The following is a 55655-nucleotide window of genomic DNA, read 5'->3' on the forward strand; positions in this document are numbered from 1 at the left end:
CAGTCAACGGGGACTGGAACCGCCGACCCAACCGGAGGTTTTCCAATGACGCAACGTATGCCCCTTCGCGGAGGTATTGACTTGAGGCAACAGGGGCCCCGCCGGGCCAACCGCGCGGTGGCTCCTCGGGCCACTGAACCCGGCGTCCGTGGCAGGCGGTGATTGCGGGTAACCTTAGAGAGTTCCGGCCCCGGTGCGCCGGGAGCAAGTTCTGTCAGGCAGTAAAAGGCGAGGTTGATGGTCCACATCTGGAATGATCCGACCGAGGTCCCCGAAGACTTTGGTCCTTCCGTTGTCACTATCGGCAATTTCGACGGCGTCCACCGCGGCCACCAGCAGGTGCTGTCCCAGCTCATCAGGACCGCGCGGCTGAACAACGCCAAGTCGGTTGCCGTGACGTTTGACCCCCATCCGGCCCTGGTCCATCGGCCGGAAAGCGCCCCCGAACTGATCATGGGCCTGGAGGACAAACTCCAGGCGCTCGGCGAGCTCGGACTGGACGCCATTCTGGTCATGAAGTACTCCCTGGAGCTCGCCAGCCTCACCCCGGACGAGTTCGTCGGCTCGGTCCTGGTGGACAGTCTCCACGCGAGTCACGTGGTGATCGGCCACGACACGCGGTTCGGCAAGGGGAATTCCGGCGACCTGAACACCATGCAGGAGTTGGGGGAGAAGTTCGGCTTTGAGGTTCTCGTCATCAGCGAGTTCGGCTCCGAAGGCTTCCCGCTGCATGACGACGGCGGAACGGACCGCCGCTGCTCCTCCACCTGGGTGCGTGAAGCGCTCCGGGAGGGAGACGTCGGCACCGCCGGCGCGGTCCTGGGCCGCGCCCACCGGATGCGGGGCGAGGTGGTCCACGGGGCCGCGCGCGGCCGCGACCTCGGTTTCCCGACCGCCAACCTTTCCAGTGATGCGAGCGGCCTGATTCCGGCGGACGGCATCTACGCGGGCTGGCTCGTGGATGAGGCCGGTACCCGCTGGCCGGCAGCCATCTCCGTTGGCTCCAACCCCACGTTCGACGGCGTGAGCCGCCAGGTGGAGGCGCACGTCATCGACAGGCCGGAAGAGCGCATCGAGGACTTCGATCTGTACGGCCAGACAGTAGTCGTGGAGTTCGTGGCCAGGCTCCGGGGCATGGTGGCATACCGTGGGCCTGAAGCCCTCGTGGAGCAGATGCGCCAGGACGTCCTGCAGACGCACGACATCCTGCTCAGGCGCTAGCCTCTGCACCCCGCGGTCCTTCACCACTCCCGCACCACACAGTATTGGCAAGGAAGGCGACGCTGTGACCGTAGAGAAGAACACCAGGAAACTGGACAAGGGGATTGTGCGGGATTTCAGTTCCCGCATGAGTTACGCCTCCTACCTGCAGCTGCCCACGCTGCTCAGCGCCCAGCAGCCTGTTAGCGTCCCGGAACACCACGACGAGCTGCTGTTCATCATCCAGCACCAGACCACGGAGCTGTGGCTGAAGCTGGTGCTCCACGAGCTCCGCAGCGCCGCACAGTGGCTGCGTTCCGATGACCTCGGTTCGGCACTGAAGGGCATCGCCCGGGTCAAGCACATCCAGAAGACGCTCACCGAACAGTGGTCCGTCCTGGCCACGCTGACACCCACCGAGTACGCCGAATTCCGCGGGTTCCTGGGCAATTCGTCCGGGTTCCAGTCCAGCCAGTACCGTGCCGTCGAGTTCGTGCTGGGCAACAAGAATCGGAAGATGCTCCCCGTGTTCGAGTCCGACCCCGACGCCCACGCCCTGCTCACCGAAGTCCTGCACGCGCCGAGCATCTACGACGAATTCCTCGCCTACCTGCACCGCCAGGGCTTCGATGTTCCCGACGAGGTGCTGACCAGGGACGTGACCCGCGCGCATGAGTTTGAGCCTGCCCTGGTGCCTCTGTTCAAGCACATCTACGAGCACGCCGCGCAGAACTGGGGAGCCTACGAGGCATGCGAGGAGCTGGTCGACCTGGAGGACAACTTCCAGCTGTGGCGGTTCCGGCACCTGCGCACCGTGCAGCGGACCATCGGCATGAAAGCGGGCACCGGCGGCTCCTCCGGGGCGGCGTTCCTGCAAAAGGCGCTTGAGCTGACGTTCTTCCCGGAGCTGTTCGCCGTGCGCACGGAGATCGGACAGTGATCACGCAGGCAGGCGACGCCCTGCTGCAAAAGGCCGCACGCCTCGACGCCGAAGATCCCCTCGCCCGGTACCGGAACCTGTTCGTCGGCGCGGACACCGAGCTGTCCTACCTCGACGGCAACTCCCTCGGCCGCCCTCTCAAGCGGACCGCCGGAGACATTGCCGCCTTCATCGAGGAGGGCTGGGGCGGCCGCCTGATCAGGGGTTGGGACGAGGAATGGCTGGACATGCCCCAGGCCATCGGCGACCAGTTGGGGCGGGCGGTACTGGGCGCCGCCGCGGGCCAGACCATTATCGCCGACTCCACCACGGTGGTGCTGTACAAGCTGATCCGGGCAGCGCTGGCCGCCGTCGGGGATCCGGTGCGGACAGAGATCGTGGTGGACACGGACAACTTTCCCACTGACCGGTACCTCGTCGAAGGCATCGCCAGGGAGGAGGGCCTGACCCTGCGCTGGATCGAGGCGGATCCCGCCTCCGGTGTCCACGTCGAGCAGGTGAGGGAGGCGGTGGGGCCGGCCACCGCCGTCGTCCTCCTCAGCCATGTGGCCTACCGCTCCGGGTACCTTGCGGACCTGCCTGCCATAACGGCAGCGGTGCACGACGCCGGCGGACTGCTGATCTGGGACCTGTGCCATTCCGCCGGATCGGTGGAGCTGGAGCTGGATGCCTGGAACGTGGACTTCGCGGCGGGCTGCACGTACAAGTACCTGAACGGCGGGCCGGGCTCGCCTGCCTTCGCCTATGTTAACGCCCGCCACCTGCCCGGACTGGCGCAGCCCATCTGGGGGTGGATGGGCAGGAAGGACGCGTTCGAGATGGGCCCGGGCTACGAACCGGCCCCCGGCATCCGCGGTTTCCTGAGCGGCACGCCGGCCATTTTCGGAATGATCGCCATGCGCGGCACGCTGGACCTGATTGAAGCGGCCGGCATGCCGGCCATCCGGGAAAAGTCGCGCCAGCTCACCGCCTACGCGCTGGAACTGCACGATGCCTGGCTCGCGCCGGCCGGGGTGAGGCTTGCTACACCCCGCGATCCTGACCGCCGGGGAGGCCACATCACCGTTGACCATCCCGCCTTCCGGAAGGTGACCGCGGCGCTCTGGGAGAGGGACGTCATCCCGGACTTCCGCGCGCCGCAGGGCATCAGGATCGGACTTTCGCCGCTGAGCACCGGCTTCGCCGAACTCCACCGCGGCATGGCGGCCATCCGGGACCTGCTTCCGGACGCGTGACCAGCCCTTTTGCCGTTTCGACAGAATTGCAACACGCCCGGTAAACTAAGCGGTGGATCCGGCTGCAGTCCGTGGTTGCTGGATCCTGTCTTGCGCGGAATGTTCCCCGGAACACCGCGCCGGCACCCCCGGCAGTGAATTACTGACTCGGGCCTCACGGCACATCTCTAGGAGTTATTGTGGCACTTGACGCCGCCGTAAAGCAGTCCATCATCAAGGAATACGCAACGTCCGAGGGCGACACCGGTTCGCCGGAGGTCCAGATTGCGGTTCTGACTCAGCGGATCAAGGATCTGACTGAGCACATGAAGGAGCACAAGCACGACTTCCACACCCAGCGCGGTCTGCTGGCCATGGTTGGTCGTCGCAAGCGCATGCTGACCTACCTGAAGAACACTGACATCGCCCGCTACCGTTCGCTCATCGAGCGTCTCGGCCTGCGCCGCTAGTCTGGTTTGGAGGCGGCCCTTTCCACCCGGAACGGGTCGCCTCATCAGCACATAAAAACTAAACAGGAGGATCAACCGCATCACGCATTCGCGGTCCTCGGTAGTGATCCCCGGGAAGCTTCGCTGACTGAAGCCGGCCCGTGGGTCTCGATCGATGACCGGGTGCAAGGGCCAGTAGACAGATGCTGGGCTGGGTTGATGCGGCTGGACTTCCGTTACATAGGAAACGGAGGTGACTCTCTTGGAGGGTCCCGAAATCCAGTTCTCAGAAGCAGTCATTGACAATGGCCGCTTTGGCAAGCGTGTAATCCGCTTCGAAACCGGCCGTCTTGCCAAGCAGGCAGCCGGCGCAGCCATGGTGTACATCGACGAAGACACCGCGCTGCTCTCCGCCACCACCGCCGGCAAGCACCCGCGTGAAGGCTTCGACTTCTTCCCCCTGACGGTGGACGTCGAAGAGCGCATGTACGCCGCCGGCCGCATCCCGGGCTCGTTCTTCCGCCGCGAAGGCCGCCCGTCCACCGAAGCGATCCTGGCCTGCCGCCTGATGGACCGCCCGCTGCGCCCCGCGTTCGTCAAGGGCCTGCGCAACGAGGTCCAGATCGTCGTCACCGTCCTGGCGATCAACCCGGACGAGCTCTACGACGTTGTGGCCATCAACGCCTCATCGATGTCCACCCAGCTTTCCGGCCTGCCGTTCTCCGGCCCGATCGGCGGCGTCCGCGTTGCCCTCGTCGCCGACGAGCAGGGTTCGCAGTGGGTTGCCTTCCCGAAGCACTCCCAGCTCGAGAACTCCGTGTTCAACATGGTGGTTGCCGGCCGCGTTGCCGGTGATGACGTCGCCATCATGATGGTCGAGGCCGAAGCCACGGACAACTCCTGGAGCCTCATCAAGGAACAGGGCGCCACCGCTCCCACCGAAGAGGTTGTTTCCGAGGGCCTGGAGGCTGCCAAGCCGTTCATCAAGGCACTCTGCGAAGCCCAGCAGGACCTGGCAGCCCGCGCCGCCAAGCCCACCGTCGAGTTCCCGGTCTTCCTGGACTACCAGGACGATGTGTACGCTGCCGTTGAGGCTGCTGCCTCCGAGAAGCTCACCGCTGTCTTCCAGATCGCGGACAAGCAGGACCGCGACAACGCAGCCGACGAGCTGAAGGACGAGGTTGTTGGCTCGCTGGCCGAGCAGTTCGAAGGCCGCGAGAAGGAGCTGTCCGCAGCCTTCCGCTCCGTGACCAAGCACGTGGTCCGCCAGCGCATCCTCAAGGACCAGGTCCGCATCGACGGCCGCGGCCTGACGGACATCCGTCAGCTCACCGCCGAGGTCGAGGTCCTGCCCCGCGTTCACGGTTCCGCCATCTTCGAACGTGGCGAAACCCAGATCATGGGTGTCACCACGCTGAACATGCTCAAGATGGAACAGCAGATCGACTCGCTGTCGCCGGTAACGCGCAAGCGCTACATGCACAACTACAACTTCCCGCCGTACTCCACCGGTGAGACCGGCCGCGTCGGTTCCCCGAAGCGCCGCGAAATCGGCCACGGTGCCCTGGCCGAGCGCGCGCTCGTCCCGGTGCTGCCGTCCCGCGAGGAGTTCCCGTACGCCATCCGCCAGGTGTCCGAAGCCCTCGGCTCGAACGGCTCCACCTCGATGGGCTCGGTCTGCGCCTCGACGCTGTCCATGCTCAACGCCGGCGTTCCGCTGAAGGCTGCCGTTGCCGGCATCGCCATGGGCCTGGTCTCCGACCAGGTGGACGGCCAGACCCGCTACGCCGCGCTGACCGACATCCTCGGTGCCGAAGATGCCTTCGGTGACATGGACTTCAAGGTTGCCGGTACCTCCGAGTTCGTCACGGCCATCCAGCTGGACACCAAGCTCGACGGCATCCCCGCATCCGTGCTGGCAGCAGCACTGAAGCAGGCACGCGAAGCCCGCCTGCACATCCTCGAGGTCATCAACGCCGCGATCGACACCCCGGACGAGCTCTCCGAGTTCGCTCCGCGCGTCATCGCCGTCAAGATCCCCGTGGACAAGATCGGCGAGGTCATCGGCCCCAAGGGCAAGATGATCAACCAGATCCAGGAGGACACCGGCGCGGACATCTCCATCGAGGACGACGGCACCGTCTACATCGGCGCCACCGACGGCCCGTCGGCAGATGCCGCCCGCTCCGCGATCAACGCCATCGCCAACCCGCAGGTTCCAGAGGTCGGCGAACGCTACCTGGGCACCGTGGTCAAGACCACCACCTTCGGTGCGTTCATCTCCCTGACTCCGGGCAAGGACGGCCTGCTGCACATCTCCGAGCTGCGCAAGCTCGCCAGCGGCAAGCGCGTGGACAACGTCGAAGACGTCGTCTCCGTGGGCCAGAAGATCCAGGTCGAGATCACCAAGATCGACGACCGCGGAAAGCTGTCCCTGTCTCCCGTAGTTGCTGAAGAGGAAGGCGCCGGCGACGCCGACCGCGTTTCCGCTTCGGCTTCGGCAGAAGGCTCGGACGCTTCCGAGTAGTTCCGGGCTCCGGCAGCTGAGTGCTGCCGGAACCCATCAGGGCGGGGCCGTTGGTTGTACCACCGGCCCCGCCCCGTTTAACCCGCACCCAAAACCTCCGCTTGCGGCGGCAAACAGCCCACGCCAGAGCCACGCCGACGGCGGGGCCCGCTGGTACGATTGCAGGCAGATTTGGCTCCGCTTCCCGAAAGGCCTTGATGACTGTCGTACCCCTGCCGCTGGAGCAGAACCACCCCGGCGACACCCTGATCCACGGAGCCGACGGCGGTTCGGAAGTCCGCCGCTCGGTCCTCCCCGGCGGGGTCCGCGTCCTGACTGAGGCCATGCCGGGGCAGCGTTCGGCCACCATCGGATTCTGGGTGGGCGTCGGGTCCCGCGACGAGGCCCCCGGGCAGCATGGCTCCACGCACTTCCTTGAGCATCTCCTGTTCAAGGGCACCAAGCGGCGCACGGCCCTCGAAATCGCCTCGGCCTTTGACGAGGTGGGCGGTGAATCCAACGCCGCCACCGCCAAAGAGAGCACCTGCTACTTCGCCCGTGTACTGGACACGGACCTGCCGATGGCCATCGACGTCATTGCCGACATGATCACCGGCGCCGTGCTGGATCCCGCGGAGATGGAGCAGGAGCGCGACGTCATCCTCGAGGAGATCGCCATGGACAGCGATGACCCCACGGATGTCGCCCATGAACACTTCGTGGCCGCCGTGCTCGGCACCCATCCCCTCGGTCGCCCCATTGGCGGCACGCCGGACGCCATCCGCGCCGTGGCGCGCGACTCCGTCTGGGACCACTACCGCCGCTACTACCGACCGGATGAGCTGGTGATCACCGCCGCCGGCGGTTTGGAGCACGACGTCGTCTGCCGGCTTGTGGTGGATGCCCTCCACTCGGCCGGGTGGTCCCTGGAGCCCGGGGCGGCTCCCGTGGAGCGCCGCTCCACCGAACGCGCACAGATCACCGGCACCGCGGGGCTGCACGTGGTCACCCGCCCGGTGGAACAGGCCAACATCATCATGGGCTGCCCCACAATCGTGGCCACCGATGAACGCCGCTACGTCATGAGCGTGCTCAACGCGGTACTCGGCGGCGGAATGTCGTCACGGCTGTTCCAGGAGATCCGTGAGAAGCGCGGGCTCGTGTACTCCACCTATTCGTTTGCCTCGTCCTACGCCGACGCCGGCTACTTCGGCATGTACGCAGGCTGCACGCCCACCAAGGTCCGACAGGTCCTGGAACTCCTCGGCGCCGAACTCGACAGCCTCGCGGCCGGCGGCATTTCCGAGGACGAGCTCCGCAAGGCAGTGGGGCAGCTCTGCGGCGGGATCGTCCTGGCCCTGGAGGACACCGGCTCCCGCATGTCCCGGCTGGGCCGCGCCGAGCTGGTCTCCGGCGAATACCAGGACATCGACGAGACCTTGCGCCTCATCAAGGCCGTGACCGTTGAACAGGTCCAGGAGCTGGCCAGCGAGCTTGCCGCGGCGCCCCGGACCGTGACGGTGGTCGGCCCCTTCGACGAATCGGAAACCTTCGGGCTCTGAATTTACTGGAGTTCCGGCCTAGGAGGAATCATGGAGCAGCCGCAACCGGGCTCAGCGCATGAAGCGCTGGAGATCTTCGTCGGGCGCTGGCTGGGAACTACCGAACTGGCCGCCTCGCCCTGGGGTCCGGCCCGCACGGCCACCGCGGAGGTGACGTTCACCCGCGCGGCGGGCGGGTTCGCCGTCGTGCAGTCGTACCGGCACACCGAAGCGGACGGGACGCATTTTGAGGGGCACGGGGTGTTCACGGTGGATCCCGACCACGACGAAACCCTCTGGTACTACGTCGACAGCATGGGCAGGCCACCGGCGGCCCCTGCCCGCGGTGTGTGGCACGACTCCACCCTTACCGTGGAACGGCGCAGCGACCGCGGCACCGCCAGGCACACCTTCCGGGTGGACCAGGGGGTGCTGACGCACACGGCCGAACTGCGCCTGGGGGAGGCCCAGGACTTTCAGCCGTTCATGACCTCGATCTGCCACCGCGCCTGAACAGGCGGCGCTCAGGCGGGCCCGGCCGCCGGGCCCGGTCGGGTCAGCCGCCGGCGAAGGGCGGCAGGACGTCCACCACGTCGCCGGCCGCCAGCACGGTGCTCCGGTCCCGGACGGCGACTTCGTTCAACAGGAAGCTGCTGCGGGCCAGGATCCTGTCCAGCGTTGGCGTCCCGGCCGGAGGCTCAGGCCGTTCGACGTCGAGGACGGCAGCAAGGAGCGACTCCACCGTGGAACCGGCGGGAAGTTCGAAGCGCTCTTCCTCCACGCCTGCCGCGGAGCGTGCGGCAGCGAAGTATCGTACGTTCAAGGATCAGCCTCCGATGGCGCTCATGCTGCGGTCCGGCTGGACGAAGTCCGGGGCGTCGAGTCCCACGTGGTCCATGCCGTGGGCTTTGGGCTTCAGCCACATGGCATCCTGCCAGCGGTCGGCGAGTTGCTCGTCGCTGGCGCCTTGCCTCAGCAGGCCGAGCAGGTCGAATTCCTCGCGGGAGAAGAGGCAGCTCATGATCTTGCCCTCGGCGGTGATCCGGGTCCGCCGGCAGTCCGAACAGAACGGTTCGGTGACCGACGCGATGATCCCCACGGTGCCCAGCACCGGGCCGAGTGAACCGGAAGTGGCTGAATCAGCGGAACCTGCCGTCCGGCGTCGTACTTCAAAGCGTTCCGCCGGTGCGCCGTCGCGGGCGCGCGGGTCCGGGCTCAGCACGAACTCCTTGGAGAGGAGTTCGCGGATCTCGGCCGCGGTGATCATGTCCCGGCGGGTCCAGCCGTGATCGGCGTCCAGCGGCATCTGCTCGATGAAACGCAGCTCGTAGCCGCGCTCCAGTGCCCAGGCAAGGAGGGCCGGCGACTCGGTGTCGTTGATGCCCCGCATCAGCACCGCGTTGAGCTTCACCGGACCGAGGCCGGCGGCCCAGGCGGCATCCACCCCGGCGAGCACCCGGTCCAGGAACGGGCGCCGGGTGAGTTTGGCGAAGGTTTCCTCATGCAGTGAATCCAGGGAGACATTGATCCGGGTCAGGCCGGCGGCCTTGAGTGCTGCGGCCTTCCGGTCCAGCCCGACGCCGTTCGTCGTCATGGAAATGGGGAGCTCGGGGTGTGCCTGGCGCAGGGCGGCAATGATGTCGACGAGGTCGGCACGGACCAGAGGCTCACCGCCGGTCAGGCGCAGTTCGCGCACGCCCAGCCGGTCGACGCCGATGCCGACGATCCGCACGATTTCCTCGCCGGTCATGACTGCCTGCTTGGACAGCCACTCCAGCCCCTCGGCGGGCATGCAGTATGTACACCGCAGGTTGCACTTGTCCGTCAGCGAAAGCCGCATGTCCGTGGCCCTGCGGCCGTAACGGTCGGCTAGGCCGGCGGGAGCCTCAGCCGGGCGGCGGGCGGGGATCCCGGCCGCGGGCGCAACCGGAAGGGGCTGTGAACCCGAAGCGGGTGCGCCTCCTTCACGGAGCTGCGGTATGCCAAGCTGAACACTCATTACTTCAGGCTACGCCACGATGGGGCGCGGATCACACCCGGCCCGAACCGTGACCGCCCTGCGGACTCGGGCCCGCAGCTGCGCCAGCGGGGTGGGGTAGTGGGCGGTGCCGGAAAGCGCTCCTGAACCTATGCTTGAAAGGTGAACGGGTCCCAGAAGCCAGGCCGGCACCGGCGCCGGTGGGCGGCGGCCGCAGGCGTGGTCGCAGCCGGCACCGGACTCGTCGCGAGTGAACTCATCGCCGGCTTTGTCAGTCCTTCGCTGTCAACAGTGAGCGCCCTTGGCGGCGCCGTCATCGACGCTGCCCCGCCCGGCGTCAAGGACTGGGCTGTTTCCCTTTTCGGCACCGCGGACAAGCTGGCGCTGCTGGCGGGCATGGCGCTGGCCATCGCCGTTTTCGCCGCCGCGGCGGGCGTCCTGGAGCTGCGCCGGCGCTTCGCGGGTGCCGCTGTCTTTGCCGTCTTCGGCGCCGTGGGCCTGGCGGCGGTCCTGACCCGAGCCCAGGTGACCGCCGCCGCCGTCGTTCTTCCGCTCCTAGCGGCCGGGATCGGCATCGCCGTGCTGCTGAAGCTGGTACGGCGCCTGGCCGCCCCGGACACGGGCGGCGGCGCCGGTCGGGGACCGGCCCGGCGGGGCTTCTTCCAGCTGCTGGGCGGCATCGCCGCCGGCGTCCTGGTGGGCGGCGCCGTCGTCACGGTGTGGCGGGGCGGGGCAGCCGGCGTCAACGAGGTCCGCCGGACCCTGCGGCTGCCCGTGCCGAAATCACCGGCGCCGCCGATTCCGGCCGGTGCAGACATCGGCCTGGCCGGGGTGGCGCCGCTGGTCACACCCAACAGCGACTTCTACCGCATCGACACCGCCCTGTCCGTCCCAGTGCTCGATTCCCGCGAGTGGAGGCTCAAGGTCACCGGGCTGGTGGAACGCGAAGTCGAGCTCACGTTCGAGGACCTGCTGTCGAAGACCCTGATCGAACGGCACGTGACCATCGCCTGCGTGTCCAACGAGGTGGGCGGCGACCTGATCGGCAACGCCCGCTGGCTGGGCTGGCCGGTGCGGGAGCTGCTGGCATTGGCCGGGCCCAAACCGGAGGCGGACATGGTGCTGTCGCGCAGTTCGGACGGCTTTACGGCCGGCACCCCGATCGAGGCGCTCACCGACCGCCGCGACGCGCTGCTCGCCGTCGGCATGAACGGTGATCCGCTTCCGCTCGAGCACGGCTTCCCGGTGCGGATGATCGTCCCCGGGCTGTACGGGTACGTCTCGGCGACCAAGTGGCTCACCGAACTGAAGGTCACCAGGTTCGCCGATGACGTGGCCTACTGGACACCGCGCGGCTGGTCCGAGCGGGGGCCCATCAAGATCTCGTCCCGGATCGACGTACCCCGGGACGGGGCCTCGGTGCCGGCCGGGAACGTGGTGTTTGGCGGCGTTGCCTGGGAGCAGCACACGGGAATCGGCAAGGTCGAGCTGCGCGTGGACCGGGGGAACTGGCAGCCGGCCAAGCTGGCCCCGGGCATTTCGGTGGACACGTGGTATCAGTGGCAGCTCGGCGTCGACCTGCAGCCGGGGCAGCATGAGATCCAGGTGCGCGCCACGGACCTCAAAGGCACTGCACAGACGGAGGAACAGCGTTCGGTGGCGCCGGACGGTGCCACGGGCTTCCACACCATTAGAGTGGACGTGAAAACGTAGCCCACCAAAGGCCGGTCCATGCACAGCCCCCACGAGCACAGCACCCATCAGCACAGCCAGCACGATGAGGGCAAGCACGACCACGGCGAACACCGTCCCGGCGTACACCGGAGCGTCACGGATCACCGGCAGGCGGTCAGGGAGCTCCTCGAACCGCTGGTGTCCCCGGAGCGGACCGAAAAACTGCCGCTGGTCCGGGCGCTGGGCCGCGGGCTCGCCGAGGACGTCACCGCTCCGTTGAGCCTGCCACCGTTTCCGAACTCCCAAATGGATGGCTTTGCCATCCGCTCCACCGACGTGCCCGACGGCGGCGCGCTCCTGCGCGTGGCGGCTCCCGTTCCGGCGGGCGCACAGCCTGCGCCCCTGCAGCCCGGCACCGCTGTCCCCATCATGACCGGTGCCATGGTGCCCGACGGGGCGGACGCCGTCGTACCCGTTGAACAGGCTGTCCCCTCCGTCTTTCCGGACCCGGGCGAAGACGCTGAGGTGAGTCTGCCGGCCACGCCTGCGGGCACGTTCATCCGCGCCGCCGGAAGCGACATCGAGGCCGGCCGGCAGGCCCTGGCGGCCGGCACCTGCCTTGGGCCGGCGCAGCTGGGCCTGCTCGCAGCGCTCGGGTTGCCGGACGTCCTGGTCCACAAGCAGCTTTCGGTCCTGCTGGTCACCACCGGCGATGAAGTGGTGGAACCCGGCAAAGCGCTGGGCGGCGGCAAGATCTACGACGCCAACGGCACCCTCCTGGAGTCCTCCCTCCGGCAGGCGGGACTTGACGTGACCAGGGCGGGCATTTCCGCCGACAGTCCCGACGGCCTGCGGGCGCTGCTGCGCACCCACGCGCCCGCGGTGGACTTCATTGTCACCACCGGGGGAGTGAGCAAGGGCGCGTACGAGGTGGTGCGGCAGGCCATGGACGGCCAGGACGTCGCGTTCCAGCACGTCGCCATGCAGCCCGGCGGCCCCCAGGGGCTGGGAACGTTCGACGGCGTCCCCCTCCTTGCGTTTCCGGGGAACCCCGTCAGCTGCCTCGTCTCCTTTGAGATGTTCCTCCGTCCGGTGCTGGGCGAACTGTTCGGAGCGCCCGCGCCCAGGCCCGCGGTCCGTGCCCGGCTGGCCCAGCCCCTGACCTCTCCCGCGGGCAAGCACCAGGTCCGGCGCGGGTCTTTCCAGGCTGACGGCACGGTCCGGCTGCAGGGCGGCGAAAGTTCGCACCTGGTGCAGGCGCTGGCCCACTCGAACGCCCTGGTGCACGTACCCGCCGGCACCGCTGCTCTCGACGCCGGCGCCGAGGTGGAAGTATGGATGTTGTGACTGCAGAAAATGACCACGGCGCCCTGACCCACCTGCGCCGTGACGGCACGGCCCAGATGGTGGACGTCTCGGGAAAACCGGAAACCACCCGCGAGGCCACCGCCACGGCGACGGTCCACAGCACCGCCGAGGTCCTGGCGCTGCTGGGCACCGGCGGCCTGCCCAAGGGCGATGCCCTGGCCGTGGCCCGGGTTGCCGGGATCATGGCGGCCAAGAAAACCCCTGAGCTGATCCCGCTGTGCCACCCGCTCCCCATTTCCAAGGTGACCGTCGACTTCGAACTGGGTCCCGAGACCGTGGACATCCGGGCCACGGTCAAGACCCGGGGTGTGACCGGCGTCGAAATGGAGGCCCTGACGGCCGCCTCCGTGGCGGCGCTGAGCGTCTACGACATGATCAAGGCCGTGGACAAGCACGCCATCCTCACGGACATCAAGGTCCTGGCCAAGAGCGGCGGCAAGAGCGGGGACTGGGCACTGTGAGCACTGCTGATTCCAAAGCCCCCGCTTCGAAGTCCACTGACCCCGGAGCCAGGGGCGCGCACGTCCACGGCGAGGTGCAGGGCCGCAAGGCCGGCGTCGTGATTGCCTCAACACGGGCTGCCTCGGGCGTCTACCAGGACGAGACCGGCCCCGTCATCACCGACTGGCTCACCGAACACGGCTTCGTGCCGTATCCGGTGATGGTGGTGCCCGACGGTGAGCCGGTGGGCGCGGCGATCCGCGCGCTCCTGACCCAGGAACCCGCCGTCGTCATCACCAGCGGCGGAACGGGACTGAGCCCGGACGACCGCACGCCGGAAATGACGCTGCCGCTGCTGGACCGCGAAATCCCCGGCATCATGGAGGGTATCCGGCAGTTCGGTACGGCGAAGACGCCGCATGCCATGCTGAGCCGCGGACATGCCGGTACGGCCGGCAGGACTTTCATCATTAACCTGCCCGGATCACCCAAGGGGGTTATGGACGGACTGTCCGTCCTGGACCCGGTGATCGGGCACCTGTGCGACCAGTTGGAGGGCGGACATGGCCACTGAGGCATCGTTCGAAGTAGTAACCGCGGTGCTCAGCACCGAACCCATCTCCGTGGACCAGGCCATCGCCGCCGTGGAATCGGAGACCGCAGGAGCCGTGGTCAGCTTCAGCGGCGTGGTCCGGAACCACGACGGCGGCAAGCCGGTGGACCGGCTCAGCTACAGCGCCCATCCCACGGCCCGGAAGGTGCTGGACGACGTCGTGGCGCAGCTGATTGCCGAACAGGCCGAGGCGGCCGGAGCCGACGGGTCCACTGATGGCGCGGCGGCTCCGCCCGTCCGGATCTGGGTCGCGCACCGGGTTGGCCCGCTGGAAATCGGCGACCCTGCCCTCGTCTGCGCGGTATCGGCCGCCCACCGCGGGCAGGCCTTCGCCGTGTGCTCGGAGCTTGTGGACCGGGTCAAGGCGCAGGTGCCGATCTGGAAGGAACAGTTCTTCAGCGACGGCACAGTCGAATGGGTCGGAGCCGGGCAATAACGGACGTCAGCGCCGGGGAATAGGGGCCGGCACAGGCAGGCTTTAGGGCGTCCGCGCGTGAGGTAACGCATGCGCTCCGGTTCCGTCCGCCGGCCGCCCGAACGGTAGTGTTGAATCCATGACCCAACAACTTCCTGTCGCCGTTCTGGGCGCAAACGGGCGCATGGGCGCCGAGGCCGTCAAAGCTGTGGAGGCCGCACCCGACATGAAGCTCGTCGCCGCGCTGGGACGCGGAGACACCCTCGATTCCCTGCTCGAATCCGGTGCCCGCTACATCGTGGACCTCACCGTTCCGGAGAGCACCCAGGAGAACGTCCGCTTCGCCGTCGAAAACGGCATGCATGCCGTTGTCGGCACCACGGGCTGGGACCAGGGCAGGCTGGAGTCGCTGGAGACCCTGCTGGCCGGCCACCCGGAAGTCGGTGTGCTGATTGCACCCAACTTCGCCCTCGGTTCCGTGCTCACGTCTGCATTTGCCGCGAAGGCATCCAAGTACTTCGAATCCGTGGAGATCATCGAGCTCCACCACCCGGACAAGGTGGACGCGCCGTCGGGTACCGCCGTGCGCACCGCCCAGCTGGTGGCTGCCGAACGCGAGGCGGCCGGCCTCGGCCCCAGCCCCGACGCAACCACAACGGAGCTGGCCGGCGCCCGCGGCTGTGTGGTGGACGGCGTGCGCGTGCACAGCGTCCGGCTCCGCGGGCTGGTGGCGCATCAGGAAGTCCTGCTCGGCGGGCCGGGGGAGCAGCTGACGCTCCGTCACGACTCCTTTGACCGGGCTTCGTTCATGCCCGGTGTGCTCCTGGGCGTGCGGAACGTTGCAGCGCACCCGGGGCTCACCGTCGGCCTGGACGGCTACCTGGACCTGGGGCTGTAACACCGTGAAACCGCTCCTTGGCTGGCTGAGGACAAACCGCACCAAGATCTGGGTGGGCGCGGTGACGCTCCTGCTGGTCTTCTACCTCGTGGTGTCCTTCCAGCGCTCCGTCCTGCTGCTGACGGACGCCGAGCCGGTGGCCAAGGCCATCGGCGCCGCGTACCTCGTGCTGCCGGTGATCGGCGCCTGGGCCATGATCCGGGAACTCCTCTTCGGCGCCCGGACCGAACAGATGGCACGCGTGCTTGAGGCTGAAGGCGGCCTGCCGGAGGACAATCTGCCGCGCACCCCCGCCGGCCGGATTATCCGGGCTGCCGCGGACCAGGAGTTCGAGAAGTACCGCGCCGAAACCGAAGCCGCGCCGGAGGACTGGCGGTCCTGGTTCCGGCTCAGCTGCGCCTACGACGCGTCGGGCGACCGGAAGCGGGCGCGTTCCTCCATGCGCGATGCGGTGCGGCTGTTCCGCGCCTCCGGCGATGCTGTGGCCCGCTAACGGACACGGCCGTTGCGGCTGATGCCAACCATCGGGTAGGAACAGCCCGTCCGTGGCCGGTTAGCGGACTTTTGCCGGCTGGTGCCGGCCCACCTGGCTGGCGGCGTGCCCGAGCCACTCCAGCGGACCCCGCCATTTCAGGATTGCGAAGAGCATCCCGATCACGACTGCCAGCGCCGCGTGCGCGAAGTACATCCCGTCCTCGGTCCACCCCACGGGCAACGGCTTGAGATGGAATGACGCCACAACGCACACGTGGGCGGTGTACAGCGTCAGCGTCATGGCCCCGGGTCCGCGCAGCGGAAGCAGCAGGTCCAGAGCCAGCCACTGTCCCAGCCTGCCCACCAGAAGGCAAAGCCCGACGACGGCGGCCGCCACGCCGCTGGTATGCAGCAGGTCCAGCGTGGTTCCGGAATGCGGCGCGCTGCCGGCCAGCCACCACCATGATCCCTCCTGCCGGACGCCGGCCAGGTTGACCTGCAGGAGGCTGTCCAGTGGATAGTTGGGGTCCGTCAGGGTGTCCTGCAGGGCGGCGCGGCCGCCCCACTGCTCCATGGCCGCTGTACCCAGGACCTTGGAGAAGGCCGCCGCCGCGGTGCCGGCGAGCAGCAGCAACACGGGAACGAATGCGGTTGTCAGCGCGAGCCGGCCGATGATGAGGCCCACCAGCAAATATGAAATCCACTGGAACACCGGGTAGTAGCCGGTCAGGAACAGGTCGCCGAGCAGTTGGCCCGGGGTGGTGATGTCCTCCCACCCTGGATTGTGGTTGAGCTGCAGCGGCGGATCTGCGGCCATGAGCCACGGGCGTAGCAGAAAAGCAATCACCGGGGAAAGGAGGATCCAGCCCACTGCCCAGGCGCACAGGGCCTTCAGCCGCAGGCCCATGAACGGCAGGATGCACAGGAACAGCACGGCGTAATGCACCAGGATCACCGCGATGTTGACATCAAGGCCGCCGAGCGCGAGACCGACGACGGCAATCACCAGCGCGCGCATGGCGATGCCCCGCCGTGCCGCACTCAGCGCGGGTCCGTCAAGCGGGTGCTGCTTGCCGGTGGACAGGGCGAGGCCGATTCCCGCGAGCACGGCAAACAGGGCAGCGGCGCGGCCGGAGAACGTCAGGCCCACCCAGGTCGGGGTCAGCGCGGCATTGGGCTCGAAGGTCGGGAGCAGGTGGGTGGCCATCATGCCCAGGAGGGCCAGGCCGCGGGCAGCGTCAATGCCCGCCAGTCGGACGCCTGTAGCCGGCCCCTTCGCTGTCTTGGAAGATGCAGCCGTGCTCCGCGAGGTCATGGTGTGATCGTCTCACATCAGCCATAGTGCACTGATTTCGTGAACCTCTGTCTCCGGGTTGTGCCGCGTGACGGGCAGACTCTAGCCACTGCCGCCCGAGTAATGAAGCAAAACCACGCCGTTGCTGAACGGCCGTGTCCCCTCGAGCCTGAGGCTCATCCCGACATCGGGGTCCTCGAACAGGGGCCGGCCCCGGCCCAGGACCACGGGATGAACGAGAATCCGGTACTCGTCGATCAGGCCATGCCGCATCAAGGAGGAAGCCAGATTGGCGCCGCTCAGGGCGATGTCGCCGCCGGGCTGCGCCTTCAGTTCCGCGATCTGGTCAGGGACGACGTCGGAAACCACCGTTGTGTTCCAGCCGGCCCCGGTGAGGGTCCGCGAGAACACGAACTTGGGCATCCCGCGCCAGATCCCGGCGAACTCCGCCATGGGCGCCGAGAGCCGGGGATCCTTGTCTGCAGTGGGCCAGTAAGCGGCCATCAGCTCGTGGGTGATGCGCCCCGACATGAAGGCACTCATCGTCCGGAACAGCGCGTTGAGATGCTCGAGGAGTTCGTCGTTCACCAGATGCCAGCTGATGTCCCGGCCGGGCGCCTCGAAGAACCCATCCACGGACACCGACATCATCAGGATGATTTTGCGCATTCGGGCACCTCCGGCTGGCGGCGAAAGGCGGCAGGCCGCCGTCGTACCTTCCAGTGAAGCACCGGTGGACCCGGCTGGACAGGACAAGGCACGCAGGCGGTCCGGGGGACTGCGTTTAGTCGTACCCCTCAGTCAGGATGAGACCAGGACCCAGGATGTGTCCGGGCCAGGCCTTGTATTCGAATATATGTTCGAATAGTATGGCCGGCATGAAGAAGTCATCGGGGCGTTCACCGGGCCACCAACTGGAAGGGCGGACCCAGGCGCCGAGGGCCGATCCGTCCAGAGTTGATCGGCCCACAGTTGATCGGTCCAGAGCTGATCGGCCCACAGGTGATCCGTACGGGACTGATCGGCGCGGGACTGACCGGCACCGGGCGCACCCGCCAAGGCCTGAGCCACGAAGGTCCGATCCGCCTAAAAGTGATCCGCTGAAGGCGATGAGCCCGGGCGTGGTGGACTTCCTTTTCCGGCAGCTCGTGGCGGGGGAGCCTGCCGAGGATGTCCAGTGGGTCCGGGAAGGCGTGGCACTCTCCGACCAGGCTCCGGGGGCTGAGCTTGCCCGCCGGCTGTCCGAAACGGACGTCGATGCGCTGACGCCCACGGAACTGTTTCACTATGTCCGCGCCGCGCAGCGCCTGGCACTGTGGGCCGAATCGTTGCGGGAGGCCGCAGTGGAGCGGTACTGCTCGGGAACGGACCAGGCCTAGGATGGGCCCGTGACCGCACCGCTGACCGTTTCCGTTGTCCAGTACGAGGCCCTCGATGGCGGCATCGACGTCAATGTGCCTGAGCATGTGCGCCTCATCGAGGACGCCGACTCGCACGGTGCGCGGCTGGTGGTGTTTCCGGAGCTCTCGCTCACGGGGTACGACCTGACGTTGCTACGTCACCGGAATCAGCGGGGTGGTGATCGGCGGGGTGGTGATCGGCCGGGTGGGGACCGGTGGGTGACGGCCGGGGACCACCGACTGGACCCCATTCGGGAAATCTGCCGCAGGACGGGGATCACTGCCGTCGTTGGGGTGCCCTTCCGGGAACGGGACGGCACGCCGCGGCTCGCAGCCCTGGCCGTCCATCCGAATGGCACGGAAGAGGCCGGCTTCAAGACGCACCTTCACGGCGACGAGCAGTCCCTGTTCGAAGCAGGGCCAGGCCATCAAGCACTCCGGGAACCGCTCCTGCTGGACGTGGACGGCTGGAAGATCGCACTGGCCATCTGCTTCGACGCCGCGCATCCGGCGCACTCAGGTGCTGCTGCCGCCGCCGGGGCCGACGTGTATGCCGTCTCGGCCCTTTACACACAGGAGGAGGGCCACCGCCTGGGGCTGCACCTCGGGGCGCGGGCCATGGACAACCGCATGTACGGCGCCCTGGCCAACCTCGGTGGCCGCACGACGCTCGGGCCGTCCTGCGGCCTGAGCGGTTTCTGGGGCCCGGACGGGCTGTCCATGCAGAAGGCGGGCGCTACCGGAACTGAAGTAGTCACCGCTGTGCTCCGGCGGGGGCCCCTGGATCGGTACAGGTAGCCGACGCGGTACAGGCAGCCAGCGCGGCGCAGGCTGCCGGTGCTGTGCCGCAGCTACCGTGCACGGGCCAGTGTGCGTGCCGGAATTTGACGATCATCACGCGGCGGCCATTGTCCTAACCTGCACGTGACAGGGTAACGTTTTTCCCATGGCTGACACTTCCGCGAACATTCCTGCCCTGGGCACCCTCCTGACCGCAATGGTCACCCCGTTCACCACTGACGGTAAGGTCGATTACCAGCAGGCCGCGGAACTGGCCAGCAAGCTCGTTGACGACGGCTGCGACGGCCTCGTCGTCACGGGAACCACCGGTGAGACGTCCACCCTCACCGACGAGGAAAACCTCGGAATGTTCCGCGCCGTCATGGAAGCCGTTGGCGGCCGCGCCGCCGTCATCGCCGGCACCGGCACCAACGACACCGCCCACTCCGTGCACCTGTCCCAGGAAGCCGCAAAGCTGGGCGTCGACGGTCTGCTGATCGTCACGCCCTACTACAACAAGCCCAGCCAGGCCGGTGTCCGCGCGCACTTCGAGACAGTCGCCTCCGCCACGGACCTGCCCGTCATGCTCTACGACATCCCCGGACGGTCCTCCATCGAGATCGCCCCGGACACCATGATCCGCCTGGCCCAGCACCCGAACATCGTGGCCGTCAAGGACGCCAAGGCCGACTTCGCAGCAGCCACCCGCGTGCTGGCCGAGACCGACCTTGCGTTCTACTCCGGCGACGACGGCCTGACCCTGCAGTGGATGGCCCTGGGCGCCGTGGGCCTCGTGGGCGTCACCACGCACGTCGTTACCCGCCGCTTCCGGGAACTCATCGACGCGATCAACGCGAATGACCTCGGCACGGCCCGCAAGATCAACTTCGAGCTTGAGCCGGTAGTGCGCGCAACCATGACCCGGGTCCAGGGTGCCGTTGCAGCCAAGCAAATTCTTAAATGGCAGGGAGTCCTGCCCAACTCGATTGTCCGCTTGCCCCTCGTGGAGCCGGACGAAGCCGAGATCGAAACCATCCGCGAGGACTTGGCGGAAGGAGGGCTGGTCTTTTCCTGACGGACTGAGACCGGCACTCTTCCGTCTGGAAAGAAGTGCATTATGACCCAAGTAGCCCTCACTGGCCTCGTTACGCCTCCCCGCCTTCCTCAGGGCACCCTGCGGATTGTCCCGCTGGGCGGGCTGGGTGAAATCGGCCGGAACATGGCTGTGTTTGAAATCGACGGCAAGCTGCTGGTTGTCGACTGCGGTGTCCTCTTCCCCGAGGAAACCCAGCCCGGCGTTGACCTCATCCTGCCCGATTTCTCCTACATCGAGGACCGCATCGACGACATCGTCGCCGTGGTCCTCACGCACGGCCACGAGGACCACATCGGAGCCGTTCCGTACCTGCTGCGGCTCCGCAACGACATCCCGCTCGTCGGTTCCCAGCTGACGCTGGCACTCGTTGAGGCCAAGCTGCAGGAACACAGGATCAGGCCCTACACGCTGTCCGTCACCGAGGGACAGGTGGAGCAGTTCGGCCCGTTCCAGTGTGAATTCGTGGCGGTCAACCACTCCATCCCGGACGCCCTGGCCGTGTTCATCCGCACAGCCGGCGGCACGGTGCTGCACACGGGCGACTTCAAGATGGACCAGCTGCCCCTCGACGGCCGCATCACCGACCTCCGGCACTTCGCCAAGCTGGGCGAAGAAGGCGTGGACCTGTTCATGTCGGACTCCACCAACGCCGACGTCCCGGGATTCACCACCGCGGAAAAGGAGATCGGCCCCACCCTGGACCGGCTCTTCGCGCAGGCCTCCAAGCGCATCATCGTGGCGTCGTTCTCCTCGCATGTTCACCGCGTGCAGCAGGTCCTGGACGCCGCAGCCAAGCACGGCCGCAACGTCGCCTTCGTGGGACGCTCCATGGTGCGGAACATGGCCATCGCGGCCAAACTCGGCTACCTGCACGTGCCTGACGGCATCCTGGTGGACCTGAAGAACATCGACACACTGCCGGACAACCGGGTGGTGCTGATGTCGACCGGCTCGCAGGGCGAGCCCATGGCTGCGCTGTCACGCATGGCCAACGGCGACCACCGTGTGGTGGTGGGGGAGGGCGATACCGTCATCCTGGCGTCCAGCCTCATTCCCGGCAACGAGAACGCCGTCTTCCGCATCATCAACGGCCTGCTGAAGCTCGGCGCCGACGTGATCCACAAGGGCAACGCCAAGGTCCATGTGTCCGGGCACGCCGCGGCAGGGGAACTGCTGTACTGCTACAACATCCTCGAGCCGCTCAACGCCATGCCGGTGCACGGCGAGACCCGCCACCTGATCGCCAACGGCAAGATCGCCGAGGAGTCGGGCGTTCCGTCGGCCAGCGTCCTGCTGGCGGACAACGGCACGGTGATTGACCTGCGGGACCACCAGGCCGACATCGTGGGCCAGGTCGAGGTCGGTTTCGTGTACGTGGACGGCTCCAGCGTCGGCGAAATCACCGACGCCGACCTCAAGGACCGCCGCGTCCTGGGCGACGAAGGCTTCATCTCCATCATCACGGTCATCAACCGGGCCACGGGCAAGGTTGTCTCCGGGCCGGAGATCCACGCCCGCGGCGTCGCCGAGGACGACTCGGTCTTCGACGACATCATCCCCAAGATCAACGCCGCGCTGGAGGAGGCCGTGCTCAGCAACGCCGACCACACCAACCACCAGCTGCAGCAGATCATCCGCCGGGTCATCGGCACGTGGGTCAACCGCAAGCTGCGGCGGCGCCCCATGATCATCCCGGTGGTCCTGGAGGCCTAACTGACGGTGCACGGGGGCTGAACACAGCCCCCGTGGGCCCGGAAATCCGCGGTTTCCCGGCTGAAGTGGAGTACCGTGGCAGATATGGCCACTCGTACTTCCCCCGCGCCAAAACGTACCCCCAGCAGTAAATCGGGCGCATCCGCAGGCCGCAGCGGCTCCTCGGCAGCCAAATCCGGCCGGGCCGGATCGTCCGGCGGCAGCGCGCGCACGCGCCAGCTTCCCGCCGTCGAACACCGGCAGCCCTGGCTGCTGCGGGTGGCCGGCGGGGCCTGGCTGGGCATCGGCCACCTGGTGGGCGGGGGAGTGCGCCGCATCGGCCAGGACGTCAGCGACCTCGCACCCGAAGACCGCCGTGACGGGGCCGCCCTGTTCAACCTGGCCCTGGCGGTCTTCATCGCCACCTTCGCCTGGTGGGGTTTCCGCGGCTGGTTCCCTGACGCCGTCTACGCCGTGGTCAACGGCACTTTCGGCTGGATGTCGCTCGTCCTGCCGCTCATGCTCTTCGTCTGCGCGTGCAGGCTGTTCCGGCAGCCCGTCGACGGCCGCGGAAACAACCGGGTGGGGATCGGCTTCCTCATCATGACGTTCGCCGGCTGCGGCATCGCGCACATCGTGGGCGGCCAGCCGACTGTCAGCGAGGGCTTCGACGGGCTGCGGCAGGCCGGCGGCATGCTGGGATTCCTGGCCGCCTCCCCGCTGGCTGCCATCCACCCCGCCGTCCCGGTGGTCCTGTACGGGCTCCTGGCCTTCATGTCCGTGCTCATCGTTACGGCCACGCCGTTCGGAGCGATTCCGCGCAGGCTGCGCGGCGCCTATGAGCACCTCATGGGCATCGACCTCCAGGAGCACGACGGCGACGCCCACGACCGCAGCTACCTGTACGAGAACACCCCTCCGGCACCGAAGAAGAAGCGCAGGCGGCTCTTTGGCAAGGACGAGGAAGCCGATCCCCGGCTGGAAGGCTACGTTGGAGACGAGGCCTTTGAACACGCCGTAATCGACGACGACGACCAGTCACCGGCCGCCGGCAAGGGAGCCCCTGCCGTGGCCCCCGGAGTCCGGCGCCCCACCCAGGCGGAGATCGCCGTCGAGAAGATCAAGGCAGCCCAGGGGCTCGGCGCCAAGAACGCGGACGCCGAGAACGCCACCGAAGCCATTCCCCTTGTGGTCCCGGGCATGGCCGGCTCGGCGAACGCACCCGCCGCAACTCCCGGCGCAGCCGTCCAGGTGCCCTCCAAACCTGTGGCGCCTGCCCCGCTGCCCACCCCCATTCCCCAACGCACCGAGCAGCTGTCCCTCGCGGGCGACGTCACCTACACGCTGCCCTCGTCCGACGTGCTGACGCCCGGATCCGTCCCCAAGGAACGCACGGAAGCGAACGACGCCGTCGTCGCCGCCCTGACGGACACGCTCCAGCAGTTCAACGTGGATGCCTCCGTGACCGGCTTCAGCCGCGGGCCGACCGTGACCCGCTACGAGATCGAACTGGCGCCCGGCACCAAGGTGGAGCGGGTCACCGCGCTCTCCAAAAACATCTCATACGCCGTCGCCTCGAGCGACGTCCGCATCCTCAGCCCCATCCCCGGCAAATCCGCCATCGGCATCGAGATCCCCAACACGGACCGTGAGACCGTGTCGCTGGGCGACGTCCTGCGCAGCCAGAACGCCCGCCGCACGGACCACCCCATGGTCATGGGCGTCGGCAAGGACGTCGAGGGCGGCTACGTCGTGGCCAACCTGGCGAAGATGCCCCACCTGCTGGTGGCCGGTGCCACCGGTGCCGGTAAGTCCTCGTTCGTGAACTCCATGATCACGTCCCTGCTGATGCGGGCCACCCCCGACGAGGTCCGCATGGTCATGGTGGACCCCAAGCGCGTGGAACTTACCGCCTACGAGGGCGTCCCGCACCTCATCACGCCCATCATCACCAACCCCAAGAAGGCGGCCGAGGCGCTCCAGTGGGTGGTCCGCGAAATGGACGCCCGCTATGACGACCTCGCCAACTACGGCTTCAAGCACGTCGACGACTTCAACAAGGCAGTGCGCGCCGGCAAGGTCCAGCCGCCGGTGGACTCCAAGCGCGTCATCCGCCCCTACCCGTACCTCCTGGTGATCGTCGACGAGCTCGCCGACCTGATGATGGTGGCGCCGCGCGACGTCGAGGACTCCATCGTCCGCATCACGCAGCTGGCCCGCGCCGCCGGCATCCACCTGGTGCTCGCCACGCAGCGCCCCTCCGTTGACGTCGTCACCGGCTTGATCAAGGCCAACGTGCCGTCGCGCATGGCCTTCGCCACGTCCTCCGTGACAGACTCCCGCGTGGTCCTGGACCAGCCCGGCGCTGAGAAGCTGATCGGCCAGGGCGACGCCCTGTTCCTTCCGATGGGTGCCTCCAAGGCGATGCGTGTGCAGGGCGCCTGGGTCACCGAATCCGAGATCCACAAGGTGGTTGAACACGTCAAGGGCCAGCTCCAGGCCGTCTACCGTGACGACGTTGCACCCGAAGCGGAGAAGAAGCAGATCGACGACGACATCGGGGACGACCTCGAGGTCCTGCTGCAGGCCACGGAGCTGGTGGTCACCACCCAGTTCGGCTCGACCTCCATGCTGCAGCGCAAGCTCCGCGTCGGGTTCGCCAAGGCCGGCCGCCTCATGGACCTGCTCGAATCACGCGGCGTGGTTGGCCCGTCCGAAGGCTCCAAAGCCCGCGATGTGCTGGTCAAGCCGGACGATCTCGCCGCCGTGCTGGCCGCAATGAAGGGACAGGAAGCTCCGGCAACGCCTGATTCCCAGACCGCCGCGCTCAGCGACAACGCCAACGCGAACATCGCCCAGGGCGGCTACGCGGAGGACCTCGTTGCCGCCGACCTCGACAACCGCACCCAGAGCATCGACTATTACGACGGCGCCGACAGCTCCGGCGACGACGAGGACGGCTCCGAGGACGCCTGGTCCCTCACCGGCCGGTAGCCTAGAAGCGTGACTAGCACCGAAGCGGCCGCGGCCGGCTCCAACAGCTCCGGGATCTGGAATCTCCCCAACATCCTCACGATGCTCCGCATCGTGCTGGTGCCATTCTTCGTGTGGTTCCTCATCGCCGACGCCCCGGGGCTGCACAGCGAGTCCGGCGGCTGGCGCTGGGCAGCAGTGGCGGCGTTCGCCGTCGCGATTTACACGGACAAGCTCGACGGCGACATCGCCCGCAGCAGGGGACTGGTCACCGACTTCGGCAAGATTGCCGACCCCATCGCGGACAAACTGCTGACCGGATCCGCCCTGGTCATGCTGTCCGTCCTGAATGAGCTCCCGTGGTGGATCACCCTGGTGATCCTGGTCCGGGAGTGGGGGATCACGGCGCTGCGCTTCTTCGTGATCCGGTACGGCGTCATCCCTGCCTCACGCGGCGGCAAGCTCAAAACGGTGGTCCAGACCGTCGCCATCTTCCTTTACCTTCTTCCGCTGGCTTCCGTCGCACCGTGGCTGACCTGGGTGGCACTGGCGGTAATGCTGGCGGCCGTGCTGATCACCGTCTGGACCGGAGCCGAATACGTCGTTCAGGCGCTGAAAGTCAGGTCGGAGGGGCTCCGACGGCGCGCTGCTGACGCCGGCCAGGCAGGACAAGAGGAGGGCCAGCCGTGACGAATCTGCACCGGATAGCCGGGGAGGCCGTCGCTGCGGCCGTTGGCCGTGGCGTCACTGTGGCCACCGCCGAGTCGCTCACGGCCGGAATGGTCGCGGCCGTGCTGGCCGATACCCCGGGGGCGTCCGCGATGCTGCAGGGCGGCGTTATCTCCTACAACAACACCGTGAAGCGCGACGTCCTTGGCGTTCCGCAGGACCTGCTGGACGCCGTCGGGTCGGTGGATGAAGCAGTGGCCGCGGCCATGGCGGAAGGCGCCCGGCGGGTCTGCGGTGCGGACCTGGCCGTCTCCACGACGGGCGTGGCGGGGCCCGACGCACATGACGGAAAGGCCGTGGGAACCGTGTTCGTCGGCGTCGCCACCGCAGACGGTGTGCAGACTTTTCCCTACAGTTTCCAGGGCACCCGGGCAGAAATCCGCGGGCTGGCCTGTGGCGCCGCTTTGGAGCGTCTTCAGGACGCCCTGGCTGCGTTAAGCTGAGTTTCCGGATTCGCCGGGCTGGCCCAGTGACTGCGCTAAGCTACCCGGAGTAAGGTTGCCGGGAACAAAAAGCGATTCCGAATAGTTGTCACATTGTGTCGCCTCTCCTTGAGGGAGGCGCCTAGGATGAAGAGAACATATGCGGTTTACGTCACAGTGAACCGGAACCATGAGGGAGCAAGGCGATACAGATGGTAAAGCAGCCCGTGTCCGTAAACGGCGTTGTCCGCTGGAAGGACGTGGGCCTCGCCGATCAGGCCAAGAGCGAACAGAAGGAGCGCAAGATGGTTGTACTTCGTCACGAAATCGGTGATGTATTGCGCGATGTCCGCCAGCGTCAGGGGCGTACCCTCCGCGAAGTCTCGCACAGCGCCCGGGTCTCCCTGGGTTACCTGAGTGAAGTCGAACGCGGTCAGAAGGAAGCTTCGTCGGAACTCCTGTCCTCGATCTGTTCGGCGCTGGATGTTCCGCTTTCCAGCATGCTCCGTGAGGTCAGCGACCGCGTGGCTGTCGCCGAGGGCGTTGCCGTGCCGGACACCGTGCCGCAGGAATTCTCCCAGCGTTACGGCCGTGACCTTGAGCGCGACCTGAGCAGCGAGCTGAACAACGAGCTCGCCACGGAAATGCTTTCCGGCGCCCGGTAAAACACAATCCGGTAACCCGGGCCAGATACCTACAGCGAAGGCCTCCGGCATTGTGCCGGAGGCCTTCGTCGCGCCCTGAAGTTCCTGCTGGGGAGGCGCCGTGCTTCTGTCATGCCGTGCTGTTATGCGGTGCTTCTGTCATACGGCGGTCCTGTCAGGGGGCACCGTCGCGGGGGAATCCGTCGCGCTCGTAGGTGGCGTTGAGCTTGGCCATGTAGGCGGCCAGCGCCTCAAGGTCTTCCACCGGCCATTCGCCCAGGCGCTCCCGGAACACCTGCCGTCGGGCATCCTGCACCTGGTGCATCTTCTCTTCGCCCTCGGCGGTGAGCCGGATCGTTTGCGCCCGGCCGTCCAGCGGGTCGGCTTCCTTAAGGACCAAGCCGATGCTCTCCAGGAACGCGATCTGCCTGCTCACCGAGGGCTTGCCGACGCCGATGCAGGATGCGAGTTCGGTGAGCCGGATGGGGCCGCTTTTGCGTATGACGGTCAGCAGGCCGTAGGCGGCGGGCTCCATGTCCGGATGGACCTCGCGCGACAGCTGCTGGGAAACGGACCGGGCCCGTCGCCAGAAAATGCTGATCTGATGCTCCACGTTGGTCAGTGCCGTATCAAGCGTGTCCTCGAAGGGGGCAACGGCTCCGGGGGCTTCAGCGGGGTTGCTCATGGCAACCATTCTAGAGTCAGCGCCCGTGAGAGACTGTATTGAGTGAGGATTAGTGATTTCTGGCGGCTAATGGACGACGAATTCGGGGCCGGCTACTCGCGCGTGCTGGGCGGTTCCCTCGTCCTTGCCGGCGTCGGCGGCCGGACAGCGGACCAGGCCCTCGCCGCCGGCGTCAATCCGCGCGATGTCTGGCTCGCGGTGTGCGACGTGCAGGACGTTCCCGAGGAGCGCCGTCTCGGCCGCGATATCAAGCCGCGGCATAACGGACCGGACCTGGTCTGAGAGGCTGCCCGCCCCGCCCGGAAGCTGCTGACACGCCGACCGATTGTTCGAATATCTGTTCGGGTGCGACTATGCTTTTTGCCAGCGGGTTATCCACATACGTACGCCTGCCCGGTAAGAATGTCAGCGGGTGGCACTAGCGTCGGTGATGACAGACAAAGGGCCGCAGAGGCCCCTCCAAAGCGAGAAAGCATTAGAGGTGTGAACCATGGCGGCAGCCCCGGATCGTGAAAAAGCGCTGGAAGCAGCGCTCGCGCAGATTGACAAGCAGTTCGGCAAGGGGTCGATCATGCGGCTGGGCGACGAAACACGCGCCCCCATCGAGGTCATCCCCACCGGCTCCATCGCGCTGGACGTCGCCCTGGGAATCGGCGGTCTCCCGCGCGGACGCGTCGTGGAGATCTATGGCCCGGAATCGTCAGGTAAGACCACCGTGGCCCTGCACGCCGTGGCCAACGCCCAGCGGGCCGGCGGCATCGCCGCGTTCATCGACGCCGAGCACGCCCTCGATCCCGAGTACGCCGCCAAGCTCGGCGTGGACACGGACGCCCTGCTGGTCTCCCAGCCGGACACCGGTGAGCAGGCCCTGGAGATCATGGACATGCTGGTGGGCTCCGGTTCACTGGACATCGTGGTCATCGACTCCGTGGCAGCCCTGGTGCCGCGCGCGGAAATCGAAGGCGACATGGGCGACAGCCACGTCGGCCTGCAGGCACGCCTCATGAGCCAGGCCCTGCGAAAGATCACCGGCCGGCTGAGCCAGACCAAGACCACCGCCATCTTCATCAACCAGCTCCGCGAAAAGATCGGCGTGTTTTTCGGTTCCCCGGAAACCACCACCGGTGGTAAGGCGCTGAAGTTCTACGCGTCCGTGCGCATCGACGTCCGCCGCATCCAGACCCTGAAGGAGGGTGCCGATTCCGTCGGCAACCGCACCAAGGCCAAGATCGTCAAGAACAAGATGGCCCCGCCCTTCAAGATCGCCGAATTCGACATCATCTACGGCCAGGGCATCTCGCGCGAGGGCGGCATCATCGACATGGGCGTGGAGCACGGCATCATCAAGAAGTCGGGATCCTGGTTCACCTACGACGGCGATCAGCTCGGCCAGGGTATGGAGAACTCGCGCCGCTTCCTGCGCGACAACCCCGAACTCGCCGCGGAGCTCGAACGGCTCATCAAGGAAAAGCTCGGGGTGGGAACCAAGCCCGCCGCGGACGCCGAAGCCTCACCGAAGCTGAAGGCCGTTGACGGCTTCTAGCAAACGCCGGTCCCCTCAGGCCTTCGCCAGGGCTGGAGGGGACCGCACCGCAGAACCCGGCTCGCGGACAGGAGCCCAACCGGAACCTGAGGGGGACCGGGACGCGGACCCGGCGTCGGTGGCGCGCGCCATCGTACTGCGCCAGCTGACCGCATCACCCAAGAGCCGGCTGCAGCTGGAACGCAAGCTGGCCGAGCGCAACGTGCCTGAGGACGTCGCCGCGGCCGTGCTGGACCGCTTCGAAGAGGTCCGGCTTGTCGACGATGCGGAATTCGCTGACATGTGGGTGCGGAGCCGGTCCCAGTCGCGCAAACTGGCCAAGGGGGCCCTCCGCCGGGAACTGGCGGACAAGGGCATTGACGCTGACACGGCGGCCTCGGCCCTGGAACAGCTCAGTGACGAGGACGAGGAAGCCGCCGCCCGCCATCTCGTGGAACGCAAGCTGCGGCCGGAGGCCGACCTGTCGGACCGGGCGGAGCGGGACAAAACCACGCGGCGGCTCGCGTCCATGCTTGCCCGGAAGGGGTACCAGCCTTCCCAGGCGTTCCGGATCGTGGCCGAGGTCCTGGACGCTGCAGAAGGTAGTGGGCACAGCCGGTACCCTTAATGGGTGAGTCTGACCTACCCTTCCCCCGCAAACGGCACCGAGAACGACCCCGCTGGTGACGCCGCCGTGCACCGCACCTACCAGGTGCGCACCTTCGGCTGCCAGATGAATGTTCACGACTCCGAGCGAATGGCGGGGATGCTGGAGGCCGCCGGCTACGTGCCGGCGGACGGCGCCCAGGCCGACGTCGTGGTCTTCAACACCTGCGCGGTGCGGGAAAACGCCGACAACAAGCTCTACGGCAACCTCGGCCAGCTGGCGCCGGTCAAGGCAGCCAACCCGGGGATGCAGATTGCCGTGGGCGGTTGCCTTGCCCAGAAGGACCGCGAGACCATCCTGAAGAAGGCGCCATGGGTCGATGCCGTCTTCGGCACGCACAACGTCGGCGCCCTGCCCGCCCTCCTGGACCGGGCACGCCACAACAACGAGGCGCAGCTGGAGATCCTCGAGTCGCTGGACGTCTTCCCCTCCACGCTGCCCACCAAGCGCGACTCGGTCTACTCGGGCTGGGTGTCCATTTCTGTTGGCTGCAACAACACCTGCACCTTCTGCATCGTCCCTGCCCTGCGCGGCAAAGAAAAGGACCGCCGGCCGGGGGAGATCCTCGCCGAGGTCCAGGCGCTGGTGGATGACGGCGCCATCGAGGTGACGCTCCTCGGCCAGAACGTGAACTCGTACGGCGTGGAGTTCGGTGACCGCCAGGCCTTCTCCAAGCTGCTGCGCGCCTGCGGCGAGATCCCGGGCCTGGAGCGGGTACGCTTCACGAGCCCCCACCCGGCCGCGTTCACCGATGACGTCATCGATGCCATGGCCGAGACGCCCAACGTCATGCCGCAGCTGCACATGCCGCTCCAGTCGGGGTCGGACAAGGTGCTGCGGGACATGAAGCGCTCGTACCGCTCGGCGAAGTTCCTTGGCATCCTGGACAAGGTCCGGGCCAAGATGCCGCACGCGGCGATCTCCACGGACATCATCGTCGGGTTCCCGGGGGAGACGGAGGAGGACTTCCAGGCGACCCTTGACGTCGTCGAAAAGTCACGCTTCGCCACCGCCTTCACCTTCCAGTATTCCAAGCGGCCCGGCACGCCGGCAGCCGACCTGCCGGACCAGCTGCCCAAGGCCGTCGTACAGGAACGCTTTGAGCGGCTTACCGCGCTCCAGGACCGCATCGCCGCCGAAGAGAACGCCAAGCAGCTCGGCCGCCGCGTGGAGGTCATGGTCACCGCCCAGTCCGGCCGCAAATCCGAGGAAACGCACCGGCTCTCAGGCCGTTCACAGGACCAGCGCCTGGTTCACTTCACCGTGCCCGAGGGCGCTCCTGCGCCGAGGCCCGGTGACCTGGTGACGGTGACCATTACAGAGGCGGCCGCCTTCCACCTGATCGCCGACCCCGCCACCGCAGCCGACTACTCCCTGCGCCGGTCCCGTGCGGGCGATGCCTGGGACAGGGCGCAGGCCGATTCCTGCGGGGCGCCGGCACCCGGTGCAGCAGGGGCCGGCAGGACTGGCGTGTCGCTTGGCATGCCCTCGCTCCCGGTGCGGAGCCGCTGACCCGGTGGCGGGCCAGCCCCCCGTCATAGCCGTCGTCGGACCCACCGGATCGGGAAAGTCAGACCTCGCCGTCGAACTTGCCCTGGCCCTGGACGGCGAGGTGATCAACGCCGACGCCATGCAGTTCTACCGCGGCATGGACATCGGCACTGCCAAGGTCACCGAGGCCGAACAGCGGGGCGTCCGGCACCACCTGCTGGACATCCTGGACGTGACGCAGGAAGCGTCGGTGTCCGACTTCCAGCAGCAGGCCAGGGCCGCCGTCGCCGACATCCACCGCCGCGGCAAACGCGCGGTTCTGGCCGGCGGGTCCGGCCTGTATGTCCGCGCCGCCCTCGACGTGCTGGACTTCCCAGGGACCGACCCTGAAATCCGCGGCCGGCTCGAACGGGAGAACGCCGAGGCAGGCACCGAGGTGCTGCTGGACCGGCTCCGGGCGGTGGATCCCGTTTCCGCCGGGCGCCTCGGCGACGCCCGCCGCATCGTCCGCGCGCTGGAGGTGTTCGAACTGACGGGCCGCCCGTTCAGCTCCTTCATGCCAACGCGCGAGTACCACCAGCCGGCCGTCCAGATCGGCCTGGCGGTGGATCGGGAGCAGCTGCGCGACCGGCTCGCCGTCCGCGTGCACAGGATGGTGGAGCGGGGGCTGCTGGCGGAGGTTGAACGGCTGGACGCCCAAGGCCTGCGCCGCGGCAAGACGGCCCCGCGCGCACTGGGCTACGCCCAGTTCCTCAAAGTGCTCGACGGCGAAGCGGACGTCGCGCAGGCGGCCGACGAGACCATCGTGGCCACCCGGCAGTTCGCCCGAAGGCAGCTCACGTGGTTCCGCGCCGATCCCCGCATCAGCTGGCTGGACTGGCAGGACCCCGAGCTGGCGGCAAAGGCCGCCGACCTCTGCCGCTGAGCCCCAACGCACTGGAAGAGAAGCCCCCATGACCGTCACCGTTGCCACCACGCCCAAGCGCACCCCGCGGCGGAGCCTCACCGTTGCAGTCGCCTCGCTGCTGGGCGCGACGCTGTTCTGGGCCGGCAACTACGTCGTCGGGGCTGGCGCCGTCGAGAGCATCGACCCCCTCAGCCTGGTCCTGCTGCGCTGGTCGCTGGCCCTGGTTCCGCTGCTGGCCATCGCCCAGCTGGTGGAGCGCCCGCAATGGCGCCAGGTGCTGGCCGCATGGCCGTGGCTGATCGCACTGAGTGTATCCGGGCTGCTGGGCTACAACCTGCTTCTGTACACGGCCCTCGAGCACACGGATGCATTCAACGCATCCCTCATCAATGCGTTCAACCCTGCGCTGATCACCCTGGCCGCTGCTGCTTTCCTGCGCGAACGCCTGACCCGCCGGGCAGTGGGCGGCGTCCTGATCGCTCTCGTCGGCGTTCTTCTGGTCCTCAGTAACGGGGACGTTGGCAAGCTGCTGCACGCCGGATTCGGCACCGGTGAGCTGTTCATGATCGGGGCAATTACAGCGTGGTCCACCTATGCGATTATCGGGCGCCTCGCCCCGCCGCTGCCGCCGATAACCGCCACGGCCATCCAGGCCGCGATCACCATCGTGGTGCTCACGCCGTTCAGCCTCGCTGCCGGCGGTCCGGCCCTCCCGTCCGGGCAGGGTGCCATCGCTTCCCTGGCCTTCATAGCGATTTTTCCTTCGGTGCTGTCCTACTTGCTCTGGAACCGCGCGCTGACGGTCATTCCCGCGGGCAAGGCGGGAGTGTTCCTTAACCTCATCACCGTCTTCACGGCCTTGTTCACCATCCTCTCCGGACACCCCTACACCGTTGCCCAGGTAGCAGGCGGAGTGATTGTCATCGCCGGCATCCTCCTCACCAGCGCGCGCGGACTGGGTGCTAAAGCTGGACCGTTTTTCGGGCGCCGCCGGCGGGCGGGTAACCTTGAACCATGAATGAAACCCTTGCAGAAACAGCCCGGCCCGCCGCCACCACGCTGAGCGGACTGCGGTTCTCCAAGGGCCATGGCACCGGCAACGACTTCGTCCTGGTTGCGGACCCCGAGGGCGTGCACGCCATCTCCCCGGAGCAGGTCGCCCAGCTGTGCGACCGCCACCGCGGCATCGGCGGTGACGGCCTCATCCGGGCCGTCCCGTCCCGTCTCCTGGACGAGGGCCGGCAGATACTCGCCGAAAACCCCGACGCGGAGTGGTTCATGGATTACCGCAACGGTGACGGATCCCTGTCGGAGATGTGCGGCAACGGTGTGCGCGTGTTCGTCCACTTCCTGCTGGCCGAAGGCCTGGTTGAGCTGCCTGCCGGCGGCTCGCTGACCATCGGCACCCGTGGCGGCGTCAAGACCATCGTCCGCTCAGGTGACGGCTACGCCGTCGACATGGGCCCCTGGGAGTTCATCTTCCCGGACGAGGCGGCGGCCCGCGCCATGGATTCGTTGGTCAGTGCCGACGGTCTCGAGGTGCCGCGGCCGGCGCTGTCCGTCAGCATGGGCAATCCCCACACGGTCGTCGCACTGGCGGAGTTGTCCGAACTCCGGGACACCAGGCTCTTCACCGCCCCGCATGTCGACCCGACTCCCGCACATGGCACCAATGTCGAGTTTGTCGTCCCGGCCGAGCCTCTGGTGCACGACGGCGTGGGCACCGTGACCATGCGAGTCCACGAACGCGGCGTGGGTGAAACGCAGTCCTGCGGTACCGGTGCCTGTGCCGCGGCGGTGGCCATCCGCCACTGGGCCGGGCAGGGCGCCCCGGATGCCTGGCAGGTGAAGGTGCCGGGCGGCGTCGTCGGTGTGAAGTTCTTCACGGTCGCCGGCGGCCGTGAGCACGTGGAACTCAGCGGCCCGGCAGCGATCGTCGCTACCGGGACGCTTTCCTGACCCGCAGGATCCTGAACGACTTGGACGTGCTCTCCCGTGTCACAGTAAAGGTGTCGTCCAGGACCTCCGCCAGCCAGCGCTGAAGCGAATCCGAGCCCAGGTTCTTCTGCACCACCAGCCACGCCGAACCGCCCGGTGCCAGCCTCGGCAGCCATTGCAGGAGGAGCGAGTGCAGTTCATCCTTGCCGATCCGGATCGGCGGGTTGGACCAGATGGTGTCGAAGCGGATCCCGGGGTCGACGCCCTCCGGTGTGCTGGCCGCGACGTTGTTCAGTCCAAGCAGTTCGGCATTCCCGTTCGTGAGCGCGATGCAGCGTTCATTGACGTCCACCGCGTACACCTGCGCGTGCGGTGCCCGCAGCGCCATGGTCAGGGCGATGGGTCCCCAGCCGCAGCCGATGTCCAGCAGGTTTCCCTGCGGGGCGGGCGCGGGGACCTCGGCCAGCAGGATGGCCGTTCCCTTGTCGATGCCGTCCGGGCTGAAGATGCCGGAGGAGGTCTGCAGCTTCCGCGTTTCACCGGCCAGCTCCACTGTGAGGGGCTTGCGGGTGAACGGCCCCGCGGGTGAGGCGCTGAAATAGTGGGCAGACTCCATAACTGGCCAGATTAGTGGGCCACCCGCCTGATGGGAAACCGGCCGGCTGCCAAAACCGGCCCTGGTGTTCTGCTATCCTTGTAGGCATGTTCCTGATTTTTGAGTAGCCGGCTTTCTTTGCCCGCGGCCTTCAGCCGCCGGTACCGGCCCGGGGCTTCCTTCCGGTGCGATGCAGGTTTTCAATACCTTCCGCCCGGAGCGCATTTTGAACAAGCGCAGCCCATCCAGCACTCGATCAGCCCACTTCCCGCCGGCCCAGCGCGTCCGCTGCCGGCATGTCAGGAGCACCTCTATGACCCCTCGCAGTCAGCCCAGCGCGAATACCGCAGCCAAGGGCGCCAATCAGCACTATTCTGAAGATGCAGAACCTTCAAAGGAGACCATGACCAATCAGCAAAATTCCGGATCCGAGCCAGCCGCCCAGGACATGAGTCCCGAGGAGATCCAGGCTGTCATCGACCGGATTCTCGCCAAGGACGTCCCGGCCAAGAACGCAGCGGCAGCCGACGGCAGCCGCGCCGACAGCAAGGGTGTCCTGGGCAAGGCGCAGGCCATCTCGCAGCTCGCCGAAGAGCACAGCACGTTCGACGGCGACCAGCAGGACCTCGAGGAACGCCGGGCACTGCGGCGCACGGCCGGGCTCTCCACCGAACTGGAGGACGTCACCGAGGTCGAATACCGGCAGCTGCGCCTGGAACGCGTTGTCCTTGCCGGCCTCTGGAGCGAGGGAACCCTGGCTGACGCCGAAAACTCGCTGCGCGAACTCGCAGCACTGGCGGAAACGGCCGGTTCGGAAGTCCTCGACGGGCTGGTCCAGCGGCGGGCCAAGCCGGACCCCGGCACCTTCCTCGGCGCGGGCAAGGCTCTAGAGCTCAAGGACGTCGTGATGTCCACCGGCGCCGACACCGTCGTGGTGGACGCCGAACTCGCGCCGTCCCAGCGGCGCGGCCTTGAAGACATCGTCAAGGTGAAGGTCATCGACCGCACGGCCCTCATCCTGGACATCTTCGCCCAGCACGCCAAGAGCCGCGAAGGCAAGGCCCAGGTGGAGCTGGCGCAGCTGGAATACCTCCTCCCGCGCCTGCGCGGCTGGGGCGAATCCATGTCCCGCCAGGCCGGTGGCCAGGTGGGCGGCGCAGGAGCCGGCATGGGCTCGCGCGGTCCCGGTGAAACCAAGATCGAACTTGACCGGCGACGGATCCGCACCAGGATGGCCAAGCTGCGGCGCGAGATCGCCGCGATGAAGCCGGCACGGGAGACCAAGCGGGCCAACCGCCGTCGTAATGAAGTTCCGTCAGTGGCCATTGCCGGCTACACCAACGCCGGCAAGTCCTCGCTGCTGAACCGCCTGACCGACGCCGGCGTGCTGGTGGAGAACGCCCTGTTCGCCACCCTGGACCCCACCGTCCGCAAGGCCGAGACCTCCGACGGCGTCGGCTACACGCTGGCGGACACCGTGGGCTTCGTCCGGTCGCTTCCCACCCAGCTGGTGGAGGCCTTCCGCTCCACCCTTGAGGAAGTGGCCGATGCCGACCTGATCCTGCACGTTGTGGACGTGTCCCACCCGGACCCGGAGGGCCAGATCGCCGCCGTGCGCTCGGTCTTCGCCGAGGTGGACGCCCGCAAGGTGCCCGAGATCATCGTCCTGAACAAGGCCGACGCCGCCGATCCTTTCGTGGTGGAGCGGCTGAAGCAGCGCGAGCCGCGGCACGTGGTGGTTTCGGCACGCACCGGGGAGGGCATCGCCGAACTGCTCGCAGCCATCAGCGAGTCCATCCCGCGGCCGAACGTCAAGATGCAGCTCCTGGTCCCGTACCACCGCGGCGATCTCATCAGCAAGCTGCACGACTCCGACGCGGAGATCCTGAGCCTGGACCACGAGGAGGGTGGTACACGCGCCGTGGTCATGGTCCGGGAAGGCCTCGCGGCTGAACTGGAATCCTTCAGCACCGATGACTGACGGGGCGGCAGCCGCCGGCGCCGCGGACGATCCCTCCGCCACGGCCGGCGAGCAGCGTGTGCTTGACCTGCTCGACCGCGCGGTGGCGGGCATGGGCGGCCAAAGCCGCAGCGGCCAGCACGAGATGGCCCGTCAGGTGGCCCGCGCGATAGAAACGGGCGACCACCTGCTGGTGCAGGCCGGCACCGGTACCGGCAAGTCGCTGGCCTACCTGGTCCCGCTTATCGCGCACTCGCTCGAGAGCGACAAGCCTGCGCTCGTGTCAACCGCCACCCTCGCGCTGCAGACCCAGATCGTGGGCCGGGACCTTCCCCGGCTGCTGGAAAGCCTCAAACCGGCACTCGACCGGCCGGTGAAGATTGCGCTGGTCAAGGGCCGCGCCAACTACGTCTGCCGGCACAAGCTTGAGGGCGGCTTTCCCTCCGAGGAGCCCTCGGAGGGACAGCTCTTCTCGCTGGGGGAGGACACCAGCGTCCCGCACTTCGCCGCGTCGGTGGGCGGCCCCTCGTCGCAGCTCGGCAAGGAGGTGGTCCGGCTCCGCGAATGGGCCGAGCAGACCACCACTGGCGACCGCGACGAGCTGCTTCCCGGCGTCACGGACCGGGCCTGGCGGCAGGTGTCCGTCACCTCGATGGAATGCCTCGGCTCGCAGAAGTGCCCCCTCGCCGAAGAATGCTTCAGTGAGCTCGCCCGCCATAACGCCACGGAGGCCGACGTCGTGGTGACCAACCACGCCATGCTCGCCGTCAGCGCCTTCGAGGGCCTGGCGGTGCTGCCGGAGTACGACGTCGTGGTGGTGGACGAGGCCCACGAACTCCAGGACCGGGTGACCGGCGCGGTTTCGGGCCAGCTTTCCGTGGCCATGGTCCATGCCGCGGCGTCAGGCGCCCGGAAGCACACCGGCATCACCGTGGACGCGCTCAACACCGCGGCTGCCAACCTTGAGGTGGCCCTCGCCGGCGTTCCCAGCGGCCTGCTGCCTAACGGCCTGAACGATGAGCAGCTGGACTGTGTGGACCAGCTCCGTGAGGCCTGCCGGGCGGCCCTGTCGGATTCCAAGGGAGACAGCAATACAACGGCCGACGGCGGGCGGCAGCTGGCACGCTCCCGCCTCCTGGTGATTTTGGAGCTTTGTGAACGGCTCGTTGCCGCCCGGGAAAACCGTGAGGTGGTCTGGTTCTCCCGGAACAGCACGTTTGACCCGCAGCAGGGATACTCGGCGCCCGACGAGACTGCCCCGGCACTGGTCAACATCGCCCCGCTGAGCGTTGCGGGCCGGCTCCGGGAGGGCCTGTTCGCCGGTCATACCGTGGTGCTGACGTCGGCCACCCTCGCCATCGGCTCTGCCTTCGAACCTGCCGCGGGCGGGCTCGGGCTGGTCGGGGAAGGCGCTCCGAGCTGGACCGGCGTCGACGTGGGCTCGCCCTTTGACTACCCGCGGCAGGGCATACTCTACGTAGCGGGTCACCTGCCGAAGCCTGGCCGCGGCACCTCGCCTGAGGCGCTGGACGAACTCGAGTCACTGATCCGCGCGTCCGGCGGGGGAGCGCTCTGCCTGTTCTCCTCCCGGCGGGCCGCCGAGGAAGCGGCAGACGCCCTGCGCGACCGGCTGGATATCAGCATTCTTTGCCAGGGCGAGTCCACCATGACGGCCCTCGTGAAGCAGTTCGCGGACGAGCCGGACACCTGCCTGTTCGGCACGATGTCATTGTGGCAGGGCGTCGATGTGCCGGGTGGGTCGTGCCGTCTGGTGGTGATTGACAGGATTCCCTTCCCGCGGCCTGATGATCCGCTGATGACGGCGCGGTCGCGGGCTGTTGCCCAAGCGGGCGGCAACGGCTTCATGTCCGTGTCCGCCACGCACGCGGCCATCAGGCTTGCCCAGGGGGCCGGGCGGCTCATTCGGTCCACGGATGACAGGGGTGTCGTGGCGGTGCTGGACTCCCGGCTGTCCACGGAACGCTATGGCGGGTTCCTGCGGGCTGCCCTGCCGCCGTTCTGGCCCACGACCGACCGGAAGACCGCCGTCGCGGCCCTCGAAAGGCTCGCCGGCGCGCAGGCATGAGGAAGCCCCGGGCTGCGGCAGCCCGGGGCCGCAGGTCCTGTCCGCTGGTTACGCACCCATGGTTCTGTGCCGTTGGTTCCCTGGGGACAGGCCCAAAGGGGGCTACAGCGAGCGGAGTACGGAAACCACCTTGCCCATGACCACCGCGTGGTCGCCGAGGATGGGTTCGTACTGCGTGTTCTGCGGCAGGAGCCAGGTGTGGCCGTCCCGCTGCCGGAAGGTCTTGACCGTGGCTTCATCGTCGAGCAGTGCCGCGACGATGTCGCCGTTGACGGCGTCGCTCTGCCGCCGGACCACAACCCAGTCCCCGTCGCAGATGGCGGCGTCCACCATGGAGTCGCCCGCGACCTTGAGCATGAACAGTTCCCCGTGGCCCACCAGCTGGCGGGGCAGCGGCATCAGCTCCTCCACCATCTGATCGGCGAGTATGGGGCCGCCGGCGGCGATCCGGCCGACCAGCGGCACCATGGCGGTGTCCATCGCGCTGGGCAGTTCGGACACGGAGCCGCCCGCCGCGCTGAGGGCCGGGGCTCTGTCAGCGCCGCCGGATTTCGCCGTCCCCGCATCCAGGGTGAGCGGCATCAGGACCTCCATGGCGCGCGGCCGCTTGGGGTCGCGCCGCAGGTAGCCGAGCTTTTCCAGCTGCGAAAGCTGATGGGTCACGCTGGAGAGGCTGGCCAGGCCGACGGTGTCGCCGATTTCCCGCATCGACGGCGGGTAGCCGTTCTCGTTGACCGAACGCTGGATGGTTTCCAGGATCTTCTTCTGGCGGAGTGTAAGTCCCTTGGGGGTCCGCTGAGACCGCGGGCTGCGCTGGGGAGCCTTGCCGTCAGAGGCTTGTGCTGCCATGTTCGCCAACGCCTTTCCGTTCCTCCCGGCCGCGGTAGCTGCTCCGGCCGGGAACTTCCGGCCTGAAAAATGTCAGACCCTGCTGATCAACTGCAGTTGTGGTTGTTCCTTGATTTCCAACGTAGGCCAGCCATACGGCTTTTTCAAACATTTGTTCTAGCGAGTCTCGACTTAATTCGTTGATAGGTGCTAAAACTAGGAAAAGCAAAGTTCGAACATGTGTTCTAGTTAAGGCTGTTTGTCAGTCCGGTGTTCGAACTGTTTGTTCGAACGCGAGGCAGTACAACTTGGTCCAGGAGGGCTCACGCCATGTCAGCTTCAACAGCAGCAACAACTTCCACGGCAGTTTCCCGGCCCGGCAGGCCGCCGCGCCTGCGCCTCACCCGCCGTGGCCGGATTGTCCTGATCGGCCTCCCGCTTGTCCTGCTCGCCGCCGTGCTCCTGTCTCTGACCGGGCTGCTGAACTCGCCGGCCAAGGCGGCGGACAGCGCCGGCGGCCTCTCCGTTACGCCGACGGTCTCGGTCACGGTGCAGCCCGGAGAATCGCTGTGGGCGATCGCCGGCAAGGTCGATCCGAACCGCGATCCACGGGATGTGATTGCGGACATTGTCCAGCTCAACGACCTTCAGGCCGGGAAGGTCATGCCAGGGCAGCAGCTTTTTGTGCCGAACAAGTAGCGCTTTATGCTCCCCGAACCGTATGGTTCCCGGGCGCCGGAACCGTCACAGTTTCCGGCCAGCCCTGCCGGGTACTTAAACTGTCTAGGTGACTGACCAGCTTGAGCGACTGAACCGACTGCCCCTGCGGACCAACCTGAGGGGGCTGTCCCCATACGGCGCCCCGCAGCTTGACGTTCCGATCCTGCTCAACGTCAACGAGAACACCCATGGCGTGCCCGCCGACGTGCGGGCGGCCATCACCGCGGCGGTAAGCGAGGCCGCCACCGGACTCAACCGGTACCCCGACCGCGAATTCACCGAACTTCGGGAAGCCCTGGCGGAATACCTTGGCCACGGGCTCAGCGCGGACAACCTCTGGGCAGCCAACGGGTCCAACGAGGTCCTCCAGCAGATCCTCCAGGCCTTTGGCGGCCCGGGCCGGTCGCTTCTGAGCTTCCCGCCGACGTACTCCATGTACCCGCTCCTTGCCAGCGGCACGGACACTGCCTACATTGCCGGCAAGCGGGCCGACGACTACGGCCTCAGTGCTGAGTCGGCCGCCAGCCAGGTGCGTGAACTGCAGCCGAACATCGTCTTCCTGTGCTCGCCCAACAACCCCACCGGCACGGGCCTGGGTCTGGATGTGGTGGAAGCGGTCTACGGGGCAGGCGAGGCGAGTCAGGCGATCGTCGTCGTGGACGAGGCTTACCACGAGTTTGCCCACGACGGGACGCCCAGCGCGCTCACCCTGCTGCCCGGCCGGGAGCGGCTCATCGTCTCCCGCACCATGAGCAAGGCGTTCGCCTTGGCCGGCGCCCGCCTCGGCTACATGGCCGCGGCTCCCGAGGTGACGGACGCCCTCCGGCTGGTGCGCCTGCCTTACCACCTCTCGGCCGTAACGCAGGCAACCGCCCTCGCCGCGCTGCAGCACCGCGAGGCGCTCATGGCCGACGTCCGGGACATCAAGCGCCAGCGCGACCGGATTGTCGCGGAGCTGACGCGGATGGGGCTGCGGCCCGCGGCGTCCGACTCCAACTACGTCTTCTTCGGCGGCCTGGAGAATCCCCACGTGGTCTGGCAGGAGCTGCTGGACGCAGGGGTGCTCGTGCGGGATGTCGGCATCGCCGGCCACCTGCGGGTCACCGCCGGGACTGAGACGGAAACCACAGCCTTCCTGGAAGCGCTGGAAAGCATCCTGGCCCGGCAAGCTGCACTTCCGGCCTAAACTTGACCATGGACCGGGTCAGGTCCGCCCCCAATCCTTCATCAAAGGACATCTATCACCATGAGCGACACCGGAATCAAGGGTGCCGAGGCACGGACTGCACGCATGGAGCGTGCCACCAGCGAATCTTCCGTGCTGGTGGAGATCAACCTCGACGGCACCGGAGTGTCGGACATCAGCACCTCGGTCCCGTTCTACGACCACATGCTGACGGCGCTGTGCAAGCACTCACTCATTGACATGACCGTCAAGGCCACCGGCGACACGCACATTGACGTCCACCACACCGTTGAGGACGTTGCCATCACGTTCGGCGAGGTGCTGCGCACCGCGCTGGGCAACAAGGCTGGCATCCGCCGCTTCGGCGAGGCGACGGTGCCCCTGGACGAAGCCCTCGCACACGCCGTTGTCGACGTCTCCGGCCGGCCCTACCTGGTGCACGGCGGCGAGCCTGCCGGCCAGGAGTACCACCTGATCGGCGGCCACTTCACGGGATCGCTGACCCGGCACGTCTTCGAGGCAATCACGCTGCACGCCGGCATCTGCCTGCACATGAACGTCATCGCCGGCCGGGACCCGCACCACATCGTGGAAGCCCAGTTCAAGGCCTTCGCCCGGGCCCTCCGCGCAGCCGTCGAGCCGGACCCCCGCGTCGAAGGCATTCCGTCCACCAAGGGAGCACTGTGACCGGCAAAGTATTGCGCGAGGGCGCGATCATCGACCCCTCGGCCACGCTGAAGCCGGCCTCCCCGGAGGGCAAGCCCACCGTCACCGTCCTGGACTACGGGTCCGGCAACGTCCGTTCGGCCGTGCGTGCCCTGGAACGCGCCGGCGCGGAGGTCATCCTCAGTTCCAAGCCCGAGGACGTGCTGAACGCCGACGGGCTGGTTGTCCCCGGCGTCGGCGCCTTCGAGACGGTCATGCGCGAACTCAAGGCCGTTGACGGCATTCGGATGATTGGCCGCCGCGTTGCCGGCGGGCGTCCGGTCCTCGGCATTTGCGTCGGCCTGCAGGTGCTGTTCGAGGCCGGCGTGGAACACGGAACTGAAGCCGAAGGCATGGGGGAGTGGCCCGGCAAGGTGGAGCTCCTGCCGGCCGAAGTGGTCCCGCACATGGGGTGGAACACAGTTAAGGTCCCGGAAGGCTCCCGGCTGTTCGACGGCGTCGAGGGTGAGCGCTTCTACTTCGTGCACTCGTACGGCGTCCAGAACTGGGACTTCGACGTCATCCAGCCCCGGATGGCGCCGCCCCTGGTCACATGGTCCGAGCACGGCGCCCCGTTCATAGCCGCCGTGGAGAACGGCCCGCTGTGCGCGACCCAGTTCCACCCGGAAAAGTCAGGCGACGCCGGTGCGCGGCTGCTCAAGAACTGGGTTGACGGGCTCCGCGGTCCGCACTCCCGGCAGGCGGCGGACGCCTAAATGTGGTCAATTCTCCTGATGGGACTGGCCGGCCTCCTGGTGGGCGGCGGACTGTCCTTCAGGCAGCAGCGTAAGCCGCTCTGGGTCCAGATCGGGTTCTACGTGCTGGCTGCCATGTCGCTGCTGGCCGCCTACCTGCTGACCCTTCCCGGCAACTAATCAAACCAACCCGCCGTGCGCCGCAGCAGATGCCGCGCATGGGAACAGGGCCCGCAGAACTACAGCGCCTACAAGAACTGAGGAAACCGCCGATGACCAGCCAAAACGAGCTGCCGGTACTTGAACTGCTTCCCGCCGTCGACGTCGTGAACGGCCAGGCCGTCCGCCTGGTCCAGGGCGAGGCCGGCAGCGAAACGAGCTACGGAACGCCGCTGGAGGCGGCGCTGAACTGGCAGCAGCAGGGCGCCGAATGGGTCCACCTGGTGGATCTGGACGCAGCCTTCGGACGCGGCTCGAACGCGGAACTGCTGCGCGAAGTGGTGGGCCGGCTGGACATCAAGGTGGAGCTTTCCGGCGGGCTTCGGGACGACGACTCCCTGGAGAAGGCGCTGGACCTGGGCGTCGCGCGGGTCAACCTCGGAACCGCCGCACTGGAGAACCCGGAATGGACGGCACGGGCCATCGACCGCTTCGGTGACCGGATCGCCGTCGGCCTGGACGTCCGGGGAACCACCCTGGCCGGCCGCGGCTGGACCAAGGAAGGCGGGGACCTGTGGGACGTCCTGGGCCGCCTGGAAGAGGCCGGCTGCGCACGCTACGTCGTTACCGACGTGACCAAGGACGGCACGCTGCAGGGGCCGAACGTTGAACTGCTGCGGCAGATGGTGGAGAAGACCGGGAAACCCGTCGTGGCCTCCGGCGGGATTTCCAGCCTCGACGACCTGAAGGTGCTGCGCTCCCTGGTGCCGCTCGGCGTCGAAGGCGCCATCGTGGGCAAGGCCCTGTATGCCGGCGCCTTTACCCTGCCCGAGGCCCTCGACGTCGCTGGCCGCCGCTAAGGCATTGCCGTGACCGAGCAGCAGCGCAATTCCGCGGACGGCGGCGTACCTGGAACGGGCGTACCGGGCACGGGCGTGCCGCCGGCACGCCGGCTGCCCGGTCACATCGAGGCCGCCCTCGCCGGCGCAGGCGGCGCCACTGATTCGGCGGGCCAGCCCTGGGCCGGGCGCAGCCTCGCCGGCGATGACGCCAAGATCCACAATTTCGAGGACGACGACGGCACTGCCGACGCCGGCTACCTCACCGCACTCGCTGCCCTCGTTGCCGGGCATGGGGACGAAGCCGCGGTGGTTGCCTCGCTGGCCACCGCCCGCGTCTTTGTGCCCGTGGTGGCCCAGCTGGCGGAGGAAGCCGAGGGCGCGCACGGCGTGCACGCCGACAAGCAGGCGGACATGGCGCTGGTGACGCTCAAGGCGCCTGACGGCCGGCTCGCCATGCCGGTGTTCACGTCGGCAGCGGCCCTGACGGCGTGGCACGCTCAGGCGCGTCCGGTGGCCGTTTATGCCGCGAGGGCCGCGCTTTCCGCTGTTTCCGAGGGGGCCGAGCTGCTGGTCGTGGACCCCGGTTCGGAAATTACCTTTGTGGTCAGGCGCCCCGGGGTCTGGGCCCTCGCGCAGCAGCGGCCGTGGGTACCTGCTTACCTCGATGACGAGCTGGCCGCGGTGCTTCGGGCCGGTGCCGCAGACAGGCGCGCGGTCCGCGGACTCGAGATCCTTCCCGGCGGGGGAGTGGCCAGTGCCACAGCCGCCGGCGCCCGCGTCGAAGGCGGCGGAGCCGGCCCTGAACTGCGGGTGGTGCTCTACCTGGAGGACGGGCTCGACGCCGCCGCCGTCCAGGACCTTGTTGCCGGCCTCCAGGCCGAGTGGAGCCGGAATGTATTGTTTGGTGAGCGCGTTGATTCGATCGAAGTCAAACTAAGGCGCGCCGCGCAGTAACCGCCGACCGGTGGAGGTCCGTTCCGTTGCTGTCCGGCGGCTGAACCGAGGACCCATCTGTGAATTTCACCCTGTACCGGGAGCTGCTGGCCGTCCGGCCCATCCGACGGCTCCTGGCAGTCGGCATGATTGCCCGCATTCCCCATTCGGCGGCGGGCGTCCTGCTGACCCTGCACATCGTCCTGACCCTTGGCGAGGGCTACGCCGCCGCGGGAACGGCGGCGGCCGTAATGACCATCGGCATTGCGCTCGGCGCACCCTGGCGCGGCCGCCGGGTGGACACCGCGGGCCTGCGCACTGCGCTGATACCTTCGGTGATTTCGGAAACTGTTATCTGGTCCATCGTGCCGCACGTGTCCTACCAGTGGCTGCTGCCGCTCGTGTTCGTGGGCGGCCTGCTGACACTTCCCATTTTCAGCGTGGTGCGGCAGTCCCTGGGGGTGCTGGCGGACGGCGACCAGCGCAGGACCGCCTTCGCGCTGGATGCGGTCAGCACCGAACTGGTGTTCATGATCGGCCCGGCCGCAGGTGCTGTGGTGGCCACCAGCGGCCATTCCGTGCTGGGGCTTACCGCCGTCGGTGTCTCGACGTCGCTGGCCGGGCTCTTCCTGATGTGGTTCAACCCGCCCACCCGCAGCGCCGTCCGCTCCGAACCGTACGATGCGGATGAGCAGGAAGCAGCAGAGGTAGCCGTTGTGGCTGCCGCCCCCGCACACGTGCAGGAGGCAGCGGCTGAGCTCGGCCCGGCGTCTGCGGGCAGCCGGCGGCGGGCAGTCCTGAAGCGCAGGGTGGCCCACAGCTTCGCCTGGTTCACCGCCGGTGTGGCCGCGGTGTTCGCTGTGGCTGCCGGCGCCGGCATGGTGCTCAGTGGCACCGACGTGGGAATCGTGGCCGCGCTGGAGACCGGCGGCCGCCAGGGCGAGATCGGCGTCGTGTTCCTCTTCTGGTGCGCCGCGTCGGTGATCGGCGGCCTCGTGTACGGGGCCATGCACCGGCCTGTTTCCCCGATCCTTCTGCTGCTGGGCATGGCTGCCTTCACCATTCCCATGGGGTTTGCCACCGACACCCTGACCCTCAGCCTGCTGTCGCTGCTGCCGGGCCTCCTTTGCGCGCCGGTCCTGTCGGCAGCTTCCGAGAAGGTGGCCGAACTGGTGGACGAGGCAAGACGCGGCGAGGCCATGGGCTGGTACGGGTCGGCGCTGACCGCCGGTGTTGCCTTGGGGGCTCCGCTGGCCGGAATCTTCATCGACGGCATCGGGGCGGCGGGAGGCTTCGTGTCCGTCGGCGTGGCCGGGGTGCTGCTGTGCGTCGTCGGGCTTGTCCTGCAAGAGCGCCGACGCCGCGCTGCCGCCTCCTGACGCCGCCGCCGGACGGGCCGCCCGGGGCGGTCACCGGCGGTCTCCAGGACAAAAACGGCGGCGAGCCGGCCCCGAAGAGCCGGCCCGCCGCCGTCGAACGTTAATCCTTAGTTCACCGCACCGGTGAACTTCTCACCGGGACCCTTGCCCGGGGGATCCGGAATGATGGATTCTTCGCGGAAGGCAAGCTGCAGGGACCGCAGGCCATCACGCAACGGACCGGCGTGCTGTGAACCGATCTCCGGAGCGGCTGCCGTCACCAGGCCGGCGAGGGCGGTGATGAGCTTGCGGGCCTCGTCCAGGTCCTTCAGCTCAGCGGCGTTCTCCTCAGCGGCCAGGCCGAGCTTCACGGCGGAGGCACTCATGAGGTGCACGGCGGCCGTGGTGATGACCTCGATCGCGGGAACTTCCGAGATGTCGCGGATTTGCTGCGTGACGTCGTCCCCGGCGCCGGGTGCCTGGTAGACGTGTGAATTGCTGTCTGGAGTGCTCATACTGGTAAGCTTGTCACAGACCGACTGGATGTCGTTATTTTGCCGTGTATGAGACCCACTGCCGCAAATGTGCGGTAAGCGGGTATCTTTCTGTAGAATTGATACTCAGTTTGCAAGCGGAGTTCTCTCCCACCCGCGTCAGCCGTTTTCCCTGGAAGGTTCAGGGCAGCAAGGTTGCCGGGTAACGGTCGGGCGGTTCACCGGGCAGTAGTCCAGTGAAGCGCGTGCAGCCCCTGCGGGAGGTGCACATCCGATCTTTGAGGCCTTCGATTGCTCCGGCAATTGGGGGCCTTCTCTATTTTGCCGGTGGAACACCATTACAAACACAGGAGCTTTAACATTAGCGAGCCAAGAATCAATGAGCGTATCCGCGTCCCTGAGGTGCGGCTGGTCGGCCCTGCCGGCGAACAGGTAGGGATCGTCCGCATCGAGGATGCCCTGCGTCTGGCTGCCGAGTCCGACCTGGATCTCGTTGAAGTTGCACCGCAGGCCAAGCCTCCGGTGTGCAAGCTGATGGACTTCGGCAAGTACAAGTACGAAGCCGCAGTCAAGGCCCGTGAGGCCCGGAAGAACCAGACCAACACGGTTCTGAAGGAAATCCGGTTCCGCCTGAAGATCGACACCCACGACTACGAGACCAAGCGCGGCCACGCCCTGCGCTTCCTCGGAGCCGGGGACAAGGTCAAGGCCATGATCCAGTTCCGCGGCCGTGAGCAGCAGCGTCCCGAAATGGGCCTGCGCCTCCTCCAGCGTTTCGCTGAGGACGTGGCAGAAGTCGGTGTCGTGGAGTCAAGCCCGCGCATCGATGGCCGCAACATGGTCATGGTCATCGGCCCGCTGAAGAACAAGGCCGAAGCGAAGGCCGAAGCCCGCCGCGCGACCCAGCGCGCCGAGGCCAAGGCACAGAACGAAGCCAAGGCCGCCGGCCGTGTTGACACCTCAGGTGACGATCAGGCACCGCTGACGCAGTCGCTGGGTGACCTCCTCCCGGAGGGCTTCAAGGTTTCTGCTGACACCGCCGCCGAAGAGGCAACGGCAACGCAGGAAGCTCCGGCCCAGGCTGAGGCCACTCAGGCTCCGGCCGCTGACGCTGAGGCAGCTCCGGCTGCCGAAGCCCCGGCCGCAGCACCTGCCGAGGCTCCGGCACCTGCCGAAGCTCCCGCCGAGCCCAAGGCTGCTGCTCCGAAGGCTGCGGAGCCCAAGGCTGCTGCTCCGAAGGCTGCGGAGCCCAGGGCTGCTGCCCCGAAGGCTGCTGCACCTGCCGCCCCGGCGGCACCCGCTGCGCCGAAGGCCGCCGCCCAGGCACCTGCGCCCAAGGCTCCGCAGGCCGAAGCGCCTGCCCCGGCAGCGCCGAAGCCTGCAGCTGTGCCTGCCCCGCCGAAGCCGGTGGCCAGGCCCGCCGCGCCGAAGCCGGTGGCACGTCCTGCTGCACCCCGGCCCACGCCGAAGCCGGCAGGCAAGAAGACCAACTAGTTCGAAACTGCGGAAGGCATCCCCTTCAGGCAGCCAGCAACCAGCACGCCGTCCCCAGGGCCGGCTGCGCGAAAGACTGCAGACATGTCTGCGGATACGTTAGGAGATCGGTTCCCATGCCGAAGATGAAAACCCACAGTGGTGCCAAGAAGCGCTTCAAGCTGACCGGTACCGGCAAGCTGCGCCGCCAGCAGGCCAACCGCCGCCACTACCTTGAGCACAAGTCCAGCCGCCTGACCCGTCGCCTCGCCGGTGACAAGATCGTCTTCAAGGGCGACGCCAAGGTCATCCGGAAGATGCTCGGCATCTAGTTCCAAGCTCTCTGGCTGCCGCCGTCAGGCAGCAGCCACCCACCAATAAAGCCTTCTCAGGCCAGCCGGATCACCGGCGAAAGATGCTTGGGACAAGAATTCTGAAGGAGTACGCACGTGGCACGTGTGAAGCGGGCGGTAAACGCCCACAAGAAGCGCCGGGTTGTCCTCGAACGCGCCAAAGGTTACCGTGGACAGCGCTCACGCCTGTACCGCAAGGCCAAGGAACAGCTGCTGCACTCGTTTGTGTACAGCTACGGCGACCGCAAGAAGAAGAAGGGCGACTTCCGCCGCCTGTGGATCCAGCGCATCAACGCTGCATCCCGCGCCAACGGCCTGACCTACAACCGTCTGATCCAGGGCCTGAAGGCTGCTGAGGTTGAGGTTGACCGCCGGATGCTGGCCGAACTGGCCGTCTCTGACGCCAACGCCTTCGCTGCGCTGGTCCAGGTTGCCAAGGACTCCCTGCCGGCAGACACCTCCGCACCGGCCGCCAAGGCTGAGGCTGCACCGAAGGCCAAGGCCACCCGTGCACGCGCTGCGAAGAAGCCGGCCACTGCAGCTGCTGAGTAAGCAGACAGCTCCCAGTTCAAGGACCGGTGGCAACAGCCACTAAGGTTTCTTATATGAACGAAACCGGGCGCCCGCAAGACTTTCCACTCTCCAATCCCCGAGCAGATCGGGTGCGGGACGTGGCCAAGCTTGCAGGGCGCCCGGCCCGTTTAAAGCGCCGCCAGTTCCTCGCCGAAGGCCCCCAGGCAGTTCGTGAAGCCCTGGTGCTGCACGGCAAGCGGACCGCGGCCGGCCAGCCAGGGATCGTCCGTGAGGTGTACGCCAGCGAGGCCTGCCTCGACCGGTACCCCGAGTTCGAGGAACTGGCCGTGGGAACCAGTGCCCGGCTTGCGACGGACGACGTCCTCGCTGCCATGGCGGACACCGTCACCCCGCAGGGGATCGTTGCGGTGTGTGATTTCGTGGACGTCTCGCTGGCGGACGTGCTCGACGGCGGGCCACGGCTGATTGCCGTGCTGTGCCAGGTCCGGGACCCCGGGAATGCCGGGACGGTGCTTCGGGCCGCAGACGCTGCCGGCGCCGATGCCGTGGTCCTCACCGGTTCAAGCGTGGACATCTACAATCCCAAGGCCGTCCGGTCGACTGCCGGCTCCCTGTTTCACCTGCCCGTGGTCCTCGGCGCCGACGTCAATGAGCTGGTGGAGCTGTGCAAGGAACGGGGGATCGGCGTACTCGCCGCTGACGGCTACGGGCAACTGAACCTTGACCGGCTGCAGGACGAGAACGCCGCCCGCCGGCTGGGCGCATCGACCGCCGCCTCGGACTACGCACTGGAGAACCCCACTGCCTGGCTCTTCGGCAACGAAGCCCAGGGCCTCTCCGACGACGAACTCGCGCTGGCCGACCACCGTGTGGCGGTGCCAGTGTATGGTGCCGCCGAGAGCCTCAACCTGGGAACAGCGGCCACCGTCTGCCTGTACGCAAGTGCGAGGTCCCAGCAGCCTGCCTAAGCTCAGGAGTTTTTGTCCAGATATCGGCCGCTAAAGGCCCTCCAAGCCGCGATATCTGGACGAAAACTCCATCCGTGGACAGCGGCCGACATGCATGGCTGGCCGTCATACGGGAAGGAGCGGGGACCCACCGTGCTGGTGGGTCCCCGCTCCTGTCTGTTTTTGTCTGTTATGGCCTGGGCTTGCGCTTGTCTATGCGTTTGCGCTTGTCGAGGCCCAGTGCCTGTGATCCTGGCCTTTTTATGGTGCCCGGGTGGCCCGGTTACGGCCGGTGATGGCGCCGTAGATACCTGCGACTACGAGGCCGCCGATGATGGCGAGGATCCAAGTCCCGAGGTCGAAGAACGCCAAGTCACCCTTGCCGAAGAGAAGGCTGCCGATCCAGCCGCCAACGATGGCGCCAACGACGCCCAGAACGAGGCTGGTGACCCAGCCGCCGCCGACCCGGCCGGGCATGACGGCTTTAACAATTGCGCCTACGATCAGGCCGAGAATAATCCAAGCAAGAAAACCCATTGTCTGCTCCTTCATATTCGTCGGGATCGATTCTTATCAGTCCCGATATGGCTTCAAGCTAACACAGGGCGCGTTTCTTTGTCAGCAGGCTTAGTTTTGGCTTTTCGTGCCGCCAGGAGGCCATGTGCGCTGTCTGTTCCGGGCCGGACGGGTACGGTATTTACTAGACGGCGGATCCATCCCGCCCTGTCCCATCCGTTGAAATAACCACGTGAAGAGGTGAGCCTCCCTTGGCTGCAAATGGCGGTACCAAGGCGATTGTCGCGGCGCTGGCCGCCAACCTGACCATCGCCGTCCTGAAGTTCGTCGCGTTCCTGCTGACAAGCTCCTCATCGATGCTGGCTGAGGCCATCCACTCGGTCGCCGACTCGGGCAACCAGGTCCTGCTCCTGATCGGGGGGAAACGCGCCCAGCGGGCTGCCAGCCCGGAGCACCCGTTCGGCTACGGACGCGAACGGTACATTTATGCGTTCATCGTTTCCATCGTGCTCTTCAGCGTCGGCGGCCTGTTCGCGCTGTACGAGGCTTGGGAAAAGATCCAGCACCCGCACGCCATTGAAGGTGACTTCTGGTGGGTGCCCCTGGCTGTGCTGGTGGGTGCCATCGTGGCCGAAGGCTTCTCGTTCCGGACGGCCATCATCGAGGCCAACCATATCCGCGGCAGCCAGGGCTGGATCAGCTTCGTGCGCACCGCCAAGCAGCCCGAGCTTCCGGTGATCCTGCTCGAAGACTTCGGCGCCCTGCTGGGCCTGTTGTTTGCCCTGTTCGGCGTGGGACTGACCCTGCTGACAGGCGACGGCATCTGGGACGGGATCGGGACCGGCATGATTGGCGTGCTGCTCGTGGCGATTGCCGTGATCCTGGCGATGGAGACCAAGTCGCTGCTGCTGGGGGAGTCGGCCACGAAGGACGACGTCGGCCGCATCCGGCGCGCCATCGAGGCGGACGGCACTGCCATCATCCACCTCAAGACCCTGCACCTGGGCCCGGAGGAGCTGCTCGTGGCCGCCAAGATCAGTGTGGGGGCCGGCGATTCCGGGCTGGACATTGCCAAGGCCATCGACGACGCCGAGGCACGCATCCGCTCGGCAGTTCCGATTGCCCGGGTCATTTACCTGGAGCCCGACATCCGCCGTGCAGAGGTGGCCAGCGGGCCCGCCCTTGCCGGCGACTCCGGGGCGTAACCGCCTTTTTGGAAAGTTCAGCGGCCGGCCATACGCGTGTGAGCCGCTGGCCCTGTGCTTCTTGAGCCGCTGGCTCCGTGCTTTTTGTTACGGGGCCAGCGGCTTTTTGCGTTCCAGCAGGCCGCTGAGCAGGGCCACCATCAGGCCAAGAATGGCAAGGACGGCACCCACCAGGGCCGGTGCGACGTAGCCCCAGCCCCGCGCGATCACTGCGCCGCCCAGGAAGGCGCCCAGGGCGTTGGCGACGTTCAGCGCTGCGTGGTTGAGGGAGGACGCCAGCGACGGCGCGTCGGGGGACGCGTCCAGCAGCCGGGTCTGCAGGGCCGGGACGAGCATGGACCCGGCGCCGCCCACCACGAACACCATGAGGAAGGCCGACCACGGCCAGTGCACGGCCACGGCGTACACCACGAGGGCGACGGCGATTCCCGGCAGGACGCGGTAAATGGTCCCCATCACGGACTTGTCCGCGATCCGGCCGCCGACGATGTTGCCGGCCACCATTCCCAGGCCGTACAGGGCCACCACGAACGGCAGCAGGGCGGCGGGGATCCCGGCCACGGAGGTCATCGTGTGGGAGATGTAGGTGTAGGTAGCGAAGAAACCGCCGAAACCGACGATGCCGATGAGGATCGCCAGCCAGACCTGTGCCCGCTTAAGTGCGCCCAGTTCCCTGCGGATGCTGGCGTCTGCGTGCGCCTTCTGGAACGGAACGAACTTCCAGATGAGCGCCAGTGTCACCAACCCCAGTACTCCCACCAGGACAAAGAGCAGCCGCCAGCCAAAGGTCTGGCCGAGCCAGGTGGCGAACGGAACACCGACCACGTTCGCAACGGTGAGCCCCGCCATGACCATGGAAATGGCCCAGCCCCGCTTCGTCGGCGCCACCAGGGATGCGGCGATCACCGCGGCCACGCCAAAGAACGCACCGTGCGGCAGGCCGGCGGCGAACCGGGAGACGAGCATGCTCGCGTAGTCGGGAGCGATGAACGAGGAAAGATTGGCGACGCTGAAGAACAGCATGAGGCCCAGCGCGAGGTACTTGCGCGGCAGCTTCGCGCCGACGGCGGCGAGGACGGGAGCTCCCACGACGACGCCGAGGGCGTAGGCGGAGATGAGGTGGCCCGCCTCGGGAGTGCTGATCCGGAGTCCGGCCTCGACCTCGTTGAGCAGCCCCATCATGGCGAATTCGGTGACGCCGATCCCGAAGCCGCCCATGGCCAAGGCCAGGATGGCGGGACCGATGCGCGTGGCGGCCTTGGGCGTGCGGGGAGCCTGGACAGTGGAAGTCATGTGTGCCTGCTTTTCGAAGGGAATTACGGAGTAGGCCTCTTTGCCACTGATATGTCTGATTTTAACGAGCTTCGCTGCGGGATGGATATTCCGGCGGAAGGCCGAGACCTTGCCCTCATAGACTGGACCGGTGACTGAACTGATCAACGTCGTCGGCGGGGCCGTGCTGGACTCGCTCTCCGCTCCCGCCAGGCTCCTCGTGGCCCGCCGCACGGCGCCTCCGCAGTTTGCCGGCATGTGGGAGTTCCCGGGCGGGAAGGTCGAACCGGGCGAAGCCCCCGACAAGGCGCTGCACCGTGAGCTCCGCGAGGAACTCGGCATCGATGTCGTCCTCGGGGCGGAACTGGAAGCGCCGGGACCGGAAGGCTGGCCCCTTAACGCCAAGGCCGTGATGCGGGTGTGGTTCGCGGAAGTGGCCGACGGCGAACCCCGGCCGCTCGAAGACCACGATGAGCTCCGCTGGGTCAGCATCCGCGAGGGTGACGAAGCTCTCAGCCTGCCGTGGATCCCGGCCGACCTCCCGATTGTCCAGGCGCTGCTTGCCAGCGTTGCCGCCGCGGGCTGTGCCGGCTTCGTGCCCGGGAATTAGCAACAGGAAAGACCGCGCACGGGTGCAGGAGCGGTACGGCTGCCGACTCAGAACAGTGTGGGCTGGGACGTTCGTGCTTCGCTGCGGTGGCCATTCGGCCCTGACCGTTGCTGGCCTGACCTGTCGTGCCCCGTCCGGTCCTGCGGAATGCTTCCTTCGGGGTAGGCGGCTTCCTCACCCCGGGGATCGTCGGCAGGGTGCTCGTCGACGTCCCGGTGGCTGAACCCGTGCGAATTGGAGAAGCCGTGCCGGGCCTTGAAGAAACGGACCCTGCCGGCCAGCCAGATGCGGTATTCCTTTGAGGCATACGAGCCCGTGCCATAGAGCCTGCGGTAGCGGCCGACGAGTTCCGGATGCCGGGCAGCGATCCACTGCATGAACCACTCCCGGGTGCCCGGCTTCAAGTACAGCGCTCCGGCCGTGACGCCGGTGGCACCGGCGCCAGCCAGTGCGGCGAACAGGGAATCCAGGGCCTCGTCGCTGTCCGAGAGCCAGGGCAGGATGGGCATGGCCATCACGCCGCAGGGCAGTCCGGCCTCGCGGAGCCTGGACACGAGCCTGAGCCGCGCCCGCGGTCCGGGTGTGCCGGGCTCGATGGCCTCGGAGAGTTGCTCGTCCGTCATGGCCAGCGAGATGCCAATGCCCACCGGCACCTGTGACGCGGCATGCTTAAGGAGCGGAATGTCGCGCGCCAGCAAAGTGCCCTTGGTCAGGATGGACAGGGGGGTCCCGGAGTCGGCCAGCGCACCGATGATGCCGGGCATCAGCCGGTACCGGCCCTCCGCCCGCTGATAGGGGTCCGTGTTGGTGCCCAATGCCACCTGCTGCCGGTTCCAGGAGGGCTTGGCCAACTCCTTGCGCAGCACCTCGGCCGCGTTGATTTTCACGACCACCTGGCTGTCGAAATCGAGCCCGGCGTCGAAGTCCAGGTAGGTATGGCTCTTGCGGGCGAAGCAGTAGACGCACGCGTGGCTGCAGCCCCGGTACGGATTCACGGTCCACTCGAACGGCATCCGGGAACCGGCGGGCACCTTGTTGAGCACCGATTTGGCGGTGACCTCATGAAAGGTGACGCCGGCGAACTCGGGAGTGGACACGGACCGCACCAGCCCGGCCAGGGGCAGCAGCGGGGCGGCCCCGGGTATTTCGTCCTGTGCCGGCTTGAGTGCCTGCGCGTCCCATCTCATGACATCCATTCGAAGGTATGTTCGAAGTTAAGTCAAGGTTCGCCGTCGGCGTTTCCTCCTGTCCAGCGGCTACGCTGGGTCCATGATTCTGCTCACCGGCTTCGAACCTTTCGGCGGCCAGCCGATCAATCCGTCGTGGGCGGCTGCACTGTCCGCGCGGGACTTGCTCCGCGCCGAAGGCCAAGTCGTGGAGGCGGTGGAACTGCCCTGCATTTTCGGCGTGGCCGGGAATGTGCTGCGGAACGCCCTCGATGAGCTCGAGCCGGAGCTGGTGGTGTGCGTCGGGCAAGCCGGAGGCCGGGGGCGGGTATCGCTGGAAAGGGTTGCCATCAATTGCGATGACGCGCCCATTCCGGACAACGCGGGAAACCAGCCCGTGGACCGGCCGGTGGTGCCCGGCGGCCCGGCTGCGTATTTCACCTCGCTGCCAGTCAAGGCGGCCCTTCTTGCCGTGGAAGAGGCGGGTATTCCGGCCGAGGTTTCGCAGACGGCGGGAACGTACGTCTGCAATCACACCTTCTATGCGCTCATGCACGAGCTGGCATCCCGGTCGGCCGTCCGCGGCGGATTCGTCCATGTGCCGTTCGCGCCGGACCAAGTGGAGCGGGGGAGCGGTGCCCCCTCACTGACTGTGCATTTGATGGCGGAGGCGATAGCCGCCGTCGTCCGGACCTCGCTTAGCCACTTCTCCGGCGCAGCCCGGCCGTTTGACCTATCTCTGCCGGCCGACGTCGCGCTCGCCGCCGGCAGCCTCCACTAGCAACTCCCACTCCACGGTGACACTGGCGCTGACGCCGGACTCACCGGGTTCCACGGTCATGGAGTCCGTGGCGAAAGCCCGCTGCATCCCGCCCACCGGCACGGGCGCCGACGGAACAGGGTGCTGCCGTACGCAGACCACCTCACCCAGCTCGGCGCCCGCAAGTGCGGCGAACTGCGCTGCTGCCGCCCGCGCGTCGGCCCAGGCGGCGTCGCGGGCGAGCGCCATGCCCGCTGCGGCATCGGCAAAGCCGAGCTGCACGCCGTCCAGGCGCACGTCGTTGCCG

58 protein-coding genes (1 of these 58 running past the window's edge) are annotated in these 55655 nt (G+C 67.3%); 46 read left to right on the forward strand and 12 right to left on the reverse strand.

Annotation, left to right across the window (positions count from 1 at the left end; genetic code table 11):
• The first annotated feature begins 237 nt into the window (after nt 1-237).
• From ACFTSA_RS21050 to ACFTSA_RS21080, 7 genes are all read left to right on the forward strand, one after another.
• Complete coding sequence (locus ACFTSA_RS21050) at nt 238-1221, forward strand: bifunctional riboflavin kinase/FAD synthetase (protein ID WP_377953790.1); 984 nt, start codon at nt 238-240, stop codon at nt 1219-1221.
• A 64-nt stretch (nt 1222-1285) separates the two neighbouring features.
• Nucleotides 1286-2140 carry a tryptophan 2,3-dioxygenase gene (kynA, locus tag ACFTSA_RS21055; protein WP_377953791.1) on the forward strand — a complete coding sequence of 285 codons (855 nt, stop codon included), beginning with the start codon at nt 1286-1288 and terminating at the stop codon, nt 2138-2140.
• On the forward strand, nt 2137-3375 hold the full coding sequence (gene kynU / locus ACFTSA_RS21060) for a kynureninase (RefSeq protein ID WP_377953793.1): 1239 nt from the start codon (nt 2137-2139) through the stop codon (nt 3373-3375). The genes kynA and kynU overlap by 4 nt, the downstream gene beginning before the upstream one ends.
• A gap of 179 nt (nt 3376-3554) precedes the next feature.
• A complete protein-coding gene (gene rpsO, locus ACFTSA_RS21065; protein ID WP_003798808.1) occupies nt 3555-3824 on the forward strand; it encodes a 30S ribosomal protein S15 in 270 nt (89 codons plus the stop codon).
• A 241-nt stretch (nt 3825-4065) separates the two neighbouring features.
• On the forward strand, nt 4066-6330 hold the full coding sequence (locus ACFTSA_RS21070) for a polyribonucleotide nucleotidyltransferase (RefSeq protein ID WP_377953880.1): 2265 nt from the start codon (nt 4066-4068) through the stop codon (nt 6328-6330).
• A gap of 197 nt (nt 6331-6527) precedes the next feature.
• The gene (locus tag ACFTSA_RS21075; protein ID WP_377953794.1) at nt 6528-7871 is read left to right on the forward strand and encodes a M16 family metallopeptidase; all 1344 of its coding nucleotides are present in this window, start codon (nt 6528-6530) and stop codon (nt 7869-7871) included.
• 30 nt (nt 7872-7901) lie between these two features.
• Complete coding sequence (locus tag ACFTSA_RS21080) at nt 7902-8363, forward strand: DUF1579 family protein (RefSeq protein WP_377953795.1); 462 nt, start codon at nt 7902-7904, stop codon at nt 8361-8363.
• Nucleotides 8364-8406: 43 nt separating this feature from the next.
• On the opposite strand, the gene ACFTSA_RS21085 is transcribed toward ACFTSA_RS21080, so the two are convergent.
• Complete coding sequence (locus tag ACFTSA_RS21085; protein ID WP_377953796.1) at nt 8407-8673, reverse strand: MoaD/ThiS family protein; 267 nt, start codon at nt 8671-8673, stop codon at nt 8407-8409.
• 3 nt (nt 8674-8676) lie between these two features.
• Complete coding sequence (gene moaA, locus ACFTSA_RS21090) at nt 8677-9849, reverse strand: GTP 3',8-cyclase MoaA (RefSeq protein ID WP_377953798.1); 1173 nt, start codon at nt 9847-9849, stop codon at nt 8677-8679.
• A 141-nt stretch (nt 9850-9990) separates the two neighbouring features.
• On the opposite strand from moaA, the gene ACFTSA_RS21095 reads away from it, so the two are divergent.
• The 7 genes from ACFTSA_RS21095 (at nt 9991) to ACFTSA_RS21125 (ending at nt 15730) form a co-directional block, all read left to right on the forward strand.
• Complete coding sequence (locus ACFTSA_RS21095; RefSeq protein WP_377953799.1) at nt 9991-11541, forward strand: molybdopterin-dependent oxidoreductase; 1551 nt, start codon at nt 9991-9993, stop codon at nt 11539-11541.
• Nucleotides 11542-11559: 18 nt separating this feature from the next.
• A complete protein-coding gene (gene glp / locus ACFTSA_RS21100) occupies nt 11560-12849 on the forward strand; it encodes a gephyrin-like molybdotransferase Glp (protein ID WP_377953801.1) in 1290 nt (429 codons plus the stop codon).
• A complete protein-coding gene (gene moaC / locus ACFTSA_RS21105; RefSeq protein ID WP_377953802.1) occupies nt 12837-13331 on the forward strand; it encodes a cyclic pyranopterin monophosphate synthase MoaC in 495 nt (164 codons plus the stop codon). Before glp ends, moaC begins: the two co-directional genes overlap by 13 nt.
• 74 nt (nt 13332-13405) lie before the next feature.
• Complete coding sequence (locus tag ACFTSA_RS21110; RefSeq protein WP_377953881.1) at nt 13406-13885, forward strand: molybdenum cofactor biosynthesis protein B; 480 nt, start codon at nt 13406-13408, stop codon at nt 13883-13885.
• Nucleotides 13875-14360 carry a molybdenum cofactor biosynthesis protein MoaE gene (locus ACFTSA_RS21115; protein ID WP_377953803.1) on the forward strand — a complete coding sequence of 162 codons (486 nt, stop codon included), beginning with the start codon at nt 13875-13877 and terminating at the stop codon, nt 14358-14360. The genes ACFTSA_RS21110 and ACFTSA_RS21115 overlap by 11 nt, the downstream gene beginning before the upstream one ends.
• Nucleotides 14361-14478: 118 nt before the next feature.
• A complete protein-coding gene (dapB, locus tag ACFTSA_RS21120; RefSeq protein ID WP_377953805.1) occupies nt 14479-15237 on the forward strand; it encodes a 4-hydroxy-tetrahydrodipicolinate reductase in 759 nt (252 codons plus the stop codon).
• 4 nt (nt 15238-15241) lie between these two features.
• On the forward strand, nt 15242-15730 hold the full coding sequence (locus tag ACFTSA_RS21125; protein ID WP_377953806.1) for a hypothetical protein: 489 nt from the start codon (nt 15242-15244) through the stop codon (nt 15728-15730).
• Nucleotides 15731-15790: 60 nt separating this feature from the next.
• Here the strand turns inward: ACFTSA_RS21125 and ACFTSA_RS21130 are convergent, their stop codons facing one another.
• Nucleotides 15791-17026: a heparan-alpha-glucosaminide N-acetyltransferase domain-containing protein gene (locus tag ACFTSA_RS21130; protein WP_377953808.1), complete on the reverse strand. Its 1236-nt coding sequence runs from the start codon at nt 17024-17026 to the stop codon at nt 15791-15793.
• Between the two features lie 81 nt (nt 17027-17107).
• Entirely contained in the window at nt 17108-17674 is a 567-nt protein-coding gene (locus ACFTSA_RS21135; RefSeq protein WP_377953809.1) for a dihydrofolate reductase family protein, read from the reverse strand.
• A gap of 452 nt (nt 17675-18126) precedes the next feature.
• Here ACFTSA_RS21135 and ACFTSA_RS21140 point away from each other — a divergent pair, with 452 nt between their 5' ends.
• The 8 genes from ACFTSA_RS21140 (at nt 18127) to ACFTSA_RS21175 (ending at nt 26762) form a co-directional block, all read left to right on the forward strand.
• Nucleotides 18127-18384 carry a hypothetical protein gene (locus ACFTSA_RS21140; RefSeq protein WP_377953810.1) on the forward strand — a complete coding sequence of 86 codons (258 nt, stop codon included), beginning with the start codon at nt 18127-18129 and terminating at the stop codon, nt 18382-18384.
• 9 nt (nt 18385-18393) lie between these two features.
• Nucleotides 18394-19203: a carbon-nitrogen hydrolase family protein gene (locus ACFTSA_RS21145; protein WP_377953812.1), complete on the forward strand. Its 810-nt coding sequence runs from the start codon at nt 18394-18396 to the stop codon at nt 19201-19203.
• 148 nt (nt 19204-19351) lie between these two features.
• Nucleotides 19352-20260: a 4-hydroxy-tetrahydrodipicolinate synthase gene (dapA, locus tag ACFTSA_RS21150; protein ID WP_377953814.1), complete on the forward strand. Its 909-nt coding sequence runs from the start codon at nt 19352-19354 to the stop codon at nt 20258-20260.
• Between the two features lie 42 nt (nt 20261-20302).
• Complete coding sequence (locus tag ACFTSA_RS21155; RefSeq protein WP_377953816.1) at nt 20303-21994, forward strand: ribonuclease J; 1692 nt, start codon at nt 20303-20305, stop codon at nt 21992-21994.
• Between the two features lie 84 nt (nt 21995-22078).
• Complete coding sequence (locus tag ACFTSA_RS21160; protein ID WP_377953817.1) at nt 22079-24967, forward strand: DNA translocase FtsK; 2889 nt, start codon at nt 22079-22081, stop codon at nt 24965-24967.
• A gap of 9 nt (nt 24968-24976) precedes the next feature.
• The gene (gene pgsA, locus ACFTSA_RS21165; RefSeq protein WP_377953819.1) at nt 24977-25636 is read left to right on the forward strand and encodes a CDP-diacylglycerol--glycerol-3-phosphate 3-phosphatidyltransferase; all 660 of its coding nucleotides are present in this window, start codon (nt 24977-24979) and stop codon (nt 25634-25636) included.
• Nucleotides 25633-26118 carry a CinA family protein gene (locus tag ACFTSA_RS21170; protein ID WP_377953821.1) on the forward strand — a complete coding sequence of 162 codons (486 nt, stop codon included), beginning with the start codon at nt 25633-25635 and terminating at the stop codon, nt 26116-26118. The genes pgsA and ACFTSA_RS21170 overlap by 4 nt, the downstream gene beginning before the upstream one ends.
• A gap of 191 nt (nt 26119-26309) precedes the next feature.
• Nucleotides 26310-26762, forward strand: coding sequence for a helix-turn-helix domain-containing protein (locus ACFTSA_RS21175; protein ID WP_003798764.1), 453 nt, complete (start codon nt 26310-26312; stop codon nt 26760-26762).
• A 154-nt stretch (nt 26763-26916) separates the two neighbouring features.
• On the opposite strand, the gene ACFTSA_RS21180 is transcribed toward ACFTSA_RS21175, so the two are convergent.
• Nucleotides 26917-27426 carry a MarR family winged helix-turn-helix transcriptional regulator gene (locus ACFTSA_RS21180; RefSeq protein WP_377953822.1) on the reverse strand — a complete coding sequence of 170 codons (510 nt, stop codon included), beginning with the start codon at nt 27424-27426 and terminating at the stop codon, nt 26917-26919.
• Nucleotides 27427-27468: 42 nt separating this feature from the next.
• Between ACFTSA_RS21180 and ACFTSA_RS21185 the strand changes: the two genes are divergently transcribed.
• From ACFTSA_RS21185 to dapF, 7 genes are all read left to right on the forward strand, one after another.
• The gene (locus ACFTSA_RS21185) at nt 27469-27708 is read left to right on the forward strand and encodes a DUF3046 domain-containing protein (protein ID WP_377953823.1); all 240 of its coding nucleotides are present in this window, start codon (nt 27469-27471) and stop codon (nt 27706-27708) included.
• Between the two features lie 208 nt (nt 27709-27916).
• Entirely contained in the window at nt 27917-28969 is a 1053-nt protein-coding gene (gene recA / locus ACFTSA_RS21190) for a recombinase RecA (protein WP_003798759.1), read from the forward strand.
• Nucleotides 28956-29576, forward strand: coding sequence for a regulatory protein RecX (locus ACFTSA_RS21195; RefSeq protein ID WP_377953825.1), 621 nt, complete (start codon nt 28956-28958; stop codon nt 29574-29576). Before recA ends, ACFTSA_RS21195 begins: the two co-directional genes overlap by 14 nt.
• 3 nt (nt 29577-29579) lie before the next feature.
• A complete protein-coding gene (gene miaB, locus ACFTSA_RS21200; protein WP_377953827.1) occupies nt 29580-31127 on the forward strand; it encodes a tRNA (N6-isopentenyl adenosine(37)-C2)-methylthiotransferase MiaB in 1548 nt (515 codons plus the stop codon).
• Nucleotides 31128-31131: 4 nt separating this feature from the next.
• A complete protein-coding gene (gene miaA / locus ACFTSA_RS21205) occupies nt 31132-32031 on the forward strand; it encodes a tRNA (adenosine(37)-N6)-dimethylallyltransferase MiaA (RefSeq protein ID WP_377953828.1) in 900 nt (299 codons plus the stop codon).
• A 28-nt stretch (nt 32032-32059) separates the two neighbouring features.
• Nucleotides 32060-33031 carry a DMT family transporter gene (locus ACFTSA_RS21210; RefSeq protein ID WP_377953829.1) on the forward strand — a complete coding sequence of 324 codons (972 nt, stop codon included), beginning with the start codon at nt 32060-32062 and terminating at the stop codon, nt 33029-33031.
• Nucleotides 33028-33972, forward strand: coding sequence for a diaminopimelate epimerase (gene dapF, locus ACFTSA_RS21215; protein ID WP_377953830.1), 945 nt, complete (start codon nt 33028-33030; stop codon nt 33970-33972). Before ACFTSA_RS21210 ends, dapF begins: the two co-directional genes overlap by 4 nt.
• Here dapF and ACFTSA_RS21220 read toward each other — a convergent pair.
• A complete protein-coding gene (locus ACFTSA_RS21220) occupies nt 33953-34567 on the reverse strand; it encodes a class I SAM-dependent methyltransferase (protein WP_377953831.1) in 615 nt (204 codons plus the stop codon). The two genes, dapF and ACFTSA_RS21220, sit on opposite strands and share 20 nt — an antisense overlap.
• 382 nt (nt 34568-34949) lie before the next feature.
• Here ACFTSA_RS21220 and hflX point away from each other — a divergent pair, with 382 nt between their 5' ends.
• Nucleotides 34950-36527, forward strand: coding sequence for a GTPase HflX (hflX, locus tag ACFTSA_RS21225; protein ID WP_377953832.1), 1578 nt, complete (start codon nt 34950-34952; stop codon nt 36525-36527).
• Nucleotides 36520-38592, forward strand: coding sequence for an ATP-dependent DNA helicase (locus ACFTSA_RS21230; RefSeq protein WP_377953833.1), 2073 nt, complete (start codon nt 36520-36522; stop codon nt 38590-38592). Before hflX ends, ACFTSA_RS21230 begins: the two co-directional genes overlap by 8 nt.
• Before the next feature lie 102 nt (nt 38593-38694).
• Here ACFTSA_RS21230 and lexA read toward each other — a convergent pair whose 3' ends face one another.
• Nucleotides 38695-39441 (reverse strand): transcriptional repressor LexA, encoded by a 747-nt coding sequence (lexA, locus tag ACFTSA_RS21235; RefSeq protein WP_377953834.1) that lies wholly within the window; start codon nt 39439-39441, stop codon nt 38695-38697.
• 309 nt (nt 39442-39750) lie between these two features.
• On the opposite strand from lexA, the gene ACFTSA_RS21240 reads away from it, so the two are divergent.
• The 8 genes from ACFTSA_RS21240 to ACFTSA_RS21275 all read left to right on the forward strand — a co-directional run bounded on the left by ACFTSA_RS21240 (nt 39751) and on the right by ACFTSA_RS21275 (nt 46039).
• A complete protein-coding gene (locus ACFTSA_RS21240) occupies nt 39751-40119 on the forward strand; it encodes a LysM peptidoglycan-binding domain-containing protein (RefSeq protein WP_377953837.1) in 369 nt (122 codons plus the stop codon).
• A gap of 88 nt (nt 40120-40207) precedes the next feature.
• Nucleotides 40208-41326 carry a histidinol-phosphate transaminase gene (locus tag ACFTSA_RS21245; RefSeq protein WP_377953838.1) on the forward strand — a complete coding sequence of 373 codons (1119 nt, stop codon included), beginning with the start codon at nt 40208-40210 and terminating at the stop codon, nt 41324-41326.
• 60 nt (nt 41327-41386) lie between these two features.
• Nucleotides 41387-42013 carry an imidazoleglycerol-phosphate dehydratase HisB gene (gene hisB / locus ACFTSA_RS21250; protein WP_377953840.1) on the forward strand — a complete coding sequence of 209 codons (627 nt, stop codon included), beginning with the start codon at nt 41387-41389 and terminating at the stop codon, nt 42011-42013.
• Nucleotides 42010-42747 carry an imidazole glycerol phosphate synthase subunit HisH gene (gene hisH / locus ACFTSA_RS21255; RefSeq protein ID WP_377953841.1) on the forward strand — a complete coding sequence of 246 codons (738 nt, stop codon included), beginning with the start codon at nt 42010-42012 and terminating at the stop codon, nt 42745-42747. The genes hisB and hisH overlap by 4 nt, the downstream gene beginning before the upstream one ends.
• Nucleotides 42748-42906, forward strand: coding sequence for a hypothetical protein (locus ACFTSA_RS21260; RefSeq protein WP_377953842.1), 159 nt, complete (start codon nt 42748-42750; stop codon nt 42904-42906). It begins immediately after the preceding gene.
• 92 nt (nt 42907-42998) lie between these two features.
• On the forward strand, nt 42999-43745 hold the full coding sequence (priA, locus tag ACFTSA_RS21265; RefSeq protein WP_377953843.1) for a bifunctional 1-(5-phosphoribosyl)-5-((5-phosphoribosylamino)methylideneamino)imidazole-4-carboxamide isomerase/phosphoribosylanthranilate isomerase PriA: 747 nt from the start codon (nt 42999-43001) through the stop codon (nt 43743-43745).
• Between the two features lie 75 nt (nt 43746-43820).
• Nucleotides 43821-44681, forward strand: coding sequence for an SseB family protein (locus ACFTSA_RS21270; protein ID WP_377953883.1), 861 nt, complete (start codon nt 43821-43823; stop codon nt 44679-44681).
• Nucleotides 44682-44740: 59 nt separating this feature from the next.
• A complete protein-coding gene (locus ACFTSA_RS21275; RefSeq protein WP_377953844.1) occupies nt 44741-46039 on the forward strand; it encodes an MFS transporter in 1299 nt (432 codons plus the stop codon).
• Between the two features lie 107 nt (nt 46040-46146).
• Here the strand turns inward: ACFTSA_RS21275 and ACFTSA_RS21280 are convergent, their stop codons facing one another.
• Nucleotides 46147-46533, reverse strand: coding sequence for a DUF1844 domain-containing protein (locus ACFTSA_RS21280; RefSeq protein ID WP_003798723.1), 387 nt, complete (start codon nt 46531-46533; stop codon nt 46147-46149).
• Nucleotides 46534-46914: 381 nt separating this feature from the next.
• Between ACFTSA_RS21280 and infC the strand changes: the two genes are divergently transcribed.
• The 4 genes from infC to ACFTSA_RS21300 all read left to right on the forward strand — a co-directional run bounded on the left by infC (nt 46915) and on the right by ACFTSA_RS21300 (nt 49840).
• The gene (gene infC, locus ACFTSA_RS21285; protein WP_377953845.1) at nt 46915-48006 is read left to right on the forward strand and encodes a translation initiation factor IF-3; all 1092 of its coding nucleotides are present in this window, start codon (nt 46915-46917) and stop codon (nt 48004-48006) included.
• A gap of 116 nt (nt 48007-48122) precedes the next feature.
• Nucleotides 48123-48317: a 50S ribosomal protein L35 gene (rpmI, locus tag ACFTSA_RS21290; protein WP_003798720.1), complete on the forward strand. Its 195-nt coding sequence runs from the start codon at nt 48123-48125 to the stop codon at nt 48315-48317.
• A 117-nt stretch (nt 48318-48434) separates the two neighbouring features.
• Complete coding sequence (gene rplT / locus ACFTSA_RS21295) at nt 48435-48890, forward strand: 50S ribosomal protein L20 (protein WP_377953847.1); 456 nt, start codon at nt 48435-48437, stop codon at nt 48888-48890.
• 53 nt (nt 48891-48943) lie between these two features.
• Entirely contained in the window at nt 48944-49840 is an 897-nt protein-coding gene (locus tag ACFTSA_RS21300) for a TrmH family RNA methyltransferase (RefSeq protein WP_377953848.1), read from the forward strand.
• 240 nt (nt 49841-50080) lie between these two features.
• Here the strand turns inward: ACFTSA_RS21300 and ACFTSA_RS21305 are convergent, their stop codons facing one another.
• Complete coding sequence (locus tag ACFTSA_RS21305) at nt 50081-50356, reverse strand: GlsB/YeaQ/YmgE family stress response membrane protein (protein WP_377953849.1); 276 nt, start codon at nt 50354-50356, stop codon at nt 50081-50083.
• Nucleotides 50357-50586: 230 nt separating this feature from the next.
• Between ACFTSA_RS21305 and ACFTSA_RS21310 the strand changes: the two genes are divergently transcribed.
• On the forward strand, nt 50587-51540 hold the full coding sequence (locus tag ACFTSA_RS21310; RefSeq protein WP_377953850.1) for a cation diffusion facilitator family transporter: 954 nt from the start codon (nt 50587-50589) through the stop codon (nt 51538-51540).
• A gap of 87 nt (nt 51541-51627) precedes the next feature.
• On the opposite strand, the gene ACFTSA_RS21315 is transcribed toward ACFTSA_RS21310, so the two are convergent.
• Nucleotides 51628-52833 (reverse strand): MFS transporter, encoded by a 1206-nt coding sequence (locus tag ACFTSA_RS21315; protein ID WP_377953851.1) that lies wholly within the window; start codon nt 52831-52833, stop codon nt 51628-51630.
• A 130-nt stretch (nt 52834-52963) separates the two neighbouring features.
• Between ACFTSA_RS21315 and ACFTSA_RS21320 the strand changes: the two genes are divergently transcribed.
• Nucleotides 52964-53422 carry a (deoxy)nucleoside triphosphate pyrophosphohydrolase gene (locus tag ACFTSA_RS21320; protein WP_377953852.1) on the forward strand — a complete coding sequence of 153 codons (459 nt, stop codon included), beginning with the start codon at nt 52964-52966 and terminating at the stop codon, nt 53420-53422.
• A gap of 47 nt (nt 53423-53469) precedes the next feature.
• Here the strand turns inward: ACFTSA_RS21320 and ACFTSA_RS21325 are convergent, their stop codons facing one another.
• Nucleotides 53470-54609 (reverse strand): Rv2578c family radical SAM protein, encoded by a 1140-nt coding sequence (locus ACFTSA_RS21325; protein ID WP_377953884.1) that lies wholly within the window; start codon nt 54607-54609, stop codon nt 53470-53472.
• 82 nt (nt 54610-54691) lie between these two features.
• Here ACFTSA_RS21325 and pcp point away from each other — a divergent pair, with 82 nt between their 5' ends.
• Nucleotides 54692-55369: a pyroglutamyl-peptidase I gene (gene pcp, locus ACFTSA_RS21330; RefSeq protein WP_377953853.1), complete on the forward strand. Its 678-nt coding sequence runs from the start codon at nt 54692-54694 to the stop codon at nt 55367-55369.
• Here the strand turns inward: pcp and ACFTSA_RS21335 are convergent.
• Nucleotides 55322-55655, reverse strand: partial view of an SIMPL domain-containing protein gene (locus tag ACFTSA_RS21335; RefSeq protein WP_377953854.1) — the 3' end only. It continues 359 nt past the right edge of the window; 334 of the gene's 693 nt are visible here — the last part of the coding sequence; its start codon lies off the right edge, out of view; its stop codon occupies nt 55322-55324. The genes pcp and ACFTSA_RS21335 overlap by 48 nt on opposite strands.

The organism is Arthrobacter sp. NPDC057013, from assembly GCF_042674585.1.
Lineage (GTDB): Bacteria > Actinomycetota > Actinomycetes > Actinomycetales > Micrococcaceae > Arthrobacter.

Bases quoted from the DNA above. Each gene is read 5' to 3' on its own strand.
- ACFTSA_RS21050 (WP_377953790.1), top strand. From the start codon at position 238: ATGGTCCACATCTGGAATGATCCGACCGAGGTCCCCGAAGACTTTGGT.
- ACFTSA_RS21075 (WP_377953794.1), top strand. From the start codon at position 6,528: ATGACTGTCGTACCCCTGCCGCTGGAGCAGAACCACCCCGGCGACACC.
- ACFTSA_RS21080 (WP_377953795.1), top strand. From the start codon at position 7,902: ATGGAGCAGCCGCAACCGGGCTCAGCGCATGAAGCGCTGGAGATCTTC.
- moaA (WP_377953798.1), bottom strand. From the start codon at position 9,849: ATGAGTGTTCAGCTTGGCATACCGCAGCTCCGTGAAGGAGGCGCACCC.
- glp (WP_377953801.1), top strand. From the start codon at position 11,560: ATGCACAGCCCCCACGAGCACAGCACCCATCAGCACAGCCAGCACGAT.
- moaC (WP_377953802.1), top strand. From the start codon at position 12,837: ATGGATGTTGTGACTGCAGAAAATGACCACGGCGCCCTGACCCACCTG.
- ACFTSA_RS21115 (WP_377953803.1), top strand. From the start codon at position 13,875: ATGGCCACTGAGGCATCGTTCGAAGTAGTAACCGCGGTGCTCAGCACC.
- dapB (WP_377953805.1), top strand. From the start codon at position 14,479: ATGACCCAACAACTTCCTGTCGCCGTTCTGGGCGCAAACGGGCGCATG.
- ACFTSA_RS21130 (WP_377953808.1), bottom strand. From the start codon at position 17,026: ATGACCTCGCGGAGCACGGCTGCATCTTCCAAGACAGCGAAGGGGCCG.
- ACFTSA_RS21135 (WP_377953809.1), bottom strand. From the start codon at position 17,674: ATGCGCAAAATCATCCTGATGATGTCGGTGTCCGTGGATGGGTTCTTC.
- dapA (WP_377953814.1), top strand. From the start codon at position 19,352: ATGGCTGACACTTCCGCGAACATTCCTGCCCTGGGCACCCTCCTGACC.
- ACFTSA_RS21155 (WP_377953816.1), top strand. From the start codon at position 20,303: ATGACCCAAGTAGCCCTCACTGGCCTCGTTACGCCTCCCCGCCTTCCT.
- ACFTSA_RS21160 (WP_377953817.1), top strand. From the start codon at position 22,079: ATGGCCACTCGTACTTCCCCCGCGCCAAAACGTACCCCCAGCAGTAAA.
- ACFTSA_RS21175 (WP_003798764.1), top strand. From the start codon at position 26,310: ATGGTAAAGCAGCCCGTGTCCGTAAACGGCGTTGTCCGCTGGAAGGAC.
- ACFTSA_RS21180 (WP_377953822.1), bottom strand. From the start codon at position 27,426: ATGAGCAACCCCGCTGAAGCCCCCGGAGCCGTTGCCCCCTTCGAGGAC.
- recA (WP_003798759.1), top strand. From the start codon at position 27,917: ATGGCGGCAGCCCCGGATCGTGAAAAAGCGCTGGAAGCAGCGCTCGCG.
- ACFTSA_RS21210 (WP_377953829.1), top strand. From the start codon at position 32,060: ATGACCGTCACCGTTGCCACCACGCCCAAGCGCACCCCGCGGCGGAGC.
- dapF (WP_377953830.1), top strand. From the start codon at position 33,028: ATGAATGAAACCCTTGCAGAAACAGCCCGGCCCGCCGCCACCACGCTG.
- ACFTSA_RS21220 (WP_377953831.1), bottom strand. From the start codon at position 34,567: ATGGAGTCTGCCCACTATTTCAGCGCCTCACCCGCGGGGCCGTTCACC.
- hflX (WP_377953832.1), top strand. From the start codon at position 34,950: ATGACCAATCAGCAAAATTCCGGATCCGAGCCAGCCGCCCAGGACATG.
- ACFTSA_RS21230 (WP_377953833.1), top strand. From the start codon at position 36,520: ATGACTGACGGGGCGGCAGCCGCCGGCGCCGCGGACGATCCCTCCGCC.
- lexA (WP_377953834.1), bottom strand. From the start codon at position 39,441: ATGGCAGCACAAGCCTCTGACGGCAAGGCTCCCCAGCGCAGCCCGCGG.
- ACFTSA_RS21240 (WP_377953837.1), top strand. From the start codon at position 39,751: ATGTCAGCTTCAACAGCAGCAACAACTTCCACGGCAGTTTCCCGGCCC.
- hisB (WP_377953840.1), top strand. From the start codon at position 41,387: ATGAGCGACACCGGAATCAAGGGTGCCGAGGCACGGACTGCACGCATG.
- ACFTSA_RS21260 (WP_377953842.1), top strand. From the start codon at position 42,748: ATGTGGTCAATTCTCCTGATGGGACTGGCCGGCCTCCTGGTGGGCGGC.
- priA (WP_377953843.1), top strand. From the start codon at position 42,999: ATGACCAGCCAAAACGAGCTGCCGGTACTTGAACTGCTTCCCGCCGTC.
- ACFTSA_RS21280 (WP_003798723.1), bottom strand. From the start codon at position 46,533: ATGAGCACTCCAGACAGCAATTCACACGTCTACCAGGCACCCGGCGCC.
- rpmI (WP_003798720.1), top strand. From the start codon at position 48,123: ATGCCGAAGATGAAAACCCACAGTGGTGCCAAGAAGCGCTTCAAGCTG.
- ACFTSA_RS21300 (WP_377953848.1), top strand. From the start codon at position 48,944: ATGAACGAAACCGGGCGCCCGCAAGACTTTCCACTCTCCAATCCCCGA.
- ACFTSA_RS21305 (WP_377953849.1), bottom strand. From the start codon at position 50,356: ATGGGTTTTCTTGCTTGGATTATTCTCGGCCTGATCGTAGGCGCAATT.
- ACFTSA_RS21315 (WP_377953851.1), bottom strand. From the start codon at position 52,833: ATGACTTCCACTGTCCAGGCTCCCCGCACGCCCAAGGCCGCCACGCGC.
- ACFTSA_RS21325 (WP_377953884.1), bottom strand. From the start codon at position 54,609: ATGAGATGGGACGCGCAGGCACTCAAGCCGGCACAGGACGAAATACCC.
- pcp (WP_377953853.1), top strand. From the start codon at position 54,692: ATGATTCTGCTCACCGGCTTCGAACCTTTCGGCGGCCAGCCGATCAAT.